Source organism: Kineosporia sp. NBRC 101731 (assembly GCF_030269305.1).
Classification (GTDB): domain Bacteria; phylum Actinomycetota; class Actinomycetes; order Actinomycetales; family Kineosporiaceae; genus Kineosporia.
Genome location: NZ_BSTC01000013.1, coordinates 1 through 57,671 on the forward strand (window position 1 = coordinate 1; position 57,671 = coordinate 57,671).

Annotated in this window: 50 protein-coding genes, 1 tRNA gene, 2 rRNA genes and 1 pseudogene (1 of these 54 running past the window's edge); 39 read left to right on the forward strand and 15 right to left on the reverse strand. The window is 67.8% G+C overall.

Annotated elements, in window-relative coordinates; genetic code table 11:
• The 17 genes from QSK05_RS28130 to QSK05_RS28210 form a co-directional block, all read left to right on the forward strand.
• Nucleotides 1-244: ribosomal RNA gene (locus QSK05_RS28130) — 23S ribosomal RNA — on the forward strand; the annotation flags it as partial.
• 118 nt (nt 245-362) lie between these two features.
• Nucleotides 363-479 (forward strand): 5S ribosomal RNA (gene rrf / locus QSK05_RS28135).
• Between the two features lie 536 nt (nt 480-1,015).
• Nucleotides 1,016-4,003 (forward strand): hypothetical protein, encoded by a 2,988-nt coding sequence (locus tag QSK05_RS28140; protein WP_285600376.1) that lies wholly within the window; start codon nt 1,016-1,018, stop codon nt 4,001-4,003.
• Between the two features lie 115 nt (nt 4,004-4,118).
• Nucleotides 4,119-4,454: a hypothetical protein gene (locus QSK05_RS28145; protein ID WP_285600377.1), complete on the forward strand. Its 336-nt coding sequence runs from the start codon at nt 4,119-4,121 to the stop codon at nt 4,452-4,454.
• Complete coding sequence (locus QSK05_RS28150) at nt 4,451-5,500, forward strand: HAD-IIA family hydrolase (protein ID WP_285600378.1); 1,050 nt, start codon at nt 4,451-4,453, stop codon at nt 5,498-5,500. The genes QSK05_RS28145 and QSK05_RS28150 overlap by 4 nt, the downstream gene beginning before the upstream one ends.
• Nucleotides 5,501-5,553: 53 nt before the next feature.
• Nucleotides 5,554-5,955 carry a hypothetical protein gene (locus QSK05_RS28155; RefSeq protein ID WP_285600379.1) on the forward strand — a complete coding sequence of 134 codons (402 nt, stop codon included), beginning with the start codon at nt 5,554-5,556 and terminating at the stop codon, nt 5,953-5,955.
• Nucleotides 5,956-6,756, forward strand: a complete 801-nt coding sequence (locus QSK05_RS28160) for a TlyA family RNA methyltransferase (RefSeq protein WP_285600380.1) — start codon at nt 5,956-5,958, stop codon at nt 6,754-6,756.
• Between the two features lie 64 nt (nt 6,757-6,820).
• A complete protein-coding gene (locus QSK05_RS28165) occupies nt 6,821-7,891 on the forward strand; it encodes an NAD kinase (protein ID WP_285600381.1) in 1,071 nt (356 codons plus the stop codon).
• 22 nt (nt 7,892-7,913) lie between these two features.
• Nucleotides 7,914-9,701 carry a DNA repair protein RecN gene (gene recN, locus QSK05_RS28170; RefSeq protein ID WP_352302979.1) on the forward strand — a complete coding sequence of 596 codons (1,788 nt, stop codon included), beginning with the start codon at nt 7,914-7,916 and terminating at the stop codon, nt 9,699-9,701.
• A 149-nt stretch (nt 9,702-9,850) separates the two neighbouring features.
• A complete protein-coding gene (steA, locus tag QSK05_RS28175) occupies nt 9,851-11,083 on the forward strand; it encodes a putative cytokinetic ring protein SteA (RefSeq protein ID WP_502879829.1) in 1,233 nt (410 codons plus the stop codon).
• The gene (locus tag QSK05_RS28180; RefSeq protein ID WP_285600384.1) at nt 11,083-12,105 is read left to right on the forward strand and encodes a copper transporter; all 1,023 of its coding nucleotides are present in this window, start codon (nt 11,083-11,085) and stop codon (nt 12,103-12,105) included. Before steA ends, QSK05_RS28180 begins: the two co-directional genes overlap by 1 nt.
• Complete coding sequence (locus tag QSK05_RS28185; RefSeq protein ID WP_285600385.1) at nt 12,102-12,962, forward strand: hypothetical protein; 861 nt, start codon at nt 12,102-12,104, stop codon at nt 12,960-12,962. Before QSK05_RS28180 ends, QSK05_RS28185 begins: the two co-directional genes overlap by 4 nt.
• A 179-nt stretch (nt 12,963-13,141) precedes the next feature.
• Nucleotides 13,142-14,836, forward strand: coding sequence for a murein biosynthesis integral membrane protein MurJ (murJ, locus tag QSK05_RS28190; protein WP_285600386.1), 1,695 nt, complete (start codon nt 13,142-13,144; stop codon nt 14,834-14,836).
• Nucleotides 14,833-15,945: a glycosyltransferase family 4 protein gene (locus QSK05_RS28195; protein WP_285600387.1), complete on the forward strand. Its 1,113-nt coding sequence runs from the start codon at nt 14,833-14,835 to the stop codon at nt 15,943-15,945. Before murJ ends, QSK05_RS28195 begins: the two co-directional genes overlap by 4 nt.
• A gap of 100 nt (nt 15,946-16,045) precedes the next feature.
• Nucleotides 16,046-17,788: a CTP synthase gene (pyrG, locus tag QSK05_RS28200; protein WP_285600388.1), complete on the forward strand. Its 1,743-nt coding sequence runs from the start codon at nt 16,046-16,048 to the stop codon at nt 17,786-17,788.
• A complete protein-coding gene (locus QSK05_RS28205; protein WP_285600389.1) occupies nt 17,785-18,423 on the forward strand; it encodes an NUDIX domain-containing protein in 639 nt (212 codons plus the stop codon). The genes pyrG and QSK05_RS28205 overlap by 4 nt, the downstream gene beginning before the upstream one ends.
• 394 nt (nt 18,424-18,817) lie before the next feature.
• Nucleotides 18,818-19,696: an alpha/beta fold hydrolase gene (locus QSK05_RS28210; protein WP_285600390.1), complete on the forward strand. Its 879-nt coding sequence runs from the start codon at nt 18,818-18,820 to the stop codon at nt 19,694-19,696.
• A 77-nt stretch (nt 19,697-19,773) separates the two neighbouring features.
• Here the strand turns inward: QSK05_RS28210 and QSK05_RS28215 are convergent, their stop codons facing one another.
• Nucleotides 19,774-20,382: a hypothetical protein gene (locus tag QSK05_RS28215; RefSeq protein ID WP_285600391.1), complete on the reverse strand. Its 609-nt coding sequence runs from the start codon at nt 20,380-20,382 to the stop codon at nt 19,774-19,776.
• Between the two features lie 169 nt (nt 20,383-20,551).
• Here QSK05_RS28215 and ald point away from each other — a divergent pair, with 169 nt between their 5' ends.
• The 10 genes from ald to der all read left to right on the forward strand — a co-directional run bounded on the left by ald (nt 20,552) and on the right by der (nt 30,576).
• Complete coding sequence (ald, locus tag QSK05_RS28220) at nt 20,552-21,667, forward strand: alanine dehydrogenase (protein ID WP_285600392.1); 1,116 nt, start codon at nt 20,552-20,554, stop codon at nt 21,665-21,667.
• An 8-nt stretch (nt 21,668-21,675) separates the two neighbouring features.
• Nucleotides 21,676-22,692 carry a site-specific tyrosine recombinase XerD gene (xerD, locus tag QSK05_RS28225; protein WP_285600393.1) on the forward strand — a complete coding sequence of 339 codons (1,017 nt, stop codon included), beginning with the start codon at nt 21,676-21,678 and terminating at the stop codon, nt 22,690-22,692.
• Nucleotides 22,693-22,964: 272 nt separating this feature from the next.
• Nucleotides 22,965-23,780, forward strand: a complete 816-nt coding sequence (locus QSK05_RS28230; protein WP_285600553.1) for a ParA family protein — start codon at nt 22,965-22,967, stop codon at nt 23,778-23,780.
• Nucleotides 23,764-24,879 carry a segregation and condensation protein A gene (locus tag QSK05_RS28235; protein ID WP_285600394.1) on the forward strand — a complete coding sequence of 372 codons (1,116 nt, stop codon included), beginning with the start codon at nt 23,764-23,766 and terminating at the stop codon, nt 24,877-24,879. Before QSK05_RS28230 ends, QSK05_RS28235 begins: the two co-directional genes overlap by 17 nt.
• Before the next feature lie 104 nt (nt 24,880-24,983).
• Nucleotides 24,984-25,667 (forward strand): SMC-Scp complex subunit ScpB, encoded by a 684-nt coding sequence (gene scpB, locus QSK05_RS28240; protein ID WP_285600395.1) that lies wholly within the window; start codon nt 24,984-24,986, stop codon nt 25,665-25,667.
• Nucleotides 25,664-26,572 carry a pseudouridine synthase gene (locus tag QSK05_RS28245; protein ID WP_285600396.1) on the forward strand — a complete coding sequence of 303 codons (909 nt, stop codon included), beginning with the start codon at nt 25,664-25,666 and terminating at the stop codon, nt 26,570-26,572. The genes scpB and QSK05_RS28245 overlap by 4 nt, the downstream gene beginning before the upstream one ends.
• Before the next feature lie 53 nt (nt 26,573-26,625).
• Nucleotides 26,626-27,000 (forward strand): chorismate mutase, encoded by a 375-nt coding sequence (aroH, locus tag QSK05_RS28250; protein ID WP_285600397.1) that lies wholly within the window; start codon nt 26,626-26,628, stop codon nt 26,998-27,000.
• Between the two features lie 12 nt (nt 27,001-27,012).
• On the forward strand, nt 27,013-28,119 hold the full coding sequence (locus QSK05_RS28255; protein ID WP_285600398.1) for a prephenate dehydrogenase: 1,107 nt from the start codon (nt 27,013-27,015) through the stop codon (nt 28,117-28,119).
• A gap of 172 nt (nt 28,120-28,291) precedes the next feature.
• Nucleotides 28,292-29,053 carry a (d)CMP kinase gene (cmk, locus tag QSK05_RS28260; protein WP_285600399.1) on the forward strand — a complete coding sequence of 254 codons (762 nt, stop codon included), beginning with the start codon at nt 28,292-28,294 and terminating at the stop codon, nt 29,051-29,053.
• A complete protein-coding gene (gene der / locus QSK05_RS28265; protein WP_285600400.1) occupies nt 29,053-30,576 on the forward strand; it encodes a ribosome biogenesis GTPase Der in 1,524 nt (507 codons plus the stop codon). Before cmk ends, der begins: the two co-directional genes overlap by 1 nt.
• 169 nt (nt 30,577-30,745) lie before the next feature.
• Here the strand turns inward: der and QSK05_RS28270 are convergent, their stop codons facing one another.
• On the reverse strand, nt 30,746-31,717 hold the full coding sequence (locus QSK05_RS28270) for an intradiol ring-cleavage dioxygenase (protein WP_285600401.1): 972 nt from the start codon (nt 31,715-31,717) through the stop codon (nt 30,746-30,748).
• A 197-nt stretch (nt 31,718-31,914) separates the two neighbouring features.
• On the opposite strand from QSK05_RS28270, the gene leuS reads away from it, so the two are divergent.
• The 3 genes from leuS (at nt 31,915) to QSK05_RS28285 (ending at nt 35,633) form a co-directional block, all read left to right on the forward strand.
• Nucleotides 31,915-34,419, forward strand: coding sequence for a leucine--tRNA ligase (gene leuS, locus QSK05_RS28275; protein ID WP_285600402.1), 2,505 nt, complete (start codon nt 31,915-31,917; stop codon nt 34,417-34,419).
• Nucleotides 34,420-34,516: 97 nt separating this feature from the next.
• Nucleotides 34,517-34,590, forward strand: a tRNA-Pro gene (locus QSK05_RS28280).
• Nucleotides 34,591-34,904: 314 nt separating this feature from the next.
• Entirely contained in the window at nt 34,905-35,633 is a 729-nt protein-coding gene (locus tag QSK05_RS28285; protein ID WP_285600403.1) for a hypothetical protein, read from the forward strand.
• A 152-nt stretch (nt 35,634-35,785) separates the two neighbouring features.
• On the opposite strand, the gene QSK05_RS28290 is transcribed toward QSK05_RS28285, so the two are convergent.
• The 8 genes and pseudogenes from QSK05_RS28290 to QSK05_RS28325 form a co-directional block, all read right to left on the reverse strand.
• Nucleotides 35,786-37,039, reverse strand: a complete 1,254-nt coding sequence (locus tag QSK05_RS28290; protein WP_285600404.1) for a tyrosine-type recombinase/integrase — start codon at nt 37,037-37,039, stop codon at nt 35,786-35,788.
• Complete coding sequence (locus QSK05_RS28295) at nt 37,036-37,245, reverse strand: excisionase family DNA-binding protein (RefSeq protein ID WP_285600405.1); 210 nt, start codon at nt 37,243-37,245, stop codon at nt 37,036-37,038. The genes QSK05_RS28290 and QSK05_RS28295 overlap by 4 nt, the downstream gene beginning before the upstream one ends.
• A gap of 27 nt (nt 37,246-37,272) precedes the next feature.
• Entirely contained in the window at nt 37,273-38,739 is a 1,467-nt protein-coding gene (locus QSK05_RS28300; RefSeq protein ID WP_285600406.1) for a DUF3631 domain-containing protein, read from the reverse strand.
• A gap of 36 nt (nt 38,740-38,775) precedes the next feature.
• The gene (locus tag QSK05_RS28305) at nt 38,776-39,141 is read right to left on the reverse strand and encodes a hypothetical protein (RefSeq protein WP_285600407.1); all 366 of its coding nucleotides are present in this window, start codon (nt 39,139-39,141) and stop codon (nt 38,776-38,778) included.
• Between the two features lie 225 nt (nt 39,142-39,366).
• Nucleotides 39,367-41,613 carry a hypothetical protein gene (locus tag QSK05_RS28310; RefSeq protein ID WP_285600408.1) on the reverse strand — a complete coding sequence of 749 codons (2,247 nt, stop codon included), beginning with the start codon at nt 41,611-41,613 and terminating at the stop codon, nt 39,367-39,369.
• Nucleotides 41,614-42,222: 609 nt separating this feature from the next.
• Nucleotides 42,223-42,627: pseudogene (locus QSK05_RS36510) on the reverse strand (ABC transporter permease); the annotation flags it as partial.
• A 211-nt stretch (nt 42,628-42,838) separates the two neighbouring features.
• A complete protein-coding gene (locus tag QSK05_RS28320) occupies nt 42,839-43,129 on the reverse strand; it encodes a hypothetical protein (RefSeq protein ID WP_285600410.1) in 291 nt (96 codons plus the stop codon).
• Nucleotides 43,126-43,359, reverse strand: a complete 234-nt coding sequence (locus QSK05_RS28325) for a DUF6284 family protein (RefSeq protein WP_285600411.1) — start codon at nt 43,357-43,359, stop codon at nt 43,126-43,128. Before QSK05_RS28325 ends, QSK05_RS28320 begins: the two co-directional genes overlap by 4 nt.
• Before the next feature lie 181 nt (nt 43,360-43,540).
• Here QSK05_RS28325 and QSK05_RS28330 point away from each other — a divergent pair, with 181 nt between their 5' ends.
• The gene (locus tag QSK05_RS28330; protein ID WP_285600412.1) at nt 43,541-44,392 is read left to right on the forward strand and encodes a GntR family transcriptional regulator; all 852 of its coding nucleotides are present in this window, start codon (nt 43,541-43,543) and stop codon (nt 44,390-44,392) included.
• A gap of 28 nt (nt 44,393-44,420) precedes the next feature.
• The gene (locus QSK05_RS28335) at nt 44,421-45,266 is read left to right on the forward strand and encodes a DUF1932 domain-containing protein (RefSeq protein WP_285600413.1); all 846 of its coding nucleotides are present in this window, start codon (nt 44,421-44,423) and stop codon (nt 45,264-45,266) included.
• A 93-nt stretch (nt 45,267-45,359) separates the two neighbouring features.
• Here the strand turns inward: QSK05_RS28335 and QSK05_RS28340 are convergent, their stop codons facing one another.
• The 4 genes from QSK05_RS28340 to QSK05_RS28355 form a co-directional block, all read right to left on the reverse strand.
• Nucleotides 45,360-45,560, reverse strand: coding sequence for a DUF397 domain-containing protein (locus tag QSK05_RS28340; RefSeq protein WP_285600414.1), 201 nt, complete (start codon nt 45,558-45,560; stop codon nt 45,360-45,362).
• A complete protein-coding gene (locus QSK05_RS28345; RefSeq protein ID WP_285600415.1) occupies nt 45,557-46,381 on the reverse strand; it encodes a helix-turn-helix domain-containing protein in 825 nt (274 codons plus the stop codon). The genes QSK05_RS28340 and QSK05_RS28345 overlap by 4 nt, the downstream gene beginning before the upstream one ends.
• 929 nt (nt 46,382-47,310) lie before the next feature.
• Entirely contained in the window at nt 47,311-48,843 is a 1,533-nt protein-coding gene (locus QSK05_RS28350; RefSeq protein WP_285600416.1) for a PIN domain-containing protein, read from the reverse strand.
• Between the two features lie 659 nt (nt 48,844-49,502).
• Nucleotides 49,503-50,456: a DUF4862 family protein gene (locus tag QSK05_RS28355; RefSeq protein WP_285600417.1), complete on the reverse strand. Its 954-nt coding sequence runs from the start codon at nt 50,454-50,456 to the stop codon at nt 49,503-49,505.
• Nucleotides 50,457-50,740: 284 nt separating this feature from the next.
• Between QSK05_RS28355 and QSK05_RS28360 the strand changes: the two genes are divergently transcribed.
• The 7 genes from QSK05_RS28360 to QSK05_RS28390 all read left to right on the forward strand — a co-directional run bounded on the left by QSK05_RS28360 (nt 50,741) and on the right by QSK05_RS28390 (nt 57,587).
• Nucleotides 50,741-51,778, forward strand: coding sequence for a TRAP transporter substrate-binding protein (locus QSK05_RS28360; protein WP_285600418.1), 1,038 nt, complete (start codon nt 50,741-50,743; stop codon nt 51,776-51,778).
• A 41-nt stretch (nt 51,779-51,819) separates the two neighbouring features.
• A complete protein-coding gene (locus QSK05_RS28365) occupies nt 51,820-52,326 on the forward strand; it encodes a TRAP transporter small permease (protein WP_285600419.1) in 507 nt (168 codons plus the stop codon).
• Nucleotides 52,327-52,376: 50 nt separating this feature from the next.
• Nucleotides 52,377-53,684 carry a TRAP transporter large permease gene (locus tag QSK05_RS28370; protein ID WP_285600420.1) on the forward strand — a complete coding sequence of 436 codons (1,308 nt, stop codon included), beginning with the start codon at nt 52,377-52,379 and terminating at the stop codon, nt 53,682-53,684.
• Nucleotides 53,685-53,735: 51 nt separating this feature from the next.
• Nucleotides 53,736-54,566 (forward strand): 5-dehydro-4-deoxy-D-glucuronate isomerase, encoded by an 831-nt coding sequence (gene kduI, locus QSK05_RS28375; RefSeq protein WP_285600421.1) that lies wholly within the window; start codon nt 53,736-53,738, stop codon nt 54,564-54,566.
• A 28-nt stretch (nt 54,567-54,594) separates the two neighbouring features.
• Nucleotides 54,595-55,383 carry an IclR family transcriptional regulator gene (locus tag QSK05_RS28380; protein WP_285600422.1) on the forward strand — a complete coding sequence of 263 codons (789 nt, stop codon included), beginning with the start codon at nt 54,595-54,597 and terminating at the stop codon, nt 55,381-55,383.
• A gap of 31 nt (nt 55,384-55,414) precedes the next feature.
• Complete coding sequence (locus QSK05_RS28385; protein ID WP_285600423.1) at nt 55,415-56,206, forward strand: SDR family oxidoreductase; 792 nt, start codon at nt 55,415-55,417, stop codon at nt 56,204-56,206.
• A gap of 226 nt (nt 56,207-56,432) precedes the next feature.
• Nucleotides 56,433-57,587: an RICIN domain-containing protein gene (locus tag QSK05_RS28390; protein WP_285600424.1), complete on the forward strand. Its 1,155-nt coding sequence runs from the start codon at nt 56,433-56,435 to the stop codon at nt 57,585-57,587.
• A gap of 39 nt (nt 57,588-57,626) precedes the next feature.
• On the opposite strand, the gene QSK05_RS28395 is transcribed toward QSK05_RS28390, so the two are convergent.
• On the reverse strand, nt 57,627-57,671 hold the end of the coding sequence (locus QSK05_RS28395) for a hypothetical protein (protein WP_285600425.1). 429 nt of this gene lie beyond the right edge of the window; the window shows 45 of its 474 coding nt (coding positions 430-474); the start codon falls outside the window, past its right edge; the stop codon is at nt 57,627-57,629.

A 57,671-nucleotide genomic window follows, 5' to 3' on the forward strand; every position in this document is an offset into this window, starting at 1 on the left:
ACCGGGACGGACGAACCTCTGGTGTGCCAGTTGTCCTGCCAAGGGCACCGCTGGTTAGCTACGTTCGGAAGGGATAACCGCTGAAGGCATCTAAGCGGGAAGCTCGCTTCAAGATGAGGTTTCCATGCACCCTCGAGGTGTGAGAGGCTCCCAGCTAGACTACTGGGTTGATAGGCCGGATGTGGAAGCGGGGACTGAAGACCCGTGAAGCTGACCGGTACTAATATGCCGATGACTTATCTAACACACTTTTACGCTCAAACTTGCGCAGAGCGAAGATTGACTCACGTCCACTATGCGGTTCACGGGAAACGACCGTACACACCCATGAGATTCAAGGGTGACGGTTGTGCCGAGAGAGTTACGGCGATCATAGCGGCAGGGAAACGCCCGGTCTCATTCCGAACCCGGAAGCTAAGCCTGCCAGCGCCGATGGTACTGCACTGGTTACGGTGTGGGAGAGTAGGACATCGCCGGACAACTTCATAGATAGTGGTGGCGGCCGCTCCAGTTCATGGCCGTGTTCACCCGTCGAATCCGCGCCCGCGTCAATCGCAGGGCGCGAAGATTCCGGGGCAACGGACACGGACCAGGAGTAGGCCGCCATCACTGTTTTTCCATGCCGCTGTTCGGGTCCATGACGACGCGGACGGCGGGAGCAGTGCCAGGCTCGTGATGTACTGGTACGTCTTCTGAACAGTGCTGGCCGCCGGTAGACGGCGGAACTGGGCGTCCCGGATGCGGCGCGCCCCGGGCCCATGGCTTCCGCCTGCGATGACGACGTCTCGCAGCGCGAGCACGACGAACGAAGCATCACCGAGCAGTCAAAGGATTGGAAGTCATGGCCGGCGAGCCCGACAGGCAGCGTCCTCGATCTAACGAGTCCGGTAAGGGCGGTCCCAGCAGAGGGCCGGCCGGAGGCCGTGGCGATCGGGACGGGCAGTCGCGCACGGGTGACCGTGGCCGCGCCCCGTCCCGTGGTGCCAGCTCCCACGGCAGTGGACGGGTGGCCGGCATGCGTACGTCCCGTTCCTCCAGCGACGGCGGCGGTTTCTCCCGCGACGGTGAGCGCGGTGGCTCACGTCCTCCCAGCAGTGGTGGTTTCCGCTCGGGTGGTCCGAGCCGTGACGGCGGCCCCCGTGGTGGCGACCGTGACAACCGTGGTTCCGGTGGCGACCGGGGCGGTTTCCGTCCGGGTGGCTCCGGTGGTTCCGGCGGTGACCGGGGCGGCTTCCGTTCCGGTGGCTCCGGCGCCCCGTCCGGCGATCGGGGCGGCTTCCGTTCCGGTGGCCCCGGTGGCGACCGCGGTGGCTTCCGTGACAACCGTGGCGGTTCCGGCAACTCGGGCGGTGACCGTGGTGGTTTCCGTTCCGGTGGTGACCGCGACAACCGCGGTTCCTCCGGTGACCGTGGCGGTTTCCGCTCCGGCGGCCAGGGAGGCGACCGTCCCGGCTTCCGTCCGGGTGGTTCCTCCGGCGGTGACCGTGGCGGCTTCCGCTCCGGTCCGCGTGAGGGCGGCTTCAACAACGACCGTGGCGATCGTGGCGGCTTCAAGCCCGGCGGTCGTGACGGTGGCAGCAACGACCGGGGCGGCTTCCGTTCCGGGGGTGACCGTGACAACCGCGGTGGCTCCGGCGACCGGGGCGGTTTCCGTCCGGGTGGTTCCTCCGGCGGCGACCGCGGCGGCTTCCGGTCCGGTGGCCCGGGCGGCTCAGGCGGCTCGGGTGGTGACCGGGGCGGCTTCCGTTCGGGTGGCCCCGGCGGCGACCGCGGCGGTTCGCGTCCCAGTGGTTTCAGCAACGACCGGGGCGACCGCGGCGGCTTCCGGCCCTCCGGCGACCGTGGCGGTTTCAAGCCCGCCAACCGTGACGGTGGCAACGACCGGGGCGGTTTCCGTCCGGGTGGTTCCTCCGGCGGCGACCGTGGCGGCTTCCGGTCCGGCCCGCGTGAGGGCGGTTTCAACAACGACCGGGGCGACTTCAAGCCGGGCGGACGTGACGGCGGCAGCGATCGTGGCGGTTTCCGCAACGACCGTGGTGACCGTCCCGCCGGTGGTGACCGTGGTGGCTTCCGGTCCGGCCCGCGTGAGGGCGGCTTCAACAACGACCGGGGCGACCGGGGCGGTTTCAAGCCCGCCGGTCGTGACGGCGGCAGCAGCGATCGCGGTGGTTTCCGTTCCGGTGGTGACCGCGACAACCGCGGTGGCTCCGGCGACCGGGGCGGTTTCAAGCCCGCCGGCCGTGACGGCGGCAGCAGCGACCGGGGTGGCTTCCGTCCCTCCGGCGACCGTGACAACCGTGGTGGCTTCCGCTCCGGCGGCCAGGGCGGCGACCGTCCCGGCTTCCGCCCGGGCGGTTCCTCCGGCGGCGACCGTGGCGGCTTCCGCTCGGGTGGTCCCGGTGGTGACCGGGGCGGCTTCAAGCCCGCCGGTCGTGACAGCGGCAGCAGCGATCGCGGGGGGTTCCGTTCCGGTGGTGACCGCGACAACCGCGGTGGCTCCGGCGACCGGGGCGGGTTCCGTTCCGGTGGCCAGGGCGGTCCCGGCGGCGACCGGGGCGGTTTCAAGCGCGAGGGTGGCTTCAGCAACGACCGTGGCGGTTCACGCCCCGGCGGCAGCGGTGACCGCGGTGGCTTCCGTTCCGGTAACCAGGGTGGCCCGGGTGGCCAGGGTGGCGACCGTGGTGAGCGCCCCGGCTTCACCGGTCAGAAGCGCAGCTGGGGCGACAAGGACAGCACCAAGGCCAGCAACCCCGAATCGCGTTCGAACGAGGGCGGTTTCCCGGCCCAGCGACGCAGCTGGAACGACGACAAGCCCCGTGAGGCGCGTTCGGGTGAAGGTAGCCCGGCGAAGAGCTACGAGCGTCCCGAGCGCTCGGACCGTCCCGACCGGGGCGAGCGTCCCTCGGGTGGTGCCGGCAAGAGCTGGGGCGGACGTGAGTCCCGTGACCGGACCGAGCGTCGTCCGGCCACGCACACCCGTTCGCAGCGTTCCGACGACGGCCGCACCCTGCGCCCGATCTCGACGCGCAAGGTCGTCGGTCGCGACCCGGAGATCCCCGAGGGCATCAGCGCGAGCATGCTCGAGAAGGACGTCCGTACCGAGCTGTCCGGTCTGAGCCGCGAGGTCGCGGTGCAGACCGGCGCACACCTGGCCGCCGCGAACTACTTCATCGAGTCCGACCCCGAGCTGGCCTGGGAGCACGCGGTTGCTGCCCGTAAGCGTGGCTCGCGGCTGGGTGTCGTGCGGGAGACCGCCGGCCTGGCGGCCTACCGCACCGGTCGGTACGCCGAGGCCCTCGCCGAACTGCGCACGCACCGCCGGATCTCGGGCTCCAACGAGCACCTCCCGGTGATGGCCGACGCCGAGCGTGGCCTGGGCCGTCCCGAGCGGGCGCTCGAGCTGGCCCGCAGCGCCGAGGCCAAGACGCTCGACCAGGACGGTCGCATCGAGCTGAAGATCGTCGAGTCCGGCGCCCGCGCCGACATGGGCGAGTACGACGCCGCGGTCGTGGTGCTCCAGGTGCCCGACCTCGACAGCAACCGGCGTTCGCCGAGCCTGGCCCGCCTGCGGTTCGCGTACTCCGAGGCGCTCAAGCAGTCCAAGCGCAACAAGGAGGCCGACGCCTGGCGTACCCGCGCCATGGCCGAGGACCCGGACGGCACGGCCGGTGTCGGTGGCCTGGACGAGGAGGAGCTCGAGGTCATCGACCTCGAACTGGACTCCGACGATGACGACGCCTCCGACGATGGCGTGGACGACGCCGAGGAGACCGGCGACGCGGACGAGATCCGTGACGCCGCCACCGAGGACGACGCGGCCGACGAGCTCGACGACCAGGACGACGACCTGGACGACGAGGACGACGAGGACGAAGAAGAGGACGAGGACGACGAGCCGCAGGCCGGCTCCGACGTCAAGGCCGACAGTACGAAGAGCTCACCTCTCGAGATGCGCTTCGACTACGGCGGCAGCGAGGATGCAGGCAAGAACACCGACCGGTAAGCGAGCCGCGTCCGTGATCCGGACGTGAATCGCCGGTACCGGGGCCGGGTGACATTCCATGTCACCCGGCCCCGGTCGTTTGCCGGAGCGATCCACGGACGGATGGAGAACAACCATGGTCAGTGACACCGACGCGTTCGGTTCCCCGGAACCGGACGCCCTGGAACTCGTCCTCAATGCGGAGCCCTCACCGCAACCGGCGCAACCGGCGCAACCGGCGCCCGAACCGTACGAGTCCGAGACGGTGGTCCTGCCTCAACCGGGGGAGCCCGAGCCGGTGACCGGCCTCGACCTGCTCGACGGGGTGGACCCGGAGCCGGAGTACGTGCCCGCCCTGATCGACAGCGACGACGGACCGATGCTCCTGCCCCCGGAGACCGTGACGGACACCGACCCGGCGCAGGCCGAGGACACCCTGATGGCGGGGGACGACTACGGTGACGTCCTGTGAGTTCTTCCTCCACGCTGATCGGGCTGGACCGCGCGCCGTCCGCCGAGTTCGACACCGTCCTGCTCGACCTCGACGGGGTCGTCTACATCGGGCCGAAGGCCGTCGACGGAGCCCCCGAGGCCCTGGAACGGGTTCGGGCCGAGGGCACCCGCACGGCCTTCGTGACCAACAATGCCTCCCGTCCGCCACGGGTGGTGGCCGAGCACCTGCGGGAGCTCGGTGTCCACGCGCAGGACGACGACGTGGTCAACTCGGCGCAGGCCGCGTCCGCGTTGTTCGCCAAGCGTCTGCCGGCCGGATCGAAGGTCCTGGTGGTCGGGGGAGTCGGGCTCTACGAGGCGCTGGAGGCGGCCGGGCTGAAACCGGTCGGCTCGATGGACGACGAGCCGGTCGCCGTGGTGCAGGGCTTCTCGCCCGACCTGAACTGGCAGCTGCTGGTCGAGGGAACCCGCGCGGTCCGCGCCGGTCTGCCCTGGATCGCCACCAACATGGACGCCACCGTGCCCACCCCGTACGGTCCGGCGCCCGGCAACGGCACGATGGTCGAGGCCGTCATCACCGCCACGAAGGTTCAGCCGGAGGTGGCGGGTAAGCCCCAGCCCACGTTGTTCCTGGAGGCTGCCGCTCGCTACGGCAGCGAGAAGGCCATCGTCGTGGGCGACCGGCTGGACACCGACCTCGAGGGCGCCCGTGCTGCCGGCCTGGTCGGCCTGATCGTGCTCACCGGCGTGCACCGGGCGACCGATCTGATCGCCGCGGCCGCACACACGCGTCCCCACTTGATTGCCCGTGACCTCGGGGGCCTGCTCGAACCGCACCCCACCCCGAAGGTGCAGGGTGACCTGGTCACCGTCGGCGAGTCGCGGGTCCGCGTCGGGAAGGGCGCGGTCATCGTGATCGAGGCCGGTTCGGACGCGCTCGATCTGCTCCGGGCCGGTTGCGTCGCGGCCTGGGCGTATCAGGACCGTTACGACGACGTGGCCGGTTCCGAGGCGCTGCTCAACGAGCTCTACGCGATGGAGGGCGACGGCCCCTGGGGCCGGTAGCGTGACGTCAGCATGTCCACACACTTCAGCCCGACGAACCCGGAGGCAGCACCGTGACGAGCGAGTACCCGCCCGTCCGCACAGGCCTGCCCGGTTCGTTCGGCGCCACCCCCCTGTCCATCCGCCCGCCCCAGCCCTGGGACCTGCCCGCAGAGCCCGAAGAGCCCGAAGAACAGCTTGAGGACGAAGAGCCGCTTGAGGACGACCCGACGGGCGATGATTCTCGGTTCACCTCCGGTGGGGCGATAACAGGCCGAAGCGAAACGGCAGCCGATGCGCCGGCCACCTCGTCCTCCATTTCTGCCCCTCGACCCCCGGTGACGGGCGACCGTGCGGTCGACGAGGCGATGGAACTGGTGTCGGACTCGTTCGGCGCGGATCTCGACTTCCAGCTCCAGGCCTATGAATCGGCCCACCAGACGTTGCAGGACCGGCTCGCGGATGTCGAGAGTTAGATGGCCAAGCTGATCAGGCTCGATGCCGAACTGGTACGCCGCAAACTGGCTCGCTCCAGGGAGTCCGCCGCGCAGCTCGTGCACGACGGGCGCGTCACCGTGGCGGGCTGGCCCGCCACGAAACCCGCGACCCGGGTCGACCCGGCGGTCGCGATCGTGGTGAAGAAGGACGAGTCCGATCCCGGGTACGCCAGCCGGGGTGGGCACAAACTGGCTGGTGCGCTCGACCATTTCACGCAGATCGACGTGACCGGGCGGCGTTGTCTGGACGCGGGCGCGAGCACGGGCGGGTTCACCGACGTGCTGTTGCGCCGGGGCGCGGGACACGTGGTGGCGGTGGACGTGGGCTACGGGCAGCTGGTGTGGTCGTTGCAGCAGGACCCGCGGGTGACGGTGCTGGACCGCACCAATATTCGTGAGCTGAAGCCGGAACAAGTGGCCCCCGCGCCGTCGCTGGTGGTGGGGGACCTGTCGTTCATCTCGCTGCGGCTGGTGTTGCCCGCGCTGGTGGGATGTACGGCTCCGGACGCGGACCTGCTGCTCATGGTGAAACCTCAGTTCGAGGTGGGGCGTGAGCGGCTGGGTTCAGGCGGTGTGGTGCGTGATCCGGAGGTGCGGGCAGACGCGGTGCGCATGGTGGCGGACGCGGCCCTCGAATTAGGTCGTGGGGTCCGGGGCGTGGTGGCGAGCCCGCTGCCGGGTCCCAGTGGCAACGTCGAGTTCTTCCTCTGGCTGACCGCCGGTGCGCCGCCGCTGGAGACGGCCGCGCTGGAGCAGGCCATCGTCGACGGGCCTGCGTGAGACGTTCGGCCGGCCCGCGAACGACAGCACACACAAGAGCAACAGCACCGATCGAGGGAGCTTCATGAGCACACCCGACCGCCGGGTGCTCGTCCTGGCCCACACCGGCCGGGACACCGCCGTCGCGGCCGCCGAGGAGCTCGTGCACCTGCTCGTGGACGCCGGCATCAAGCCCATCGTGATGCCCAGCGACTCCGAGGGCCTGACCGGCAAGACGATGCAGCTGCTGCACCAGGCCAGCCCGAAGGATCCGCTGGACGCGATCGAGCTGGTCATCGTGCTGGGCGGGGACGGCACGATCCTGCGTGGCGCCGAGCTGGTGCGCGGTCATCGGGCTCCGCTGCTGGGGGTGAACCTGGGGCACGTCGGGTTCCTGGCCGAGTCCGAGCGCGACGACCTGGCGTACACCGTGCAGCGCATCGCGGCGCGTGACTACGAGGTCGAGGAACGGATGACGCTCGATGTCGCCGTGCACGTCGACGGCGAGAAGATTGCCGACCTGTGGGCGCTGAACGAGGCCTCGGTGGAGAAGGCCAACCGCGAGCGCATGATCGAGGTCGTGATCGAGGTCGACGGCCGGCCGGTGACCGAGTTCGGGTGCGACGGTGTGGTCATGGCCACGCCGACCGGGTCGACGGCCTACGCGTTCTCGGCCGGGGGCCCGATCGTCTGGCCGGAGGTCGAGGCACTGCTGCTGGCCCCGCTGAGCGCCCACGCCCTGTTCGCCCGCCCGATGGTGGTGGCGCCGACGTCGGTGCCGGCCGTGGAGCTGGTGCAGGGCACGCCGGGCCGGGCGATGCTCTGGTGCGACGGCCGCCGCAGCATGGACCTGCCCCCGGGCGCGCGGGTCGAGGTGCGGCGCTCGGCGGTGCCTGTGCGGCTGGCCCGGCTGGCCCGTCCGCCGTTCACCGACCGGCTCGTGGCCAAGTTCGGTCTGCCGGTGCACGGCTGGCGCGGGCGCGCCCTGCGGGGCTCGGACGGATCCTCACGTGAGTGGCGGGACCGCGTCGATTCGCCGGAGACGTCAGCCAAGGGTCCGGAATGTCCTTCGAACACCGTTTCGAACGGCGGATCCGGGAAGAACCCGGACGGAACCGGGCCGTCGGCCTCGCCGACTACTCAAAACCTGCCCTAGAGTCGTCGACGTGCTTCAGGAGATGCACCTGCGCGGTCTGGGCGTGATCGACGACGCGGTGCTGGAATTCAAGCCCGGACTGACCGTCGTCACGGGCGAGACCGGCGCCGGTAAAACAATGGTCGTGACCGGACTAGGCCTGCTCATGGGTGGTCGGGCGGATGCCGGGGCGGTCCGTGAGGGTTACCAGAGCGCCCTGGTCGAGGGCCGGCTCGTCCTCGATCCGAAGAACGCGGCGGTGACCAAGGCGATCGAGGCGGGCGCGGAGCTGGACGACGGCGACACGCTCGTCATCGCCCGTACGGTCTCGGCCGAGGGCCGGTCGCGGGCCCATGTCGGGGGGCGCGGTGTGCCCAACGGGCTGCTCGGCGAGATGGCCGGCGACCTGGTGGCGGTGCACGGGCAGAGCGACCAGATCCGGTTGCAGTCGCAGTCGCGCCAGCGGGAGTCGCTCGACCGCTTCGGTGGTGCCACGGTGGCGAAGGCGCTGGCGACCTACCGCAAGACCTACGCCGAGATGCGCAAGCTCGACAAGAAGCACCGGGAGATCACCCAGCAGTTCGCCGAGCGCGCCGCGGAGGCCGAGCGGCTGCGCGCCGGGCTGGCGGAGATCGAGAAGGTCGCCCCGCAGCCGGGCGAGGACCACGAGCTGAAGGCCGAGTCGCAGCGCCTCTCGCACGCCGAGGGGCTGCAGCAGGCGGCGGCCACGGCCAACGAGGCCCTGTCGGGTGAGTCGGAGGGCAGCGGTTACGCCGTGGCCGCGCTGATGAACCAGGTCCGGCGGGCGCTCGAGGGCGGTGCCGCGCACGACCCGGCCCTGGGCGAGCTGGGCCGGCGGGCGGCGGAGATCGGCTACCTGGTGGACGACCTGGCCACCGAGTGCGCGTCGTACGCGGCCGGGGTGGAGGCCGACCCGGTGCGCCTGGCCGGGGTGGAAGACCGGCGCGCCACGCTGAGCCATCTGGTGCGGGGCTACGGCGAGGACGTCGACGCCACACTGGCCTGGGCGCAGCAGGCGTCGGTGCGGCTGCTGGAGCTGGACAACGACGAGCAGTCGGTGGACGAGCTGGCCGAGCGGCTGCGTGAGCTGCGCAGCACACTGGCCCGGCACGCGGTGGCGCTGACCAAGGCGCGGCGGGCGGCGGCGGCCCGGCTGGCCAAGGCCGTGACCGGCGAGCTGCAGGAACTGTCGATGGTCGGCTCCCGGCTGTTCGTGGAGGTGACGTACAAACCCGACGACGAGGGCCTGGTGCTGGAGTCGGACCACACGATCGACCTGATCGATCCGGCCGGTGACACCGCGACCATGCTGGGGCAGGGCCCGCCGGTGGCGTTCGGCCCGGACGGCGCCGACGAGATCGAGATGCTCCTCGCACCGCACCCCGGGGCGTCGCCGCGTCCGCTCGGCAAGGGCGCCTCGGGCGGTGAGCTGTCGCGCGTCATGCTCGGCCTGGAGGTCGTGCTCGGCGCGGTCGACCCGGTGCCCACGTTCGTGTTCGACGAGGTCGACTCCGGGGTCGGCGGCAAGGCGGCGCTGGGTATCGGCCGGCGGCTGGCCCGGCTCGCCCGCAACAGTCAGGTGCTCGTGGTGACCCACCTGCCGCAGGTCGCGGCCTTCGCCGACCAGCACCTTCTGGTGCGCAAGGCGCTCAGCGGCGAGGTCACGAGCAGTGGCGTGCACACGCTCGACACCGAGGGCCGGATCCGTGAGCTTGCTCGCATGCTGGGCGGCCTGGAGGACTCCGGCTCGGCCCAGGCGCACGCGGAGGAACTGCTCGCGATGGCCGAGGCGGATCGGCAGCTGGTCTGAGGTTTCCCGGCCCTGACGATGCGTCACCCGGGTGATCCTCGGGACCAGAACCGGGTTCTGATCCGGGTGATCGGTTCCGAATCGTTGTCATCCGGAACCTTCCGCGTCCAAAGGACCGAGCCGGACATGGCACGATCGGACCCGTGAAGTTGCCGTCCCTCTCCCGTGGCCGCCGTCCCGAGCCGGCGGAAGGCCCGGGCGTCCACGGCGTCGCAAAGGTCGACAGTCGCACGAAAGACCTGACCAAGCGCCTGAAGCCGGGCGATATCGCGATCATCAACCACACCGATATCGACCGGGTGGCTGCCGACGCGCTGGTCGGCGTGCGGCCGGCCGCGGTGGTGAACGCGGCGGCCAGCATCTCCGGCCGCTACCCGAACCTCGGCCCGCAGATCCTGCTCGCGGCCGGTGTGCTCCTGATCGACGGCGTGGGCGAGTCCGTCCTCACCACGATCACCGAGGGCACCCGGATCCGGATCGACGGCAACGAGATCTGGGTCGACGGCAAGGTGGTGGCCCGCGGCACGAAGCAGGACGCCGCCACGGTCTCCGCCGCGATGGACGACGCCCGCGCCGGGCTCAACGTGCAGCTCGAGGCGTTCGCGGCGAACACCATGGAGTACCTGAAGAAGGAGCGCGACCTGCTCCTGGACGGTGTCGGCGTGCCTGACGTGAAGACGTCGTTCGAGGGCCGGCAGTCGCTCATCGTGGTGCGCGGGTACCACTACAAGGAAGACCTGGCCACGCTGCGCCCGTACATCCGCGAGTACCGTCCGGTGCTCGTCGGGGTGGACGGCGGGGCCGACGCCATCCTGGAGGCCGGCTATGCCCCCGACATGATCGTCGGTGACATGGACTCGGTCTCTGACAAGGCATTGACCTGCGGCGCCGAGATCGTCGTGCACGCCTACCGGGACGGCAACGCGCCCGGCCTGGTGCGGGTGCGCGAACTCGGTGTCGACCCGGTGGTGTTCCCGGCCACCGGTACCAGCGAAGACGTCGCGATGCTGCTGGCCGACGACAAGGGCGCCTCGCTCATCGTCGCCGTCGGCACGCACGCCACCCTGGTCGAGTTCCTCGACAAGGGCCGCGCCGGCATGGCCAGCACCTTCCTGACCCGCCTGCGTGTCGGCACCAAACTCGTCGACGCCAAGGGCGTGTCCCGGCTCTACCGCCAGCGCATCAGCAACTGGCAGCTCGCCGTCCTGGCGATCGCCGGGCTGGTCGCGCTGGGTGTCGCGCTCGCCTCGACCGAGGGCGGGCAGACGTTCTATTCGCTGATCGGGGCACGCTGGGACGACCTGACCTCCTGGGTGCAGGGCTGGTTCACCGATCCTGCACCGGAAGCACTGACGCAGAACTGGCGGGGATTCCTCAGCTGATGATCGATTTCCGGTACCACCTCGTTTCCCTCATCTCGGTGTTCCTGGCCCTCGCGGTCGGCATCGTGCTGGGCGCCGGGCCGCTCCAGGACTCCATCGGCTCCACGCTGACCGAGCAGGTCAACGCGCTGCGCCTGGACCGCGACGACCTGCGTGACCAGCTGGCCACGGCGAACTCGGCCGTGACCCACCGCGACGAGTTCGCCCAGGCCACCACGCCCGCCCTGGTCGCGGGGGCGCTGACCGGCCGCTCGATCGTCGTCGTCACCCTGCCCGGGGTGGAGGACGACGTGATCGAGCCGCTGACCGATGCGGTGACCACGGCCGGCGGCAGCGTCACCGGCCGTATCAACATCGGCGAGGACTGGACCGCCTCCGACAAGGAGACGGGCCGCACCGACGCGCTCAGCACCCTCACCGGGAAGCTGCCCAGCGGATACGTGCCCACCGACGGCAGCACCAGCGAGCGTCTGGCCCAGACGCTGTCGACCTCGGTCGTCACCTCGGTCAGCGACACCGCCTCGGGTGACACCGCCGACGCCGCGACCGCGCTGAGCGGCCTGACCGACGCCGGCCTGATCGAGGTCGACGGCAGTGTGAACGGCCTGGCCTCGGCCGCCCTGGTGGTGGTCCCGGCCAACCCGGACGCCATCAGCGACGCCTCGTCCACGGCCGGGGTCGGCGGCGACAGCGTGCCCGCCTACGTCTCCCTGGTCGCCAAGCTCGACTCCAGCGGTGGTGGCGCGGTGGCCACCGGCCCGGCCTCGGCCGCGACCAGCGGCGGCGTGCTCGACTCGATCCGCGACGACAAGACGGTGGAGGCCGAGGTGTCCACCGTCGACACCGGCTCGACCGCGATGGGGGTGGCGTCTGCCGTGCTCGCCCTGCAGGAACAGCTCGCCGGGGGATCCGGCTCGTACGGCTTCGCCGAGGGGGTGGACGACATCCTGCCGCCGATCACGGTGCGCCCGGTCGAGACCCCCACCACCGAGAGCACGACCAAGAAGAAGGGCGACAAGTGATCCGCCGGTTGCTCGTCGCCGGGGGCGCCGCCCTCGCTGCCCGGGGTGCCTGGGAACTCCTGCTGAAGAACCCGCCCGGCGGCCGGAAGCTGTGGGAGCGCACCAATCACCGCGGCGAGACACTGACCCTGCTCGAGGGCCCGGCCTACACATTGGGCGCGGCTGCGGCCACGGTGCTGACGCCCGGCATCCCGGCCCGGGTGAAGACCGCCGCCGTGGTCGCCACGGTGGGCGGCGGCACGTTCGGCGCGATCGACGACCTGCGCGAGACCGGTCAGAGCAAGGGCCTGCGCGGTCACCTCGGTGAGCTCGCGCGTGGCCACGTCACCACCGGTGGGCTGAAGGTGCTCGGCATCGGGGCGACCGGTCTGGTCGTGGCGCTGCTGGTGCCCTCCCGCCGCGACCGGGGCGATTCCGGCCTGGTCGTGCGCGGTCTGGGCGCCGCCACCGACACGCTGGTCTCCGGTGCCGTGGTGGCCGGCTCCGCGAACCTGATGAACCTGTTCGACCTGCGGCCCGGCCGTGCCATCAAGGTGGCGCTGTTGTTCGCGCCCGCCGCTTCGGGGGGATCGCCGGCGGGCCGTCTGGTCGCCGTCGCCTGCGGAGCCGGGGCCGGGTTGCTGCCCGTCGACCTGGCCGAGAAGGCCATGCTCGGAGACACCGGTGCCAACGCCGCCGGCGCGCTGCTCGGCACCGCGGCCATCACCGGCCTGGGTCGCAAGGGCCAGCTGGCCGTGCTGGCCGTGGTCGGCGGTCTGACCCTGGCCAGCGAGAAGGTCAGCTTCACCAAGGTGATCGCGCGGACGCCGGTGCTGCGCGAGCTCGACCAACTGGGCCGACGCCCCGCCCAGCAGTAGCCGTAGCAGCCGTAGCAGCTACCGCCCCTTCTCCTCCGTTCTCCTCCGTTGGTGATCATGCAAAACCTCCCCAGTCTTCTAGAACTCCTGAGCGAAGAGTTCTAGAACTCCGGGGAGGTTTTGCATGATCACCAACAAAAAAGAAGCATTGATGACGACGACCAGGGAGGGCTGCGGCGGTGAGCGCTGACGACCTGACGCCCACACCAGCCACGCCCACACCAGCCACGCCCACACCCGTCCCCGGAACGCCACCCCCCGCGTCCTCAGCCGGATCGGTCGGGAGGGGCCTGCTCGCCTCGGCCGCGCTGATCGCCGCCGTGACCGTGGTGGCTCGTGTGGTCGGGTTCGGGCGCTGGCTGTCGTTCTCCACCGGGGTCGGGTCGTACGGTGTGGGGGAGGCCTACTCCTCGGCGAATCTCCTGCCCAACGTGCTCTACGAAGTGGTCGCGGGCGGTGCCCTGGCGAGCGCCGTGGTGCCGTTGTTGGCGGGTCCGCTGGCGCGTGGCAACCGGGTGGAGATCGACCGGATCGTCTCGGCGCTGATCGGCTGGGTGCTGGTGGTGCTCGTGCCGCTGTCGGTGGTACTCGCGCTGCTGGCCGGGCCGTTGTCGAAGGTGCTCGTCGACGGGGACATCGATGGGCAACGGGCTCTCGTCGCCCGGATGATCGCCGTGTTCGCCCCGCAGGTGGCCCTCTACGGCATCGGTGTGGTGCTGACCGGCGCCCTGACAGCCCACCGGCGCTTCTTCTGGCCCGCGGCCGCGCCCCTGCTGTCGAGCCTCGTGGTGATTGTGGCCTATCAGGTCTACGGCGCACTGACCGTGTCGAAGCAGGAAGTGGCCACCCTTCCCGGAGGAGCGGAGGCATGGCTGGCCTGGGGCACGACCGCCGGGGTCGCGGTGATGACTCTGCCGTTGCTGGTGCCGATCCGGAAGGCCGGCATCCGCATCCGTCCCACCCTGACCTTTCCGTCGGGGGTGGCCCGCCGGGGCCTGGCCCTCGCCGCGGCCGGCATCTCCGCGCTCCTGGCCCAGCAGGCGTCCCTACTGGTGGCCCTGCTCCTGGCCAACCACAGTGACATGGTCGGCGCCTACATTGTCTTCCAGTACACCCAGGCCGTCTACCTGCTGCCCTACGCCGTACTCGCCGTGCCGCTGGCGACCAGCGCGTTCCCGCGTCTGGCCGAACGGGCGAACCTGGGTGACCACGCCGGTTTCGCCGCGACCGCCGCGAGCAGTACCCGCCTGGTGGTGCTGGTCTCGCTGTTCGGCACGGCCGTGCTGGCCGGTGCCGCCGTGCCGGTGGGGGAGTTCTTCACTGCGATCGACAGGTCGGGCAAGAGCTCGCAGGCCCTCGCCTCGATGGGTACGGCGCTCACCGTGATGGCCCCGGGCCTGATCGGCTTCGCGCTGATCGCCCACATCGGCCGCGCCCTCTACGCCCGCGAGCGCGGCCGGGCCGCGGCCGTCGCGACCGCCGCGGGCTGGGGCGTCGTGATCGTCGGCTCGGTGGTCGGGGTCCGTGTCACCTCGGTCGTGACCGGGCTGGCGTGGGGCAACACGATCGGCATGAGTGTCGCCGGACTGCTGCTGGTGCTGGCATTGCGCCGGGTGGCCGGTCCGGGTTCCACGGAGGGCCTGGGACGGCTCGTGCTGCTGGCCGGGCTCGCGGCCCTGGCCGCCGCGGCCGCCGGGCAGGGGGTGTCCCACCTGGTGCTCGACGGGCGGGCCGCGACCGTGGTCTGGAGTCTGGTGGCCGGTGTGCTCGCCGGTGCGGTGGCGACGGGTGTGTTCGGTGTGCTCCTCGCGGTGCTGGACCGCAAGAATCTGGGCATGCTGACCGAACGGATCTTGCGGAGGAGCAACTCTTGAGTGCTGATCGTGTTCTGCTCGTCACCGGACCGGCCACCGGCGGTGTCGCCGGGCACGTGGCCGGGCTGGCGTCCGGCCTGGCCGGACTGGGCTGGGACGTCGCGGTGTTCACCAGTCCGGTGACGGCCAACCGGCTGCCCACGACGGGTGTCCGGGTGTTCCCGGAGTGGCCCACCGGGCGGCACAACGTGCGGACCGCCCTGGAGACCCTGCGCGGTCTCATCGCCGGCGCCACCGTGGTGCACGCTCATGGCCACCAGGCCGGGCTGCTGACGGTGCTGGCTGCCGCCACGCTCGGCCAACGCCGTCGCCCGGTGATTGTGACCTGGCACAACGCCGTCCTGGGCAGCGGTCCCAAGCGTCGCGTGCAGGCCCTCGCCGAACAGGTCCAGGCCCGGCAGGCCGACCTGGTCACCGGGGCCTCGTCCGACCTGGTCGAGCGGGCCCGGGCCCTGGGCGCGAAAAACCCGGAGCTGACGATCGTGTCGGCGCAGGCGCCCGAGCCACGGACACAGGGGAGCTCACCGGCGTCCCCCGTTGGCCTCGACAGCGGCCTCGAGCCGCGTCGCGGACCCCTGGTGCTCACCGTGTCGCGGATCGCCCCGCAGAAGCGCCTGGACGTGCTCGTGGACGCCGCCGCGCTGCTGTCGGCGGACGTGCTCGGCGTGCGCTGGGCCGTCGCGGGTGACGGTGACCTGGAGCTCCTGGACGAACTGGAGCGGCAGCGCAACCGCGCGAACGCTCCCGTGGTCTTCCTGGGGCGCCGCGAGGACGTGCCCGCGCTGCTGGAGGAGGCCGACGTGTTCGCCCTGTCCAGCGACTGGGAGGCCCGTCCGCTGGCGGTGCAGGAGGCGATGGCCGCCGGGGTGCCGGTGGTCGCCACCGCCGTGGGCGGGGTCTGCGACCTGCTCGCCGACGCCGGTGCGCTCGTGCAGCCCGGTTCGGCACCGGCGCTCGCGGCCGCGGTGAAGGAACTGCTGAACGATCCGCTGCGGGCAGCCGATCTTGCGCAGCGGGCTCGAGCCCGGGTGGCGTCGCTGCCCGACGAGGACGAGGTCACGCAGGGTTGGTCGGATCGATACCGGCAGTTGGTCCCCGCGTCCAGATGAGTTGGATCCCGCCCTGAAATATGGGAAGTTCCGTTCGCTTCCGGGCGAACGGGACGGGCGGGTCCACGGGTCCCCGCAGACCCTGATAACGTGAAAGCCCGTGGCTCAGCGGATACCAGAACACACCAAGCAGATCTTCGTCACGGGTGGCGTCGCCTCTTCTCTCGGCAAGGGGCTGTCGGCTTCCAGCCTGGGTCACCTTCTCCGGGCCCGCGGCTTGCGCGTCGCGATGCAGAAGCTCGACCCATACCTGAATGTCGACCCCGGCACGATGAACCCGTTCCAGCACGGCGAGGTCTTCGTGACCGACGACGGTGCCGAGACGGACCTCGACATCGGGCACTACGAGCGTTTCCTCGACGTGGAGTTCGGCCAGTCGGCCAACGTGACCACGGGCCAGGTCTACTCGTCCGTGATCGCCAAGGAGCGCCGGGGCGAGTACCTCGGCGACACCGTGCAGGTCATCCCGCACATCACTGACGAGATCAAGTCGCGGATGCGGGCCCAGGCCAGCGTCGCCGACGTGATCATCACCGAGATCGGTGGCACCGTCGGTGACATCGAGTCGCTGCCGTTCCTCGAGGCCGCCCGTCAGGTGCGCCGCGAGGTGGGGCGCGACAACGTCCTCTTCATCCACGTCTCCCTGGTGCCCTACCTGGCCCCCAGCGGCGAGCTGAAGACCAAGCCCACCCAGCACTCGGTGGCGGCCCTGCGCAACATCGGCATCCAGCCGGACGCGCTGATCTGCCGCTCCGACCGCGACATCCCCGAGAGCATGAAGCGCAAGATCGCGCTGACCTGCGACGTCGACCTCGAGGCGGTTGTCACCTGCGCCGACGCGCCGTCCATCTACGACATCCCCAAGGTGCTGCACTCCGAGGGACTCGACGCCTTCGTGGTGCGCCGCCTGAACCTGTCGTTCCGCGATGTCGAGTGGGACGACTGGAACGAGCTGCTGCGCCGGGTGCACCAGCCGCGGCACCGGATCGACCTGGCCCTGGTGGGTAAGTACATCGACCTGCCCGACGCCTACCTGTCGGTCACCGAGGCCCTGCGCGCCGGTGGCTTCGACCAGGACGCCAAGGTCAACATCCGCTGGGTCGCCGCCGACACCTGCGCGACCCGTGAGGGCGCGGCCAAGGCCCTGCGCGGCGTCGACGCGATCTGCGTGCCGGGTGGTTTCGGCGTGCGGGGGATCGAGGGCAAGCTCGGCGCCCTGACCTACGCCCGGGAGAACCAGATCCCCACCCTGGGACTGTGTCTCGGCCTCCAGGCGATGGTGATCGAGTACGCCCGCAGCGTCGCCGGCCTGGCCGGTGCCAGCAGCACCGAGTTCGAGCCGGACGCGAAGCACCCGGTCATCGCCACCATGGACGAGCAGAAACACATCGTCTCGGGCGACGGCGACATGGGCGGCACCATGCGCCTGGGTGCCTACCCGGCCGTGCTCGCCGAGGGCAGCATCGTGCGTGAGGTGTACGGCAGCGCCAAGGTCTCCGAGCGTCACCGGCACCGCTACGAGGTCAACAACAACTACCTCAAGCAGCTTGAGGACGCGGGTCTCTCCTTCTCCGGGATGTCCCCCGACCGGTCGCTGGTCGAGTTCGTGGAGCTTCCTCGCGAGGTGCACCCGTACTACGTGGGCACCCAGGCCCACCCCGAGTTCAAGTCCCGCCCCGATCGGGCGCACCCGCTGTTCGCCGGGCTCATCGCCGCGGCCGTCGACCGGCAGCGCGCCGAGCGGCTGGTCGACGTCGAGACGCCGCGGGCGGCAGACGCGGACTCACCGGCCGAGGCCGGCGAGGACACCGATTCCCAGACGACTGAGACGGTGACCGCGTGAGCTCGCCCGATGAGCTGGAAGATTTCCTTGCCCCGCGGCCGGTGCTCTCGCACGACCTGATCCACCACGGCAAGGTCTGGGACATCGTCTCGGAGAAGGTCGATCTCGGTGAGGGCGGCCAGGTCACCCGCGAGCTGATGGACCACCCGGGCGCGGTGACCGTGCTGGCCCTGGACGAGTCCGACCGGGTCCTGATGATCCGTCAGTACCGGCACCCGGTGCAGATGGAACTGTGGGAGCTCCCGGCCGGCCTGCTCGATGTGCCGGGGGAGAACCCGGTCGCGGCGGCCGCCCGGGAACTGCTGGAAGAGGCTGACCTCCAGGCCTCGCAGTGGGATCTGCTCGCCGAGTGGTTCAACACGCCCGGTGGCAGCAACGAGGCGCTGCGGGTCTACCTGGCCCGGGGCATCTCCGAGGTGCCCGAGGCCGATCGGTACCAGCGCGACGAGGAAGAGCTGAACATGCCCACCCGCTGGATCCCCCTCGACGAGGCCCGCGACGCGGTGCTCGCCGGGAAGATCCACAACCCGGGTGCGGTGATCGGCGTCCTGGCCGCGGTGGCATCACGTGAGGGTGGCTGGAAGAGCCTGCGCCCCGCCGACTCGCCCTGGCCGGCACACCGCCACTACCGCTAGTCCCTGCGCCCCTCCCGGCCGTTCCTTCTCGGTGGTGAGCCTGCGTTTTCAGTGGCCACCCGCCCGCAGCTCGTTGCTGCGGACGGGTGGCCACTGTCGTCTCCGGACGGTGTCCCACCGACCCCTTGTCGAGATCCCGGTGCTGATGCAGACGACCGGCCCGATGCGGTGGGCGCTGCGGGTCCGGGCCCGCCGGTGGCGCCCGGAGTGGGGACGACAGGTCTGCGTTGTGTACATCTGGTACATCCGGTACCGGATGTACCAGATGTACACAACGCGTCAGCTCTCCTGCTGTGGAGCGCTGGGCGAGTGTCATGGTCGAGTGTCATGGTCGAGTCAGGCGGGCCCTGGCCGGTTCGGTCTCCGTCGGTGGTCGTCGCACTACGCTGATCGCATGCGGCGATACACGCGGACCGGCCTCAGCTTCGATGTCCGCGACAGTGGTCCGGACAACGGCATCCCGGTGATCCTGCTCCACGGTTTTCCGCAGACCTCCACCTGCTGGCTGAAGGTGGAGCCGCTGCTGCACTCGGCCGGGATCCGTACGATCGCGCCGGACCAGCGCGGATATTCACCCGCGGCGCGGCCGTTGCAACGTCGTCGGTATGCCACCACGGAATTGATGGACGACGTGCTGGCCCTGCTGGACGCCGTCGGCCACCGCAGTGCTCACCTGGTCGGGCACGACTGGGGCGGGGCGCTGGCCTGGGCACTCGCCGGGCAGCACCCCGACCGCTTCCGCTCCGTCACCGTGCTCTCCACCCCGCACCCGGCCGCGATGGGCAAGGCCCTACGCAGCGGTTCACAGGCCGCGAAGTCTTGGTACATGGGCGCTTTCCAGCTGCCGCTCCTGCCTGAGGCGGCCGTGCGCAACCCGCGGTTCGAGCAGACCCTGATCCGCTCCGGCCTACCCCAGACGTTTGCCCAGCGCGACGCCCGCCGCCTGCGCCAGCCCCACGCCGCCACCGGCGCCGTGAACTGGTACCGCGGCATCGCCTACTCCCGCGACACCCCGGCCGGCCGCGCGAAGCTCCCGGTCACCTACGTCTGGGGTGCCCAGGACGCGTTCCTGGGCCGGGCCGCCGCCGAGGCCACGGCCGACTTCATCGACGCGAACCACCGCAACGAGTACCGCTTCGTCGAGCTGGACGCCGGCCACTGGCTGCCGGAGACCAACCCCGACCAGGTGGCCCAGGCCGTCATCGGACGGGTCAACGAGGCTGAGGGCACCCGCCGCCCCCATCGCACGAACCCTCTGCACCCCAACCCCTGAGCCCCGGCAGATCTACCGGATCGTGTGCCCTTGATGCGTCCTGTTCGCAAGGAGTGCACGCAATCCTGGCTCTGTGCCTATTTGAGCCCGGCCGATCTCAGCTCCAGGGCGGCCAGCCTGGCCACCACCTCCGGGTCGCCCGTGCGCCAGCCTTCCAGCGGGTCGTCGGTGATCTTCAGGAGTTTGGTGGTGGGACGGTTGGCCAGGGCTCGCAGGGCCAGCAGATCCTGGCCCCCGGAGCTGCGGGCCAGGTCGGCCGTCGCACCCGCGCGCCGCGCGAACCGCAGGCGCAGCAGGAGCCAGGGCACGACCAGCGCCAGGATCGGTGGGACCGACACGGCCAGGGCCAGGAGGATCGCCAGCGTGGTGGCCTTCTCGTCCAGACCGTGACCGGCGTTGGCGATGTCCTGGGCCGCGCCGGCCGCCGCGTTCAGCGGTTTGGCCAGGGCGTCGCCGGCGAGCGGGATGTCGCCCGCGCTCTGACCGGCCCCGTTCAGGTTGGTGGAGATGCCGTTGGCGCCACCCTGCACGTCGGCCCCGACATCGGCGATGGCGGAGAGGGCCGTGTGCACGGCTTGGGCGACGTAGTACCAGAGCACGATCCACAGCAGCACGCTGAGGTCGGCGACCACTTGCACGACGGCGCGGCCGGGTGTGGCCGCATAGGGGACGAACCGTGCACTCATGGCGATGATCAGATCACACACCGCCGACAGTTTCGCCTCGAAGCGTCTGTGCGCCACGCTCGCCGCGCCGATGCCCCCGCGTCACGCCATGACTGTCGGAGGTGCGTCCTAGAGTGGCCCTCGAAGTCGATCACCAGACCGGATCTGCTGACGAGAGGCGGTTGATCGAGTGAGGATCGGGGTTCCGCGCGAGATCAAGAACCATGAGTACCGGGTCGCGATCACCCCGGCCGGGGTGCACGAGCTGGTCCGGGCCGGGCACGAGGTCAGCATCGAGGCCTCGGCGGGCGAGGGTTCGTCCATCTCCGACGCCGACTACGTGGCCGCGGGCGCGCGCATCCTGCCCACCGCCGACGAGGTCTGGGCCGGGGCCGAGCTGGTGCTCAAGGTGAAAGAACCGATCGCGGCCGAGTACGGGCGCATGCGCCCGGGGCAGGTGCTGTTCACCTATCTGCACCTGGCCGCCGACCGGCCCCTCACCGAAGAACTGCTGAAACGCCAGGTCACCGGCATCGCCTACGAGACCGTCCAGCTGCCTGACCGGTCGCTGCCGCTGCTGGCCCCGATGAGCGAGGTCGCCGGCCGGCTCGCCCCGCAGGTCGGCGCCCACACCTTGATGCGGGCCGAGGGCGGCCGGGGAGTCCTCCTGGGCGGTGTCTCCGGGGTGTACGCGGCCAAGGTCGTCATCCTCGGCGCGGGGGTGGCCGGGGCCAACGCCGCGGCGATCGCCCTGGGCATGCAGGCCGAGGTGGTGCTGCTCGACCGCGACATCAACCGGCTGCGCCAGATGGACCGGATCTATCAGGGCCACCTGCAGACCGTGGCGTCGAACTCGCTCGAGGTCGAGACCGCCATCCGCGACGCCGACCTGGTGATCGGCGCCGTGCTGGTCGCCGGGGCGAAGGCGCCGAAGCTGATCAGCAACGAGCAGGTGGCGAGCATGCGCCCCGGCAGCGTGCTGGTCGACATCTCGATCGACCAGGGCGGCTGCTTCGAAGACAGTCACGCCACCACGCACGCCGATCCCACCTACAGGGTTCACGACTCGGTCTTCTACTGCGTGGCCAACATGCCCGGTGCGGTGCCCCACACCAGCACCTACGCCCTCACCAACGTCACCCTGCCGTATGTCGTCGAGCTGGCCGGGCGCGGCTGGCGCGACGCCCTGCGGGCAGACCCGGCGCTCGCGCTGGGCCTGAACACCTACGACGGAGCCGTGGCCAACGCCCCGGTCGCCGCGGCGCACGACATGCCGTTCGTCGCCCTGAGCGAGGTGCTGGCCTGACTGCGCCCGTGACGTCCGCCCCGGGGGCGCGGCCGTCCATCGCCAAGACAGCCCGTGCGGCCGACACCGCCGAGGCTGTCGGAACGAGCGCCACCGGCGTGACCACCGTCGAGAAGGCCCTCACCGGCTATCTCGATCACCTCGCCGTCGAACGCGGTCTGGCGACCAACACCCTGGGCGCCTATCGCCGTGACCTGCGCCGTTACGTCGATTTCCTGCTCAGCCACCGGCTGGCCGACCCGGCGGCGGTGTCCGAGACCGACGTGATGAACTTCCTCGCGGCCCTTCGCACGGGGGAGGACGGCGCGGCTGTCCTCAGTGCTAGTTCGGCCGCGCGCACCGTGGTGGCGGTGCGCGGGTTCCACCGGTTCCTGCTGTTGGAGGGCCTCACGCCCACCGACCCGGCCGGGCAGGTGCAGCCCCCGTCGGCGCCCAAGCGTCTGCCCAAGGCGATCAGCCTTGACGCGGTCGAGCGGGTGCTGTCCGCGGCCGGCCCACCGGAGACCCCGACCGGGCTGCGCGATCGGGCACTCCTGGAACTGCTCTACGGCTGCGGCGCCCGCATCAGCGAGGCCGTGGGCTGTGCCATCGACGACCTCGACCTGCAGTCCGGCCTGGTCCGGCTGCGTGGCAAGGGCGACAAGGAACGCATCGTGCCCATCGGCAGTTACGCCGTCACGGCCGTCGAGGCCTATCTGGTGCGCGGTCGTCCGGCGCTCGCGCAGCGGGGCAAGGGATCACCGGCGGTCTTCCTGAACGCCCGTGGCGGGCCGCTGTCCCGGCAGAGCGCCTGGGCCGTGCTGGCCGGGGCCGCGGACCGCGCGGAGCTCTCCGGCAAAGTGTCTCCGCACACATTGCGGCACTCCTTCGCCACGCACCTGCTCGAGGGAGGCGCAGATGTACGCGTGGTGCAGGAGTTGCTCGGACACGCCTCCGTCACGACCACGCAGCTCTATACCCGTGTTACCGCAGACACGCTCCGTGAGGTATATGTAGCCGCGCACCCCAGGGCGCTTCACGCCTGACCGACGCTCATAGCGCGGAACTTGGCTTGAGTACCAGACGACGCGCCGACTAGCCTCGCCAGGTCTAGTCCGGCGACGCGCGAGGATAGACATCGACGATTCGCCCGGTGTCATGTCCCGATGTCGGCCCAACCGTCGACAAGCGCTACCGAGGAGACGACGTGACGAACAACACGACTGCTGCGGCTTTGTCGAACATAGCCGTCGAACGGGGAGGCGGCGACGGCCTGCTACTGGTGAGTTCCGGCGGCGACGGACCGACCGGCCGCCCGATGCCGTCGTTCCCGGAGCCGTCACCGCTGGCCTCGCACGGCCCCGCTCGCATCATCGCGATGTGCAACCAGAAGGGCGGCGTCGGCAAGACCACGTCGACCATCAACCTCGGGGCGGCGCTCGCCGAGTACGGCCGCCGGGTACTGCTCGTCGACTTCGATCCGCAGGGTGCCCTCTCCGTGGGGCTGGGCATCAACCCGCACGAGCTCGACCGCACGATCTACAACGTGCTGATGGACCGCACCACGGTGGTGAAAGAGGCCATCCGGCAGACCGAGATCGAGGATCTCGACCTGCTGCCGGCCAACATCGACCTCTCCGCCGCCGAGGTGCAGCTGGTCAGCGAGGTGGCGCGGGAGACCGTGCTGAGCCGCGCGCTGCGTCCGGTGCTCGACGACTACGACGTGGTGCTCATCGACTGCCAGCCGTCGCTGGGCCTGCTCACCATCAATGCCCTCACCGCCTCGCACGGTGTGGTGATCCCGCTGGAGTGCGAGTTCTTCGCCCTGCGCGGTGTCGCCCTGCTGGTCGAGACCATCGAGAAGGTGAAAGACCGGCTCAATCCCGGCCTCGAGGTCGACGGCATCCTGGCCACCATGTACGACCCGCGCACCCTGCACAGCCGGGAGGTGGTGTCCCGCGTGGTCGAGGCCTTCGGCGACCGGGTCTTCCACACCGTCATCGGCCGCACCGTGAAGTTCCCCGACGCCTCGGTCGCCGCCGAGCCGATCACCACCTACGCCTCGTCGCACGCCGGTGCCTACGCCTACCGCCTGCTGGCGCGTGAACTGATCGCCCGTGGCGACGCTGCCTGACCCTTCGGGCCCGTCCGAACGACCCCGCCCGCAGAACCCCACGGCGCAGGACGCGCCCATCATCGATCTGACCAGCGCCGACGGCTCGCCGACGATTGATCTGCGAGACAGCCCGATCAAGGACGAGGGTCACGGCGAAGCTGTCAGCGCCGACCCGGGCACGGCGAACGAGACCCGCGAGCCCATCGAGCCCATCGAGCCCACTGACGTCACTGGTGACCCGCAGGCCGCGGCGACCACGACGTCCTCCATCAGCACGGAGGAAGTCACCCCCGGCGGTGTTCTCCCCGGCCGCTCGGCCGGCTTCTCGGTGCATCTCGACAACTTCGACGGCCCCTTCGACCTGCTGCTCGGCCTGATCTCCAAGCACAAGCTGGACGTCACCGAGATCGCGATCGCGCAGGTCACCGACGACTTCCTGGTCTACGTGAAGGCGCTCGGCGCGAACTGGGACCTCGGCGAGGTGAGCGAGTTCCTGCTGGTCGCGGCCACGCTGCTCGACCTGAAGGCGGCCCGCCTGCTGCCGGCCGCAGAGGTCGAGGACGACGACGACCTGGCCCTGCTGGAGGCCCGCGACCTGCTGTTCGCCCGGCTGCTGCAGTACCGCGCGTTCAAGGACGTCGCCTCGACCCTCGCCGCGCACATCTCCGCCGAGACCCGACGGGCGCCGCGTGACGTACCGATCGAGGACCACATCAAGAAGGTCCTGCCCGAACTGGTGCTGGGGCTGACCCCGCTGCAGTTCGCCGAGATCGCCGCCAAGGCCCTCACTCCGAAGGAACCGCCCAAGGTCACGCTCGACCACCTGCACAACCCGGCCGTCAGCGTGCGCGAGCAGGCCGCCCTGATCGTCGAGCGCCTGCGCCGGGTGCAGACCGCGAGCTTCCGCTCCCTGGTCTCCGACGCCGAGGGCAAGCTCGTCGTGATCGCCCGCTTCCTCGCCCTGCTGGAACTGTTCCGCGAGGCCGCGGTGGCCTTCGACCAGGTCTCCCCGCTGGGCGAACTCACCGTGCGGTGGACCGGCGCCGAACTGACGCAGATCGAGGTCGACGAGTTCGAGGGCCTCGAGGTGAAGACGCAGGAGCCGGTCGAGGGCTGAGCAGACGTCCGTGCCGATGACAGGCAGCTGGAAGCAGATGGAAGGTAGACGTCAGGCAGACGAAATGGTCGGGGACGGGTGCGTGGACAGGGCATGATGGACGAGTGAGTGACGAGGAACAGGCCGGCGACGCCACCGGGGTGAACGATGCCCCGGAGACGGCCCCTGTCACGAGCGACCAACGCGACAAGAGCAAGTCACCGGGCGAGGTGAGCGATCTTCCTGACCTGGACGATCTGCCCGGTGGTGCCCGCGCGGCCCTCGAGGCGGTGCTCATGGTGGTCGAGCATCCGGTCGAAGAGGTGCAGCTGGCGGCCGCCATGGGGGTCACGGTCGAGCAGGTCACCGAGCTGCTGGCCGGTCTCGTGGCGGAGTACGACAACGATGCCCGGGGCTTCGAGCTGCGCCGGGTGGCCGGCGGATGGCGCGTCTACAGCCGGGCGGAATTCTCGCCGGTGCTGGAGCGCTTCGTTCTCGACGGCCAGACCTCCAAGCTCAGCCAGGCTGCTCTGGAGACCCTCGCGATCGTGGCCTACCGCCAGCCGGTGAGCCGTGCGCGGGTGTCCGCCATCCGTGGGGTGAACGTGGACGCTGTGATGCGCACCCTGGTCACCCGCGGGCTGGTCGAGGATTCGGGTAACGATCCCGAGACCGGCGCGACGCTTTATCAGACCACCCAGACCTTCTTGCACAAATTGGGCCTGACCTCGCTGGACGCGCTGCCTGCCCTGGCGCCGTTCCTGCCCGAGGTGGATGCCCTCGACGACTTCCCGGCAGGTGTTTCATGACCCCCCCCAAGAATTCCAAGCCCCGCAAGACCGCACACCGCGGTCAGCAACCCAAGGTGCCCGGTGCCCGCACCACCGCTCGCGGTGGCCGCGACCGCACGGGTGCCCCGGCCGGTTCCCGCACCATGCCGGGCTCGCCGAAAGAGCCCGAGGTCGACGTTCACGACCCCGACGGCATCCGCCTGCAGAAGGTGCTGGCCCAGGCCGGTGTCGCCTCGCGTCGTGCGTCCGAAGACCTGATCGAGGCCGGCCGCGTGCAGGTCGACGGCACCACCGTGCGCGAGCTCGGTGTGCGCATCGACCCGAAGACGGCGATCGTGCACGTCGACGGCGTGCGCCTGCAGCTCGACACCTCGCTCATCTACCTGGCGCTGAACAAGCCCCCGGGCGTCGTCACCACGATGTCCGACCCGGAGGGCCGGCCCTGCGTCGGCGACATCCTGTCGCAGCGCCCCAACGCCCTGGACGAGCGGCTGTTCCACGTCGGCCGCCTGGACACGGCGACCGAGGGTCTGCTGATCCTCACGAACGACGGTGACCTCACCCACCGCCTGACGCACCCCAGCCACGAGGTGCCGAAGACGTACCTGGCCGAGGTGGCCGGGCCGGTGAAGCAGGACATCGGCAAGAAGCTCCGCGCCGGGATCGAGCTGGAAGACGGTCCGGTCAAGGCCGACTCCTTCCGCATGGTCGACTCCCGGCCCGGTAAGGCGCTACTCGAGATCACCCTGCACGAGGGGCGCAACCACATCGTCCGGCGCATGCTCGCCGAGGTGGGGTACCCCGTTCTCCAGCTCTGCCGGATCCAGATCGGTCCGGTGAAGATGGGGGGCCTGCGTTCGGGACGTACCCGTGCGATCCACGGCGAGGAGCTCAGCAAGCTGTTCGAAGCAGTTGGGCTGTAGCTAATCCTCTTGTCCCGCAACTACTTTCAGGCAGCAGATCTCTAGGAGGAAATGTGGCTGTCCGGGCCATCCGGGGGGCGACCGCGGTGGACGTCGACGAGCGCGAACACGTTCTCGAGCGCACCCGCGAACTGGTGTCCGAGGTGATGGAGGCCAACAAGCTCGACCAGGACTCCATCATCAGCATCATCTTCACCGCCACCCAGGACGTGTCGAGCGTGGCGCCGGCTCTGGCCGCGCGTCAGCTCGGGCTGAACGACCCGGCTCTGATCTGTGTCCAGGAAATGCATGTCGAAGGCGCCATGCCGATGCTGGTCCGCCTGGTCGCGCACGTCGAGACCGAGCTGGACCGTGACCAGGTGCGCAATCGGTACCTGCGCGGTACCGACCAGCTGCGGGTAGACGTACCCCCGATCCCGGGAAGCTGAGCCGGGATCACCATGAGCGTCGATCCAGCGGCGGCGCAGACCCTCGGAACCGTCCGCATCGTCGGCACCGGCCTGCTCGGCGCGAGCATCGGCCTGGGGCTGCGCGGACTGGGCGTACGGGTCCTGCTCCACGACCCGTCCCCGACCGCACTCGCCCTGGCCCGCGACATGGGCGCCGGCGAGCCCGATCCCGGTGACGAACCGGTGTCACTCGTCGTCGTCGGTGCCCCGCCCGACGTCACGGCCGGGGTGGTGCGGGCCGAACTGGCCGCGCACCCGAACGCCACGGTCACCGATGTGGCCAGCGTCAAGGGCGGCATCGCGGCCGAGCTGGCCGGTGCCGACGGGATCGAACGCTATGTCGGCGGGCATCCGATGGCCGGCCGGGAACGTTCCGGGCCGACCGCCGCCCGCGCCGACCTGTTCCTGGGGCGGCCCTGGGTGGTGTGCCCGTCGTCCACCGACCAGGTGTACGAGCGCACCGAGGCCGTGCGCATGCTGGCCGTCGCTCTCGGTGCCACCCCCGTCTTCATGCCCGCCGCCGAGCACGACGAGGCCGTGGCGCTGATCTCGCACGTGCCCCAGCTGGCGGCCAGCCTGGTCGCCTCCCGCCTGGTCAAGGCCAGCGACCCGGCCGTCGGGCTGGCCGGGCAGGGGCTGCGTGACGTCACCCGCATCGCCGACAGCGACCCGATGCTGTGGGCCCAGATCCTGTCCGCCAACGCACCGCAGGTGGCGGGCGTCCTCAAAGAACTGCGCACCGACCTCGACAGCGTGATCACCGCCCTCGACGCCCTCGGCGCGGGGGAGGCGGTCGGCGCGCGCGCCGCCGTCGCGCAGATCGTGCACCACGGGCGAGAGGGTCGCGAGCGCATCCCGGGCAAGCACGGTCAGCCGCAGACCCGCTACGCCGTGGTCACCGCGTTGCTGCCGGACAAGCCCGGGCAGCTGGCCAGGCTGTTCGAGGACATCGGCGAGGCCGGGATCAATGTCGAGGAGTTCAGCCTCGAGCACTCACCCGGAGCCCGGGTGGGTCTGGGTGGTGTCTCCGTGCTGCCGGCCGCACGGGAGGAGCTCGAGAGGGCCCTCACCGAGCGCGGCTGGCACGTCGTCGCGTAGCCCGGTCCCGGCAAATCCGGACAACCGGCCACTCCGTAAGGGTGGCTTCGATCGCACGATGTCGGATGTGGCCTGGGACTCGACTAACCTAGGAAGGTCACGAACCTGTGCGGCGTTGACCACGAGGGTCAGTCCGACGCCGAAACCCCAGCCGATCACCGGAGGTATCACCGTGTCCGCGCAGTCCGTCCCCACGCAAGCGCGCCCCCTGGTGATTGCCGTCGACGGCCCTTCCGGGTCGGGCAAGTCCAGCGTCTCCCGTGAGGTGGCGCGCCGGCTCGGGCTGGAATACCTCGACACCGGTGCGATGTACCGCGCGGCGACCTGGTCGGTGGTGGAGGCCGGGATCGATCTGGCCGACGCGGCCGCGGTCGCCGAGCACGTGCGCAACCTCGACCTGACCATGGCCACCGACCCGACTGCTCCCGGTGTCTGGGTGGCCGGTCACGACGTCTCCGCCGCGATCCGCGAGACCCGGATCTCCTCGATCGTCTCGAAGGTCGCGACCAATCTCGACGTGCGCGCCGAGATGCTGAAGCGCCAGCGCGACCTGATCACCGTCGGCCGCAACGGCACGCACCAGGGGTGCGTCGCCGAAGGCCGTGACATCACCACCGTCGTCGCCCCCGATGCCGACGTGCGTCTCCTGCTCACCGCGAGCGAGGAGGCGCGACTCGCGCGGCGGGCCAAGGAGCTGCACGGCAGCGCCGACGCCGCGTCCGTCGAGGCGACGCGCGACCAGATCGTGCGTCGCGACTCCGACGACTCCACCGTTTCCAATTTCGAGGTCGCCGCGGACGGCGTGCTGCACCTGGACTCCTCGGCGCTCGATTTCGAGCAGACCGTCGATGCCGTGCTGGCCGCCATCACCCGCATCGTCACCGGTTCGGTCACCGACCTCGACGAACACGCCAGGGCTGGTGCCGTTTCCTGATGTCCAAGCAAGACCGCTCCACCAACGAAGAAGCCGAACCCGTCGTCATCGACGTGGCCGCCGGTTACGGGGCTGAAGAACCCGAGGCTCCCGGCCTGGACAACGCTCTGCGGGCCGGGCTGTCCGAGTACGACCTGTCCGAGTCCGACCTGCGTCTGCTCGAGGCCGGCGCCGACGGCGCCCTCGGTGAGGAGAATGCGGGCCCGCTGCCGGTTCTCGCCATCGTCGGGCGTCCCAACGTGGGTAAGTCCACGCTGGTCAACCGCGTGCTCGGTCGTCGCGAGGCCGTGGTCGAAGACGTTCCGGGTGTTACCCGTGACCGGGTTCGCTACGAGACCGAGTGGGCCGGGCGACGTTTCGTGGTCGTCGACACCGGCGGCTGGGAGCGCGACGCCAAGGGGCTGGCCGGCCGGGTGGCCGAGCAGGCCGAGATCGCGATCGAGCTCGCCGACGCCGTGATGTTCGTGGTCGACGCCCAGGTCGGCGCCACCGCGACCGACGAGGCCGTGGTGCGCCTGCTGCGCAAGACCAAGAAGCCCGTCATCCTGGCGGCCAACAAGGTCGACGACACGCGGGGTGAGCTCGAGGCCTCGTCGCTGTGGTCCCTGGGGCTGGGGGAGCCGTACCCGGTCTCCGCACTGCACGGTCGAGGCAGTGGTGACCTTCTCGATGCCGTCCTCGCCGCGCTGCCCGAGGTCTCGGCGGTCGGTCCCGAGCAGGTCGGTGGGCTGCGTCGCGTGGCTCTGCTGGGCCGTCCGAACGTGGGCAAGTCCAGCCTGCTCAACGCGCTCGCCGGCGAAGACCGCGTGGTCGTCGACTCGGTCGCCGGTACCACCCGTGACCCGGTCGACGAGATCATCGACCTCAACGGCCGGCAGTGGCGTTTCGTCGACACCGCGGGTATTCGCCGTCGCGTGCACCTGACCCGGGGCGCCGACTTCTACGCCTCGCTGCGCACGCAGGCCGCGCTCGAGAAGGCCGAGGTCGCCGTGGTGCTCCTCGACTCCTCCGAGCCGTTGTCCGAGCAGGACCAGCGCATCATCTCGATGATCGTCGACTCCGGCCGGGCCCTTGTTGTCGCCTACAACAAGTGGGACCTGATGGACGAGGAGCGTCGCAAGTTCCTCGAGCGCGAGTTCGAGACCGACCTCGTGCAGATCCAGTGGGCTCCCCGCATCAACGTGTCCGCCTCCACCAAGTGGCACGTGAACCGGCTGACCCCGGCCCTCGACACGGCCCTGGAGTCGTGGGACACCCGCGTGCCCACCGGCAAGCTGAACTCCCTGCTCGCCGAGATCATGCAGTCCCACCCGCACCCGGTGCGCGGTGGCAAGCAGCCGCGCATCCTCTACGGCTCGCAGGTCTCGACCCGCCCGCCGCGGTTCGTGCTCTTCACCTCCGGCTACTTCGAGGCCGGTTACCGCCGGTTCATCGAGCGCCGGCTGCGTGAGGCCTTCGGGTTCGAGGGCACCCCGATCGAGGTGTCCGTGCGGCCGCGCGAAAAGCGTTCCAAGAAGAAGTAAACCGAAAATTGAGGACGCCCTGGAGACTCGAGTCTCCAGGGCGTCCTCCATTTCGTGGTCGCCCAAACCTCTTCGTGATCATGCAAAACCTCCCCGAAGTTCTAGAACTTTCGAGCGCAGAGTTCTAGAACTTCGGGGAGGTTTTGCATGATCACGGAAGGGTGGGCGGTTAGCTCGCGCTCGCCGTTGCCGTCGGCTGGGGAGCGCCGCTCGGCGGGGTGCCACCGGCGCCGCCCTCGGGACCGCCCGGGGGAGTGCCGCCCTGACCCTCGCCGCCCACCGGTGCCGCAGCCGCGTCGTCCTTACCCGTGATGTCGATCGCCGCGGTCAGCTTGGCCACGTAGCCCTTGCTCACACTGCCCGTCGCCGTGGCCATCTCGGTCGCCGCGTCGTCGTCGCCGAAGACGTTGTCGTCGGCGATGGTGACCTGGCTCAGGTTGCTGACGCTCTTGCTGTAGCCGTCGGTCGCGTAGACCAGGTCGTTGATGTCTTCGGGCATCGCCATCTGTGAGGTCTTGCGGATCGTGCCCTCACCGCTGGTCGCGTCCTCGACCGAGGAGTACACCTCGAAGTGGATGTGCGGCCAGCGACCCGAGTAGCAGGCGGGGTAGATGCTCGTGAACGAGGCCAGGCCGTTCGCATCGGTCGCCTGGATGCCCCGCAAATAGTTCTCCTGCGTGATGCCCTCGGTGTAGAGCGAGTAGTTGCCGTCCCGGTCGCAGTGCCAGACATACACGGCCGCACCGGAGATCGGTGCGCCGGAAAGATCGGTGATCGTGAACTCGATGGTCAGCGGCACACCCTCCGCCGTCGTGGTCGAGTCACCGAACGACGAGGTGATGTCGCTGCGCACGATGCCCGACTCGGTGCGCACGTCGACGCCGTTGGTGCCGTCGGCGGGGTAGGGGCCGTTGGTCTCGGTCTCGATCTCGGTGATGCCGCTGCTGGTGGTCGAGCTGCCCGAGCTCGTCGAGTCGCTGGTGCTGCCGCAGGCGGCGAGCAGGAACACCGAGCTGATGCCACCGAGCATCTTGCGCCGCGACATGGTGCGCAGGTCGAAGCCCAGGCCCTTGTCATGGACAGCTCTCACGTAGGCGGCGTTGTCGGTGACGGGGTCGGGAATCTGCTGCTCGGTGCTCACGGCTGGGCTCCTGTGCTGGGAGGCGGTCGGTATGTCTTCACCCAAGCAACGGCATCTATGTGCCTGTTGTGGAGTCTCTGTGACGGGTCTCCGTGATCACTGACAGATGGCTGGGAGCTGGGGAGGGGCGGGCGGTCCACTAGTCTTGACTGGTTGCGTGACCACAGAACTTTCCTTACAAGCAGATGTTGGACGACATGAGCGAGCATGAGGACCGGCGGGACACCGTCGACGAGATCGACCTGGACCAGTGGGTCAAGGTGTGGGACGAGCGGCACACGTTCGAGGCGCACGGCCTCACGGCGCCGGAGCCCGGTCGCGACGAACCTGCCGACGAGAAGCGCTCGTACATCGTCAGCATGTACCCGTACCCCTCCGGCGACCTGCACATGGGCCACGCCGAGGTGTACTCGATCAGCGACGTCATCGCCCGGTTCGACCGGCTGCGGGGCTACAACACGCTGAACCCGATCGGCTGGGACTCCTTCGGGCTGCCCGCCGAGAACGCGGCGATCAAGCGCGACCTGCACCCCCGGCAGTGGACGTACGACAACATCGCCGTGCAGGCCGCGAGTTTCAAGCGCCTGGGTGTCTCGTTCGACTGGCGTACGCGGCTGCACACCTCCGACCCGGAGTACTACCGCTGGAACCAGTGGATCTTCCTGAAGCTGTTCGACATGGGCCTGGCCTACCGCAAGGCCTCGCCGGTCAACTGGTGCCCGAAAGACCACACGGTGCTGGCGAACGAGCAGGTCATCCAGGGCAAGTGCGAGCGCTGCGGCACCGTCGTCGAGCGCCGCAACCTGACCCAGTGGTTCTTCCGCATCACCGACTACGCGCAGCGTCTGCTCGATGACATGGACCAGCTCAAGGGCCAGTGGCCCGAAGACATCCTGGCCATGCAGCGCAACTGGATCGGGCGTTCGTCCGGTGCCCACGTCGACTTCAGGATCGTCGGCCGTGACGAGCCGGTGCGGGTGTTCACCACGCGTCCCGACACCCTGTACGGCGCGACCTTCTTCGTGGTCGCCGCCGACGCGCCGCTGGCCCGTGACCTGGTCACCGACGAGCACCGCGAGGCGCTGGAGACGTACATCGCCGCGCTGGGCGGTACCTCCGAGATCGAGCGGATGGCCTCCGACCGCGCGAAGACCGGCGTCTTCCTGGGCTCCTACGCGATCAACCCGGTCAACGGCGAGCAGATCCCGGTCTACGCGTCCGACTACGTGCTGGCCGACTACGGCACCGGCGCGCTGATGGCCGTGCCGGCCCACGACCAGCGCGACCTGGACTTCGCCAAGGCGATGAACCTGCCGGTCCGCAAGGTGGTCGAGACCGGTGAGGACGACCCGGCGGTCACCGGTGTGGCCACGGCCGCCCGCGGCACAATGGTGGGGTCGGGCGAGTTCGACGGGCTCCCGTCGGCCGAGGCCCTGCCCGCGATCATCGCCCACCTGGAGAGGTCCGGGGTCGGCGAGGGCGCTATCACCTACCGCCTGCGCGACTGGCTGCTGTCGCGGCAGCGCTTCTGGGGCACGCCGATCCCGATCATCCACTGCGAAGACTGCGGTGAGGTCGGTGTTCCCGAAGACCAGCTGCCGGTTCGCCTGCCGGAGAGCGGCTTCTCGCTGAAGCCCGACGCCAACCAGTCACCGCTGGGCACGGCCACCGAGTGGCTCAAGGTCGACTGCCCCACGTGCGGCAAGCCCGCGCAGCGCGACACCGACACGATGGACACGTTCGTCGACTCGTCCTGGTACTACCTGCGTTTCCCCAACCCGGACTACACCGAGGGGCCGTTCGACCCCGAGGGTGTGAAGCGCTGGCTGCCCGTCGACCACTACATCGGCGGCAAGGAGCACGCGAACCTGCACCTGCTGTACGCGCGCTTCATGACCAAGGCCCTGCACGATGCCGGGCTGCTGCACTTCGTCGAGCCGTTCAAGCGCCTGACCAACCAGGGTCAGGTCATCATGGACGGCAAGGCGATGAGCAAGAGTCTGGGCAACCTGGTCAACCTGCAGGAGCAGATCAGCCAGTACGGCCCCGACGCCGTGCGCGTCACGATGATCTTCGCCGGTCCGCCGGAAGACGACATCGACTGGGCCGCGGTCTCTCCCTCCGGTGCGGTGAAGTGGCTGAACCGGGTGCGGCGCCTGGCCTCGGCCGTGCCCGTCTCCTCGCTCGGTGCGGCGGTCTCCACCGGTGACACGGCGGTGCGCCGGGGTGTGCACCGTCTGCTGGACGAGATCACCTCGAAGATGGAGGCGGGCCGCCAGAACGTCGTCATCGCCCGTCTGATGGAGCTGACGACGCTGCTGCAGCAGGCGATCGACAGCGGTCCCGGTGCGGCCGACCCGGCCGTGCGGGAGGGCGTGGAGGCTCTGGTCGTGGCCCTGTCCTGCTTCGCGCCGTTCACGGCCGACGACTCCTGGGTGAAGCTCGGCCACGAGCCCTCCGTCGCCACCACCACGTGGCCGGTGGTCGACAAGTCCCTGATTGTGGACGAGGAGGTCACCTGTGTGGTCCAGGTCAACGGCAAGGTGCGGGCCCGCCTGCAGGTGCCGGCCGCGATCACCGAAGATGACCTGAAGGCCCTGAGCCTGGACTCCGACGCCGTGCAGAAGGCCGTGGGCGACGCGAAGATCGTGAAGGTCATCGTGCGGGCCCCCAAGCTCGTCAACATCGCCCTGGCCCGATAAGGGTCACGCTTGGCATCCGCGACCCGTGCAAAACGCGGGTCGCGGATGCGCTAAGCTAGCTACGCGTTCAGGGCGGGTTACCCGCTCCGGGCGAGTTCGGGCTGTAGCGCAGCTTGGTAGCGCACCTGACTGGGGGTCAGGGGGTCGCAGGTTCAAATCCTGTCAGCCCGACAGACGCGGTTCGCCGCGAAAGAAGGCTCTGGCCAGCAGAAATGCTGGCCGGAGCCTTCTTGGTTTTGCTGGTCTTGCGGTCCCATCGCCGGGTCTGATTGGGCAGTACAGCAGCGAAGTACAGCAGTAGCTCGGCGTGCGCACCCATGTCCCGCGGTCGTAGTGATCCGCCGCCGTCTTGGAGCGTGGTGCTCTTCAGGACGGCGGCGAGCAAGAAGAGCGCAGTCATCCGAACGACGGAGGTAATCGCAGCCCACTTAGGACGTGCCCCGTCTAAGATTTTCTTATCTGAAAGAATTTTTCCGGGGGCACTTATGAACGCCACGAGCATCACAATCACCAGTATTTTAGGGGCCATATCTGTAATAATGTCATTCCTGGCCTATCGTGCGAACAGGCAGAAGTTGCATATTCAGTATTCGGTTTTCAGTAGGGCGAAGATTCTCCAGCCGGACACGCCGCAGTCTGTGGCTGTCATGGTGGACTCGGTTGAGGTGTCTTCGCCTAGCCTTATGACGCTTAGAATTCTGAACACTGGTGATCGGGCTATAGATGATTCTCATTTCGTGGCACCGCTACACATTAAGTTTGTTGGCGCGTCCAGCATTGCGCAGGCATCAGTCACGCAGGCGAGACCTCCGAGTGTCAATGTGGATCTCGATATTGATGGCGATACTGTAAAAGTCCAGGCCGCTCTCCTGAATCCGAAAGATATATTTGAGGTGCAGGTCATTTCGTCGGGGTTTCCTGAATCGATAGAGGTGGACGGAAGGCTTCGAGACGTGCGGATTAGTGAAAGTCTCTTGCGGAAATATGCAAGACCTAACCTATTCTCAACTCCAAGTGATTACGTGATCGTGTTCCCGACATTGCCGCTGCTGTACTTCATGATTACTCTCTTTATTCTTCCCCTTGCGCTGATGTCAATCCCTCAAGGGCAGCGATCGGGAATATCCATCCCCATCCTGGCGACCGCCTTGTTGATCGGAATCGCGCACTCGGTCTTTCTGGTGAAGCGGGCTCGTCTCTGGCAAATGAAATAAAGCAAGATCAAAAGCCCAGTTCTGCTGAGCCTGAGTGATGCTCCGAGTCTCCCGGGGACGGACTCCGCGGCTTCATTCCAACGAAGTCCATCCGGCCGGGTAGTACTAGGGCGAGCGTCAGGATCGGTAAATGGCGAGAATGGGTAGTGTGCTCATTCGGCTGAAGAAGTTTCGTTGCCGGAGGTTGGACGCTCTTCCGAATTTAGCTCCTGGCCGAGTTGCTGAAGTGCTTCCCGGGTGGCTTTGGAGGAAGCCTGGGCATAGATATCCATCGTCATCGCGATTTGGGTATGTCGCAGAATCTTCATGATCACTCGCGGGTGCACGTCCAGATCGACAAGCAGGGTGGCACATGTGCGGCGAGCGTCATGCACTGTGATCCGGCGGACGCCGGCCGCCTCGCAGCGGGCCTCGAAATAGCGGCTGAAGTTCCGAGGCTCGATCGGAGTGCCGTACCGAGTGGTGAACACCCAGTCTCCAGGTTGCCAGGCTTCACCAGCGGCCTTCTCGGCCCTTTCCTGGACAGCCTGCTGCCAGCGAAGAGCGGCGGTTCCGAGAGAAACGAGCGGGAGTGAGTCTTCTGATTCCTCGGTCTTCGTCTTACGGTGATACAGCTGACCATGTACGCGCTGCAATTGGTGGTTGATGGCTAATGTTCCTCCGGCGAGATCAACGTCATTCCAGAGCAGTCCTAGAGCCTCGCCCTTCCGGAGCCCGATCGTGAGAATAAGCACGTAGACCGCGTACATTGGGTCTTGGGCACTTCGGGCACTTTCGAGGAAAGTGCGCGCCTCGTCGCTTGTCCAGGAACTCCGCTTCCTCTTGCGACGAGTCGGGACTGTGACTGACATGGCCACGTTGCGGCTCAGCAGTTCCTCACGCATGGCTTGCGAAAGGGCCGACCTGAGAACGGCACGGACGCCGCCGACGCTGCGATCGGAAAGGAAATCATTGCAACACTTGCTGGCCGCGCAGCACCGGGGGACAGGGCGCTTGGCGTCACGCTCATTGGCGCAGCAGAGGCACGTCTTTCGGAGATTGTTGATCCAGATCTGCACGTCCCGAACGCCGAGCTTGTCGAGTCGCTTCTCTCCCAGGTGCGGGATGATGTGCAGGCGCGTGTGCGATTCGTAGATCGCGTACGTCGCTGGCGCGGCGCCCGGTGCGATCACCTCGGTAAGCCACGTGCTGAGGTAGTCGCCGAGCTTGGGCACCTTCGGGGCGACGGAACCCTTGCTGGCTTCGCCCATCAGCTTGATCCACTTTTCGTGCACGATCTCGCGCGTCTTGCCGTAAACGTATTTCCGCTGGCGCTTTCCGGAAGGCGTCGTGATCCAGACGTAGGCGCCGTATCCGTTCCGGTAAGGAAAGATCGAACCTTCGCCGTTCGCTCGGGACCTGGTCACGCGGCATGCTCCATTTCATCGACGCGGCGGGCAATGTACTCGTCTACCCACTCGGGGAGGATCCGGCGTGATCGCCCGTCTTTAAGCGATCGCATTTCGCCGGTGATGACGAGCATCTTGGTTTTGGTCAGGCCGTAGCCGAGCATCGCGGCGACTTCGGCGACGGTGTGCCACTTCGGGGCAATAACGGTGGTCTGAGCCTTCATGCGGGGTGGCTCCTCGTCCGTGAGGTTTCAGGCGCAGTTCGGGTGGGTGCGGGTGCCGTCGTCGTAGGTCATGGGTTCGCGGCATCGGATGCAGGTGGCCGGGGGCATGTCCTGAGATGCCGTCCCAGTCGTCCCAGCCGTCCCGTTGCTGGTCACGGGCGGTGCGGCATCGGCGTTTGCCGTCCCAGATGCCGTCCCAGGGGTGGGGTCGGGCCGTCCCAACGGACCGGCGGGCCCGTTGCTGACGGTCGGAGTGTGGGACGGCTGGGACGTCTCTGGGACGGCATGGGGGACGGCTGTGGGACGACTTCGGGGTTGCTCTGACCAGGGCGGGGACGGCTGGGACGGCTGGGACGGCTCCCACAGGGGTCCCTGGGCCTGGATCTCTGGTTCGGCATCGGTCGGCGTCTGGGGGCAGTAGCGGGCCCAAGCGTCGGTGAACATGGCTTGGCTGTAGCCCTTGGCCTGGTGGCCGTTGGCGAACCGGATGTTCTTGACCCGGATGTCGTACTCCCGAAGGAGCTTGGCGAGCTGGGTCGCGGTGAGGCTTTCGCCCCGGGGGCCGTAGTCGATCCAGGGTGCTTCCTCGTCGAGGTTGAGCCGGGCCAGGAGCGTTGCCGTGGCCAACGCGTCGTCACCCTCGAATGCGGTGCGGATGTCGGCCAGAAGCCGCACCTGTAGGGGCTGGTCGGCGTTGGCCTCTCGTTCGGTGGTGAGGTCGACGCAGGCGGCCCGGGCTCGCTCGGGCCAGGTGCCCCCGGCGAGATCGGCGACGGCGACCAGGGCTTCCCACGTGTCGGCGGCACGGTCCTCTACAGGCATCGGGGGCTCGGCGTGCTGTAGCTCGGGGTGGGAGCGGATCCACTTGTTCAGTTCGGCGGCGAGCTTGCGCAGGGCCGGGCCGTCACGACGCTCGCGGTAGGGGGCCACGGATTCGCCGTCGGCGCGGCGGCGCATCCGGATCACGGCGGCCCGGTCTTCGATGGTGTCGGGCATGGCGCCGATCCCGGCCAGGGCCGCCATCGTGAAGGTTTGGATCTTCTCGACCTTGCTCTTGGACGCGTCGTAGCGGATCGTCGGCCGGTTGCGCTGGTGACCAGCGTTCAGCAGTCCTCGCAGGTCTTCGTTCGCTCCGGCGGCGGCCGGGCCGAAGATGGTGTCGGCTTCGTCGATCAGGAGCGTCGGGGGGTCATCGCTGCCGATGCTGCGGTAAACCGCTGCCGGGGAGGCGTTCACGGTCAGCAGAGCGTTCCAGCACAGGGCCTCGACGATGTCCAGGAGCCGGGACTTACCGCAACGCTTCTCGGGGGCTCGGATGACCAGACGGGCGGCGTGAGTCCAGAACTTCAAGCCGTGGGTGGCAGCGATCCACAACACGACGGCATCGGCGGCGGGGTCGCTGGGAAGGATGACGTAGCGGGTCAGAGCGGACCGCACGCGGTCCAGGAGTTCGGCTCCCGGGTTGCTCTGCGGGACGGAGTTGGCATTCTTCACAGCGGCTTTCCTCGTTTCGATGGGGGAGAGTTCGGGTCAGCGGCGGGTGCCGCGTTGTTCGGTGCGCAGGTACTCGTAGACGCGGCGGCCGAAGCGCAGGCGCAGGCCGGTGCCGTTGCAGCGGCCGTGGATTCGCACGGCGCGGATGTCGAACGGGGCCCGGCGCTTGCCGGTCCCGTGGCAGTAGCGGCAGGGCTTGAACGGCCAGATCCAGCACGTGAACGCGTAACCGGCAGTGATCAGGGCGGTGAGGGTGAGGAGTCCTGCGGTGGTGGCGAACCACTCGGCGATGTGGCTGGTAGCGGTCTGTTCGCCGGTGGCCAGGAGTTCGGCCGGCATCGGGGCCCGGGCCAGCAGGAGAGCGGCGGTGTGGTGGGTGGCGGTAGCGGCGTGGGACAGCATCGTCTGGCCTCCAAGGCCTGTTTTTGGGCGTGAGAGGTCACCGGCGCTACCCGCTACCTGCTTTCTCGCAGGTAGCGCCGATGCAGGTCAGGTGAGGGTTGAGGTGGTAGCGGGGTGGGTAGCGCTGCCGCTACCGGGTAGCGGTGCTGCCGCTACCTTCCGGGCCGGATCACGGGCGGGACGATGGGGCTTGAGTCCGCGGTTGATCGGGCGTCGGGGTGTGGTTCAGGCGGTTGCGTGGCGGGATGCGATGGCGGCGGTCAGGTCTTTGTGGCGCAGACCCTTGAGGGTTTCTCCAGCGACCTTGACGTTGACGGACGGTAGTTTCAGGGCCCGCAGTTGGGCGGAGATGGTCTCGGCGCTGATGTCGGCGTAGTGCTCGGGGAACGTGGTCGCGAGGCGGGCGGCGATGTGCTGCCAGTGCAGGCCGGGCTCACCGGGTGAGTAGATGGCGGCGACGTCGGCCAGGACGTCGCGCACCTCGCGGGGCGCTTCCTCTCCGGCGGCGTGGCCGGAGAGGGTTCCGGCTCGTTCGCGGTGTCGGCGGGCGGCTTTGAGGATGTTCTCGGCGTCGCCGTGGTCGGCCAGGTACGTCCTGACGATGGGGGTCTCATCTGTTGCGCCGTACAGGATCCCAATGCCCTTGAACTTGTTGCGGGCCGAGGGCAGGGCGGAGGCGTCGAATCCTTCCTGGTAAGCGTCGCCACCGAGCACGGCGTCGGAGACGACGCGGTTGCCGCACTTGAGGGCGAACCGCACGGCGTGGTTGTCGCGGTAGCGGTTGAACAGCCGGCCGACGTCCCCGGCCCCGATCCCGGAGGGCTTCTGCGAACTGGACAGGAGGATGACTCCGGCGGAGGGGCCGACGGCCATGATGTACGAAAGGAGCTTGGCTATCTCCTTGTTCGTCTCCTGGTCGTCGAGTTCGTAGTAGACCTGGAACTCTTCCATCACCAGGAGCCAGACCCGCAGTCGCGGGTACTTCCGCGAAAGCTCCCGCGTGATCTTGCCTTCGGGGCACTCCGACGTCGGCAGGGTGGCCAGGAACTCGTTCACATCCTCGATGTGCTTCTTGACCTCCGTCAGCATCTCGACCAGGTGCCGCACGGGATCGTTGTCCCGGGCGTTGGGCACGGTGCCGAACACGGCCCGGTGCGCGACGAGCCTGAACTTGTCCCAGTCGGGCGAGTTCTTGCCGTCGGCCAGGAGGATCCGAACGTACGGGTCCAGGGCCGCGAACAACGCCAGGGCCCGGGTGGCGAACGTCTTGCCTTTACGGGGCTGAGCACCGATCAGGATGGAGATCCACATCAGGTCCAGCCAGACGTTGCGGCCACGCTCGTCCAGGCCGAACGGCGCCGGGGCCCAGATGTCGCGCGGTTGGCAGTCCAGGAGCGGGGATCGGCCGGCCGGAATGGCTAGCGGGTTCCGGTCGGTCACGAACAGCTCGTGACGGCGCTCCGAGGAGTCGTCCGGACTCAGGAACACCTGGTGCACGGACACATCCAGGCCGGAGGCGATAGCAGCCCGGGCGTTGCGGGCGTGGGTGAACCCGGTGCCGAACGGCAGATCGATCGCCACCTGCGAACCGGTCCCGGTGATGTCGCGGGACATCGGGGTCGCGAACGTAATGACCTTGTCGGCCTTGTCCGGGTTCCCGAGACCAGCGGCGTAGTAGGCACGCAGGACGATGTCCGGGTTCATCCGCCGGAACCGTCCGGTGACCACGGCCTTGGCCACGATCGAACGGTCCGCCGGGCGCCCGACACGGGCCAGCAGCAGCGCGGCACCGGCCAGGATTGCGACCAGGAACCACGTCGGGGCCAGGAACCACAGCGCGGGCGCACCGATGGCCAGGGCCAGGGCCTCACCGGTCAGGACGATGCCCCGCCACCGGCGCGTGGCCTTCACCTCGCGGTGCAGGCGTAGCCACACCTGCGCATCGTTGTCGGCGGCGGCTTGCTGACGCAGGCCGAACTGTTCGACGAGCCACCACCAGCGCAACTGGTGACCGATGACCACCGGGACACCGACCAGGGCCCAGAACAGCACCTGGACTGCGTACCAAGGGGCTCGGACCGTGTGAAACGCGCTGATGTGAGCGGTGAGACGCACCGCGTCCTCAATGGTGGCCTTGATGTTCTCCCATCCGCTCAGGTTCGGCGGGATGATCGGCAGCCGGGAACCGGCGGTCTCGACGCCGGCCCGCAGCGGAAGGGCATCGACGACAGCCCCGCCGGTCTGCGGTTCGTCGTCGAGGGCCACGTCGAAATGGCCCTCGTGGACCTCACCGATGACCGCTTCGGTGTCCGGGTTGCTGTCCGGGTCTGCGTCCGGGTGGTTGTCCGGGAGTGAACGGATGCGGGCGGCGGCCAGGTCGACGACATTCGTCTCCCGCTCGTCCGTACTGGTGTCCGGGTGGTTGTCCGGGGTCTTGTCCGGCGGGGTGCCGTATGTGGGGGCGGTACTCATCCGTGGTTCCCCTTCCAAGATGGTGCAGCGAGTCCCGTTGATCGGTGGCGGCCCTTCCGTCTTTTGGGCATGACGGACCGCCGCGTTCAGGTCGTGCGGGGTGGACGCGGTGCGGTGGTGCAGGGGGTTAGATCAGGCGGCCAGGGAGCCGGGCTCGATGGCCTGCGGCTCGGCCTTCTCGGGGACCGGGGTGGTGTTGAGGTAGCGGCGGGTGGTCCGCTCGGTCACCCCGACGCGCTCAGCGATCCGGGCGACGGTCCAGTCCGGATGCTTCTCCCGCAGGGAACGGGCCTTCTCGGCGTTGCTGCGCCCCGTCCGCTTCCCACTCCGGCCCGTGCTGGTGTTGCCGCGTTCTGCCTGGTCAACCGATGCCGGCCGAACCGGGTCGCTTTCTTCGGCCTGGTCGTCCTGACGTCCGCGGATCAGGGACGCGGCGATGGCCCTTTCGGTCCAGGCCTCCGCCTCCGTCGGCCAGGGCAGCGGGCGCTGCCGATCGTCGGCGGCCCGGGCGGCGCCCTCTTGAATCACACGGTCGAGGTGATCCAGGTACTCGGCCGTGTCCTGCTCGTACTGCTCCAGTTCGGCGGCGTCCCGTTCGGTGTCGGGTCCGTCGTGGACGAGGTGGGCCAGGGCGGCTCCCATCCCGAGCACGATCACCGGCAGGCAGGCGACAAGGGCCACGATCGGCCAGGGTGCTTTGGTCATCCCGGCCGCTGCCATCAGGTGATAGGCCACCTGGCCACCAGCTCCGAGGGCGAGTGAGCCGATGGCGGACCAGCGGGCGAACGTCCGGGCCCGGCGTCCAACGTCCATCCCGAGCCAGACCCACATGGCATAGGCCGCGTACGTCTCGACCCCGATCGGCAAGGTGATCGCGGTGTTGATCCGGGCTTCCTCCCAGATCCCGGGCAACGGGTTGACCGGCCCGAACCCGGTCAGGCGCCCGAGTTCAACCCAGCCCGACCAGATGGCGACGAACGCGGGCATGGCCAGCAGCAGCACGGGCCAGGCGCGTCCCTGTCGGGGCGCCGCAGTCGCGCCTGGAGAGTCGGTGTCGTGCGGTGTGGTGCTCATCGGTGAGCCTCCCCGGCGCTCAGTTCTTCGAGCGGCCATCCGTTGGCCTGGTAGTGCGTCTGGTAACACGTTGCGGAGTAGTAGAAATCAGTGCTCAGCAGCAGGTGAACCCTCGTTCCGCAGTTGGGGCACGGGCTCAGCCACCGGGGCATCAGCAGCTCTCCGGCAGGCTTTTGGCCAGAAGGGCGCCGTCCGCTCGTCCGGTGTCGATTCCGGCGACCAGGTGCCCGCCGGAGCAACGCACATCGACCACCCGGGAGACCGGACCCGAAGAGCCCGCGTCCTTCTCCTCGGTGGCCCACTGGACGATGGCCGTGGCGCCCGGCGTCACGATCAGAAGGACCAGGTAGCCGATGGCCACCTGACGCCCGACCTGTCCCGACAGGGAACGGGTAAAGGTCGCGGCCTCATGCGCACGCCGTTCGGCGCCCAGCGCACTCACGCCGCACCGTCCAGCGGCCCGAAGCTCACGGCGTAGAAGTCCTGCATCCGGCGCGTCACCCGAGCCTCAGCCCGGCGCAACCGGCGCCAGGCCAGGTCATCCGTGTGCGAATCAGCCAGCGCAATAGCAATTTCCGCATCGACCACGGCCAGTCCCGCCTCGATCAGAGGCATCTCGGCCTCGATCTCGCGAAGTTCGGCCCGCGTCGGCTCTTCCCCAACCGCTCTCATCTCGTATCCCCTCGTGATGATCCGTGGTGCGATGGGAGGAAGCTAACAACTGAATGGGGAATGAGTCAACTGTTAGGAAAATCTGGACGGGAAGGTTGCTTCTCACCTGGGACGATGCAACCAATCAGACTGTTAGGCTCTGAATGGTTGAGCCGCAGGCAGCAGACAGGAGACGCGAAGGATGACGACGGACGGGCACCCGCTGACCCGAGGCGAGGCACTGCACCAGCAGATCGCCCGCAGCATTCGCAACCAGATCCAGTCCGGCCGGCTCCGGGACGGCGAGCCGCTGCCGTCCTCGCGCCAGATGGCCGAGGAGTGGAAGGTCAGCGTCTTCACGATCACGGAGGCCATGAAGGTCCTCGCGGCCGAAGGCCTGGTTGTGAACCACTCCCGGTCCCGTCGCCTGGTCAACTTCCCCGGTGAGACAACCCCGACCCCGTGGCGGCCGGCCACCCCTCAGGTGCTCCTGATCGGCGGGTTCCCCGGCTCGGGCAAGTCCGAGCTCGCGCGCGTCCTGGCCCGGCTCACCGGCTGGCCGATGCTGGACAAGGACACGCTCACCCGGCCCGTGGTCGAGGCCGCGCTAGAGATCTTGGAGCACTCACCCCACGATCGGGAGTCGCCCGAGTACGTCGAGCGCATCCGGCCCCGGGAGTACGAGGCGACAGAGGCGACCTACTTGGAGAACGTCGAGTGCGGCAACAGCGCGATTGTGGCCGCCCCGTTCATCCGGGAGTTCCAGGCCAAGTCATGGGTCGACCGCACCACAGCCTCCATCACAGCCAAGGGTGGCGAAGCGACGCTGGTGTGGGTCTACTGCGAGCCCGACACCATGCATCGCTACATGCGACAGCGCAGCGCCGCCCGGGACACTACGAAGCTGGCTGACTGGCCCGCCTACCTGGACAGCATCAACCTGGACATGCGCCCGCACGGGCCGTTCGAGCTGATCGACAACTCGGCATCCAGCTCGCCGTTGCAGACGCAGGCGTCAGCCTTGGTAGACAAGGTCCTGAAGGCCGCGAAGTAGAAGCCACCACCGCACGTCAGGAGACTCTGTGACGCTGAAGGACCAGCCCACCGTCGGCATTTTGCATCCCGGGCGGATGGGGAGCGGGATCGCCGCCCAAGCCCGAACGAACGCCGCTGACGTGCTGTGGTGTCCCCAGGGGCGCAGTGAAGCGACCACGGCCCGCGCCGATGCCGGTCACCTCACTGCCGTGCTAAGCATCGGCGACCTGGTCGAGCGCTCCGACATCATCCTGAGCATCTGCCCACCGATGTTCGCCGAAACCGTGGCCACCGACGTCGGCCAGTACGACGTCACCGGAAAGATTTTCGTGGAAGCCAACCCGGTTACCAGTCAGCAGCTCGATCACATCGGCAAGTCCCTGCCCGGTGCCACGATCGTGGATGGCGCCATCATCGGATCGGTACCCGGCACGGGTAAGAAACCAGCGCTATATGTGGCTGGTCCAGGCCAGGCAACGGCTGCACTGCGGTCCCTCTACGAGGGAACTGACGTGATCGTGAAAGACCTCGGGCCGGAGCTGGGGAAAGCCTCAGCCTTGAAGTCCGCCTACTCGATTTATCAAAAGGGGGCTCGGGTACTGACGGCCCTGGCGCACGCCCTGGGCGACGAGCACGGCGTTAGAGACGAACTGCTCGCCCTGGCTCATCAACGCAGCGGCAGCTACCTCAGCGAACCGGACTACGTCGCCGAAATGGCGGCCATCGCGTGGCGCTGGTCTCCGGACCTGACCGTGGCAGCCGCCGAACTGGAATCGGCCGGCTACCCGGGCGCGCCTGTTGCGGCCCTGGCCGAGGTGCTGGACATGTGGAGCGAGACCCGCAACAACTGGAACCTCACTGCGCAGGAAGCTACCGAAACCCTGCGCCACTAATCCGACGTACCGTCGTCCTCTGCACACAGAACGGCTCCGGCTACTACCTATAGCCGGAGCCGTTCGTTTTGCCTTACCTGCGATCGGCCGGCATCAGCCGATCAGGTGGTTGAACTCGCCCTTGCTCGCGCCGTCCAGCCAAGCCGAGAACTCAGCCTTGGTGAACGTCAGGGTCGGGCCGGCCCCGTGGGCCTTGGTGTCACGTACCTCGATCTGCCCGTTGTGCCGGCGCATCTCGACGCAGCTTCCGGTGTCGGTGCTGGCCTGCGCCTTGATCCAAGGCGTATCGCTCATGTCAGGAACTCCTTCATGGGGACTGCGCTGCTGTGGAGCACCGCGAACCTGTCAGCTAGGTCCGCGACCACCTCAGGATCAGAGCTGTACTGGCCCGAGAGGTACCCCTCAACGTAGACGAGCGGCGGCTCCTCAGAGCCGTCCGGAAACGTCAGCAGATTGAACTCACCCCGCCCGCCCGGATGAGCACCAACGGCGAAGGGAAGCACCCGAATTTCCACGTCGTCCCGCTCGTCCAGGCCCCGCATGAACGCCACCTGGTCTCGCATCCCCTCAGCGCCCCCGACCTGGCGCGCGAGCACCTCTTCACCGATCACGAACGACAGTCGCGCCCGCCCGATCGTCTCGGTCTGGCGCGTCGTGCGGACCTCCGCCAACCGTGCCGCCGTAGACGTGGTCAACCCGGGAGTCACTGCGAACTGTTCGTGCTGATAGCCAGGGGACTGGATCAGGCCCGGCACGGCCAGCGGCGAAAACACCTGGATCTGCGAGGCGAACGATTCCATCTCCAGATACATGACGAACCCCGGTGTTGTCGGCAGCCCCCTGCCCTTCTGCTCCCACCACGTCGGCTCGTCCGCCTGTTCCGCCAGTGAGATCAGAAGGTCCCGCTTCTCGGGGGCGACCTTGAAGACCTCGCACGCATAGCGAACCATGGCCACGCCCGGGCGAACCTGACCGTTCTCGTAGCGGGCCCACGCCGACTTGGACGCCAGATGAACGTCTTTCATGTGTTGGTAGGTCACCCCGGACTTGAGGCGAGCTTCCCGCAACTGCCGTGCCAGCGAACGCCGTACCGCGCCGATCCCCGATTCGGTCATCCCCAAAGTCTAATCTTCAGAATGGTTTTCCCCAACAGAAACGTCCCAGTAGACGCGTCCCGCTCAGAGGGTGCCCCAGCGGGACCGTGACACCCAGGAGACATCCGGGACAAGCTTCCTGACAACACCAACCGACCGATGGAGGCCCAGGGTGATCCAGAAAGTGATCGACCGGGCAGCTATCGGCCGGCGGTGGAGTCACAAAGCCCCGCGCCTCACGTCAGCAAGGCGCACCCCACCCGCCCCCGGCACCGGATGCCGGCAGCCCTGCGGGAAACAGGGGAGGCGCTGTCCCGGGCAGGCAGCGCCAGGGGACAGGCGGGGAGTCGGCACTACGGGGACCAAGCCGACTCCCCGCCCGTAGACCGCCCCCACCGCGCCGAGTGACGGGGAAGACCTCGCGCCGTGGGGGCATCCAAGGTGCCGTGACTCAGCACCCTCCGCCGAGTCATGTCACGAAAGTGCTCCGGTCGCGTTTGTCACTGGAATTAACGATGACAAACGCGACCGGAGCTACAAACGTTGCTGCATTCAGAGCGAGAGGGAGGAGAACCAGTTCACCGCGATGCCGAACTCCATGTCGGCCAGTGACACGGCCAGCCAACTAGCAATCGACCCCATGGCCGTCTCCCTTCCCCTTGTGCATTCGCCCATAAGTGCCTCCGACAAGTAGGTGCGAGCGAAGCCAGCGAATAGAGCTACAACGAACAGGACTCCTAGAATCAGAACGAGGCTTAGCCCGCCCCCCATCTCGTCCCCTGTCGGTCTCAATGCAGCAACCATAGAATGCTGGCATGGCTGGCAGAGTGATGTCTATCGGCCATATGAGGTAATTTTCGGATTTGCTCACCCGGTTGCTTACTCTGAAAGGGTACAACCGGAGCGTTTATGTTCAGTTACTCAGTGGCGCCCCTTGGTGGAGACTAACTTCAGGACGGAGTCTCATCCGTGGCGTCATTCGGCCCGCGCTCCTCCGTATCGGAACTATCCGATAAAGTCGTTATATCGGGCCTTAGCAGTCTCACTGATTCGCCCAAGAGTCTAAGTTGTTCGAGGACCTTGGGATCTCTTAGAACTGACATATCGGGCAGGTTGCGCGTTGCTTGAGTCAAGGCATCTATGGCAGACCTCGATCCGGAAATGTCGGCCAGGCCGTGAGCGGAAATCTGACTCTGAAGTCCACGAAGCGCCTCGGCGCCGATCATGCTTCCCTTTAAATTGGAAAGAGCACTCTGAGAAAGGAGCGACGATTGAAAGTTTTTTGCAAAGTCAGGAGGAATCGGGGCCGAAAAATTTATGTTTGACGACCCATGCGCGAGTCTATGGGCCTGACGGACTTGGCGGAACTTTTCACTGGTCTCCTTCCAGGTCCTTACCCCAGGATCTCCCGGCAGGGCATGAATCTCGATAATTTCAACTTCTTCGATCTTTCCAAGGTCCGTAGCAGTTAATAGCGCTTCAAAAAGAAGTGATTTGCGTATGCGAATCACGGCAGAAGAATCGGAAATTGCATCAACAAATTCATACTGAACTTCAGGTTCGAATGCAAATATTGAGTAGACCATTGCTTCGATGTCAACGTCTGCGACGAAATCCACTTCGATTAGGGAGGTATCCGGACCGGCGCTCCCTTTGACTTTCCAATCAAGCTTAGAAATACCATGCAAGAAGGTTAGGCGCGGGTTGCCGTAAACTTGAATCGGTAGGCCACAATCGGCAGGGTCTATCCCGAACTGCCCAAAGTCCGAACTTAGCAACGCCAGGATTGCCTCACTTAGTGCTTGCTGCCGCAAATAGCGCTCTACCTGCTTTAGGTCCGCACCTGCAAGCTCAGATTTCTCTTCGGCCAGGTATAGCACGGCCTTGCTCAGGTCGTGGAACCAAGTGACGCGCCCGGCGGCCTCAATGATTTGGAGGTCCTCAGTCAAATGTTCATGCAGAATCTGAGGATCATCGGCAGTACCGAAATCTTTAAAATTGTTAGATACCCACACGATCTCTTCGGAGCGATCTGTGGCATTTATTAGATCTAGAAGAGATAGCCAGTTAAGCGTGTCGCGGTATCCGTCTCCGTTTTCATTGCATGGACGTCGTCGCGACACGGCCCTTTGAATCAATTCGCTATGCGGGATGGCGGGAGAAATGACTTCGATATTTAATGCTGAAATGATGGAATTAAACCTCTGTTGATGATCGGTAACTAATTGCCCCAGGGGGTCGCTGGCGTCTTTATAAATAGAGTTGCCGCCAAATATTGGGCGGTATCTGTTCGTCCATTTTTTCAAACCTTCAGAAGCATCTAAGACGCGGCGTTCGAAATTTCCAGTCGCTTCAAGAACGACAACTTCTGTTAATACGATTCTGATTTTCCAGGTGTCGCGAGCGTTTGCCAGAATCCGCCAGGCAGCCCCGGAAAACCAAGGATCACGAGTAAGCTCCGTCGTATCCAACGCCAAGATCATGACCGCATCATCTCAGCTGTACGACGATGTCGCTTAGCATTTGCACGGTTGATTGGGGGCTCGCCTGGAGTCGGATCAGCCCCAGGTCCGCACTTGAACCGTTGTGCCTGACTGCTGGGGCCCAAATAGTCGTCGGACCTATGGGCGAGACGCAGCTCGCCCTCAAACCGAGACCAGCCTCATTCTTGCCCCGGAGGCTACCCAGGTCGCATCGTGCATGTTAGAGCTGTCATGGGCGTTGGTCTTGTAAGGGTGATCCGTTCGCATCGCGCGGAGCCCAACAACGGAGACTGGTACAGCAGAGAAGTACAGCAACCACCCCGACCGTACCCAGCCTGGTTCGGCCGACACCGGCGCTGTGAGCGCTCTAGAGATGCTCACCGACCGGTCAGCCTGTGGCTGGGGGTCAGGGGGTCGCAGGTTCAAATCCTGTCAGCCCGACCATGAAAGTTCGGTCTCTCGTTTAGCGAAAAGCTGGAGGAGAGGCCGATTTTCTTTTGTCGCCCGGATGTCTCCAGGACACCGTTCGTAGGGGGTCAGGAGCCGGGGATCATCGGGGAAGATCCGTGCGGGCACAGCGCACAGATCTTCCCCGATCCGGCGTCCGCTCGCCGTGATCCGGCAGGACGACGGTGGTCGTCGGGTGCAGATGGGGCTGACTATTCGGTCGCCCGGGCCCGGGCGATCTGGGTCAGGGTGGCAGTGACCACGGCGAGGTGGGTGGCGACGTCGGCGTCCCGGGGGCGGGCTGCTGTCTTCAGCCCGATCCGCGGGACGTCGGCGAGTGCCTTCACGGTGTCGGCGATCTCGTCCGGGCCGAGCAGGGACGCCGCCGACGCGGCGAGCGCGGGATCCGGCCCGCGGGAGGGGATGTGCATGTCGGTCCAGGCCGGTCCCCAGGCCGTGTCCTCGCCGGTCGCGCCGGAGAAGATGTAGGCCCGCAGCAGCCCTGCCTCGGTGACCGCGGCGACGTGCTCGAGGGCGAGATCGGGACCATGCCCCTCGATGGCTGATCGGCCCCAGTTGAGGCTCATTCCGAGCACATCGGGGGGCAGGCCGAAAGACTGCACCGTCGCGATCTCGTCCGCCAGCCGGAAGAATCCTTTGGCCGGGGTCTGATCCGGAACGTAGGCATCGCAGTGCTCGACCAGCAGTTCGGCGCCGGCCAGATCCCAGTCGAGGATCTCGGTGAGGGAGCGTTCGAACGCGGACCGGGAACCGCCGCGGGGCCCGGGGGCGCTGTGGACCTCGATCGCGGCGACCCGGCGGGTGCCGTACTCGTCGGCGAGGGCCCGGGCCAGGTCGCGGGCCCGGGCGACGTCGGCGAGCGCTTCCCGGCGATGGGTCTCGTCGCTGGAAGCCATTCCGTAAAGGGGGTTTCGGCCCAGAGCGATCATCATCGAGGGCACCAGCGAGACCACCAGGTCCCAGTCGGGCCGGACGTGCTGCCTGATCCAGGCCGGCTCCAGCGTGCGCGTGCCGGCCGGGGCCAGAGCGAATTCCAGGCCACTGAGGCCGAGCTCGGCGACAGCGTCGAAGAACGCGTCCTCGCCCGCCGGGTCGGCGGGTGCGGTGATGTAGGCGGCCAGGAAGAGCCCTTCGAGACTGGTCATCTGATTCCTTCGTCGTGGCGGAGCGACATTAGCGAGGGCGCGGCCGCGGGTGGGCGGACCGGGTGGTTTGGTCGGATATCAGGGGGTTGACGTAGCCCGGTCGACAAATTATGTTCCGTCTCACGAAACTCGGTTCCATAAAGAGTCTGACATTCGTGCATGTGGCACCGCAACAGCCGTTCCGGATTTCCAGCCCTGTTCCCAGGCGCCGTCCCTGAACCGCCCCCAGCAGCCCGCACCGCCCGTTGGACGTCTGCTTGCGCAGCCCGAGAAGGAGTTTCAGCATGATGCGAAACAAAGCCGTTTCCGTCACCGTCGCCCTCACAGTCGCCGCACTCGCCGTGACCGCGTGCAGCGCCGGTGACGGCACCCGCACCGGCGCCGCGGCCAAGGACTCCGGCGACGCCGCCGAGACGACGTTCAAACTGGCCTTCAACCAGCAGCCGAACCATCCCCAGTTCGTCGCGCTGGACGCCATGGGCGACCGTCTCAAGGAACGCACCAACGGCAAGTACGACATCGAGGTGTTCCCGAACGAGACGCTGGGCACCCAGAAGGACACCATCGAACTGGTGAAGGCCGGCACCCTCGAGATGTCGATGGTCGCCGGTCCGCTGATGGAGAGCTTCAACCCCGACTTCACCGTGTTCAACCTGCCGTTCACCTTCGACTCGCAGGAGCACCAGCGCACGACGACGAACGACCCGGCGATCGTCTCCGGGTTGTACTCCTCGCTCGATGACCAGGGCCTGCACGTGCTGGGTTCCTTCCACGGCGGAGTCCGGAACATGTACTCCTCGAAGGGGCCGATCACCACGCCCGCCGATATGAAAGGCCTGAAGATCCGGGTCATCGAGTCGGATACGAACATCGAGATGATGAAAATGATGGGCGGTAGCCCGGCCCCGATGGGGATGGGTGAGGTCTACACCGCGATCCAGTCCGGAGTGCTGGACGGCGCTGAGAACAATGAGCTCACGTACGCCAACGTGAAGCACGCCGAGGTCGCGAAGTACTACAGCTACACCCGGCACCTGATGCTCCCGGACTACCTCCTGATCAATCCGAAGGTTCTGGACGCGATGTCCGAGGCCGACCGGAAGATCTTCCTGGAGGAGATCGCCACGGCGGTCGAGGAGGAGGGCAAACTCTGGGAGCAGGAGATCCCGAAGTCGAAAGCATTGGCGGAGAAGGCCGGTGCGAAGTTCAACGAGGTCGATACGGCCGCTTTCACCGCCCTGATCGCCCCGCTGACCCAGAAAAAGCTCACCAACGCCACGGTCCGCGACATCCACGCCAAGGTCCGGGCGGCCGCCCAGTGACCGGCCGTTTCGGGTCGGTGAGAGCGGAAAGGGCCTGAGACATGACCATGCTGAAGAATGCGCTGGATCGCGTCCTGACCTGGATCTGCGTGGTGCTGTTCGCGGCCCTGGTGCTCGACGTCGGCTGGCAGGTGTTCGCCCGGCAGGTGCTGAACGCCCCCAGCGGCTGGTCCGAGGAACTGGCCAAGTACCTGTTCATCTGGGTCGGACTGCTGGGCGGGGCCCTGGTGTTCGGCGAGCGCGGGCACGTGGCGGCCGACCTCGCGGTGCAGCGAGCACCGGAGAAGGTGCAGCGGGTCACCGCCGTGGTGGTCCAGATCGCGATCCTGGCCTTCGCGGTCCTGACCCTGATCTGGGGTGGCTACCGGGTGGTGCACCTGACCTGGGACCAGACCCTGACCGGCCTTCCGGTGCATGTGGGCTGGATGTATCTGGCCCTGCCGATCTCCGGGGTGATCACCGTGTTTTACACCGTCTTTCACATGATCCACATCGGCATCGGCAACGAGGTCGCGATCGACCCGGACGCCGAGACCTCGCTCGCGTAAGGGACCGCACTCACGTAAGGGACCGCACTCACGTAAGGGAAGGAGGAATCATGGATGCCGGAGTTCTTGCCGGTCTGGTTCTGGTCGTCGGGATCGCTGTCCTGCTGCTGATCGGGGCCCCGATCAGCATCGGTGTGGGCCTGGCCTCGACGCTGGCCATGTTCGTCGTGGTCGGCGCCGAGAACGGGGCCCTCACCGCGGCGCAGCAGATGTTCCGTGGCATCAATTCATTTGCACTGCTGGCCATCCCGTTCTTCGTGCTGGCCGGAGTGATCATGAACAATGGCGGCATCGCCATGCATCTGATCAACGCCGGCAAGGTGCTGGTCGGCCGGGTCCCGGGCTCGCTCGCCCAGACCAACGTCGCCGCCAACACGCTGTTCGGAGCGGTCAGTGGGTCATCGATCGCGGCGGCCGCCGCGATCGGCACGACGATGAGTCCGTTGCAGGCCCGGGAGGGCTACGACCGCAATTTCTCCGCGGCCGTCAATGTGGCCTCCGCACCGGCCGGGATGCTGGTCCCACCGAGCAACCTGATGATCGTTTACTCGCTGGTCTCGGGCACCTCGGTGGCGGCACTCTTCATGGCCGGGTACCTGCCGGGGCTCCTGTGGGCGATCGCCTGCTCGATCATCGTCTACCTCTACGTTCGCAAGCGCCCCGAACTCAGGGAGACCCAGCGGATCGGCCTCGCCGAGGGGGCCCGGATCCTGCTCGTCGCCACCCCGTCCCTGCTGCTCGTCGTCGTGGTGATCGGCGGCATCCTCCTGGGGTACTTCACCGCCACCGAGTCCGCCTGCATCGCGGTGTTCTACGCCGCGATCCTGTCGGCGTTCTACCGCACCATCAAGCTCCATGACATCCCGAGCATCCTGCTGGATGCCACTCGCATCACGGCAGTGGTCATGTACCTGATCGGTGTCTCGACGATCATGGGTTTCGTCCTGTCGTTCTCGAAGATCCCCGAGCTCGTGTCAGACGCGATGTTCGGGTTCAGCGAGAACCCGGTCGTGCTGCTCCTGCTGATCTCGGTCATCCTGCTGGCCGTCGGCTGCTTCATGGATGCCACCCCGGCGCTTCTGATCTTCACCCCGATCTTCTTGCCGATCGTCACGAGTTTCGGGGTGGACCCGATCCATTTCGGCATCATGAGCATCTTCAATCTCTGCATCGGCACGATCACTCCGCCGGTCGGGACGGTGCTCTTCGTCGGGGCGAGGATCGCGAACATGCCCATCGAGGGTGTCGTCCGTCAGTTGCTGCCCTTCTTCGGCGTCCTCGTCGTCACGCTCGTCATCGTCATCTTCACCCCCAGCCTCTCGCTCTGGTTGCCGGAGGTCTTCGGCCTGATGCCCTGACCGCCTGACGCCTCGACCGGAAACGAAATCTGCTACGCCTGAAGGAGAACCATGGAACAGCGCTTCGCCACCAGCCCTGAGCACATCCCGGGCATGAGCACCACCGAGATGCGTGACCGTTACCTGGTGCCCGGCTTGTTCGTGGACGACGACGTCCGCGCCCTGTACACGCATCACGACCGGGTCGTGATGGCCGGTGTGAAACCGGTGACCGGGCCGGTCGCGCTGCCCACGTTCCCCGAGATCGTCAGCCCGTACTTCTTCGAGCACCGCGAAGCCGGCATCGTCAACGTCGGTGGTCCGGGAACGATCACCGTGGACGGCACCAGGTACGACGCCGAGCACGGCGCGTGCCTGTATGTCGGTCGCGGCGCCGTCGATGTGGTGTTCGAGTCCGCCGATGAGGCCGGCCCGGCCCGGTTCTACGTGTTCTCGGCCCCGGCACACACCAGCTACCCGACGACGTTCGTCGCGCCCGGCGAGGGGACCGTCCGCGAACTCGGCGACCCGGAGCAGTCGAACCGGCGAACCCTCAACCAGTACATCCACGAGAAGGGAGTCCGCAGTTGTCAGGTGGTGATGGGCGTCACCACCCTGCACACCGGGAGCATGTGGAACACGATGCCGGCGCACACCCACGCCCGGCGGACCGAGGCGTACCTCTACTTCGACCTGCCCGCTGATGCCCGGGTGATACATCTGCTCGGCGAACCCACGCAGACCCGGCACCTGGTGGTCGGCAACGAGGAGGCGGTGATTGCACCGAGCTGGTCCGTGCACTCCGGCGTGGGCACCGCCAGCTACAGCTTCGTCTGGGCGATGGCAGGAGAGAATCAGTCGTTCGACGACATGGATGGTTTCGCCATCGCCGACATGCGCTGAGGCGCCCGCCTAGACAGGTAGATCCGACATGGCCGAAGAGACTGCCCAGCTGAGCCCGCACGAGCCGCTGACCGGCGGCGCGAACGCGAGCGAGAAGACCCTGCTCGTGCTGGAGGCAGTCATGACCCGGGGGCGGTTCTCGGAGGTCGTCGAGGCGACGGGTCTGGCCAAGGCCACGACCCACCGGATCCTGGCCACGCTGATCGAACGGAGGTTCGTCACGGTCGCCGCGGACGGCAGCTACCTGCCCGGGCCGAAGATCCTCTCGCTGGCCGGACAGGCTCTGCAACGGATCGACATCTCCGCACTCGCACAACCTTTCGTGGACGCGCTGGTCGACCGGGTGCACTGCACGGTCCACGTCGGTGCGGCGAACGGTGACGAGATCGTCTACCTGATCCGGGCCGACTCCGACAAGCCCTACCGGATGCCCTCGCGGGTCGGGCTGGCGATCCCGATGCACACCTCGGGCATCGGCAAGGTGGTGCTCAGCGGTTACACCGACCATGAACTGGAGCGGTTCGTGGCCCGGGTCGGTCTGCCGGCCCGGACCACGAACACGATCACGACGCTGACCGGGCTGCGCGCCGAGGTGGCCCGGATCCACCAGCTCGGTTACGCCCTCGACCGGGAGGAGAACGTACCCGGCGTCACCTGCGTCGCAGCACCCATTCTCGATTCCACCCGCCGGATCAAGTACGGGCTGAGCATCTCGACGCTGACCCTGGAGCACAGCCCGGAGCAGGTCGAGGAGATGGCCCCGCTGGCCATCGAGACCGCCGCCCAGATCTCGACCGCCCTCGGGTACACCCTCTGACCCTTTCCGCACCACCAGGAGAGAGCCCACCATGACGAGCCCCGTCAGCAGTCCCGCCGCCTATCTGACCCGTAGCTTCACCCTGGAGGGCAAGCTCGCGGTCGTGACCGGCGCCAGGCAGGGCATCGGACTGGCGATCGCCGAGGCGCTCGCCTCGGCCGGTGCCGACATCATCGGCATCAGCAACAGCCTGCCGCTGGGGGAGAGCACCGTTCGCACCCGGGTCGAACGGGTGGGGCGGACCTTCACCCCACTGCGCGTCGACCTCTCGGCCCGGGATGAGGTGAGTGCCCTCGCGGCCGACCTGGCCGGGCGCGAGGTCGACATCCTCGTCAACAACGGTGGCACGATCCGCCGGACTCCTGCCGCCGTGCACTCCGACGACGACTTCGATCACGTGATGGACGTCAATCTCCGCTCGACGTTCGTGCTTTCCCGCGAGATCGGCCGGTCGATGCTTGGACGCGGCTCCGGAAAAATCGTCAATGTGGCGTCAATGCTCAGCTTTCAAGGTGGGGTCAACGTTCCGGGTTACACCTCGTCCAAGTCGGCGGTCGCCGGTCTCACGAAGGCGCTCGCGAACGAGTGGGCGGGCCAGGGCGTCAACGTCAACGCGGTGGCCCCCGGGTACGTCGCCACGGCCAACACCCACGACCTGCGTCAGGACGCCGAACGCAGCAAGGAGATCCTCGCCCGCATCCCGGCGGCCCGCTGGGCCCAGGCCGGCGACATCGCCGGCGCGGTCCTGTTCCTCTGCTCGGGCGCGGCCGACTACGTCAACGGCATCGTCCTTCCCGTGGACGGGGGATGGCTGGCGCGCTGAGCGGGGCGATCAGGGGAGCTCGGCCAGGTCAGTGGGACCACGAGCGCCGTGACCCGAAAAACCATTGAACCGTCGTGCCGACCGGGCCGTCTCTTCAGGAGCAGGCCCCTGCGATCCGGTGGGCCGACGGCTGAATGGAGAAGACGTGACGTCCGAGACGGGAGCGCCGGTTCAGAGGCCATCCGATCCGGTTGATCAGCCGGATCCTTCGTGGCAGCCGGACCCGGTGCAGCAGCCGAATCTCCGGAGTCGACGCCCCAAGGCACTGGCCCGGGCCGCCCGGGAGCAGGAACTCCTGGCGGCCCGGAACCCCGAACCGCCGGCGGATTCCGTCCCACCGGTCCGAAAACCGGTCCGAAAACCGGTCCGAAAGCCGTCCCGGAAGCGGACCTCGTCCCACATCTCGGCTTGGAACTCCGTCGGGATCCGGGCCCGGGGTCTGGCCCGGAGTCCGGCCTGGAAGCAGACCCGCAGTCCGCGCGGCGCCGGGATGATCGCCGGGGTCGCCGTCCTGGGAGCCGTCCTGGTGATCAGTTGCGGGGCCGCGGTCCGGGCGATCTCGGGTGACCACGACCCCGTCCCGGTCACCCTCTCCTCGGGGATGGACGAGTTCCCCTTGCCCGTCACGGGCCAGGGTCTGCCCACGGCGACGGCTGCTCCGGAACCCTCGTCGGCCGACGGGAAGGGAACGACGGACGGAAAACCCCGGAAGTCGTCCGGGCCGGACACCGGGAAGAGCTTCGGCGGCACCGCGAACGACGGCGGGATCCAGGACCAGGGCGGAACGACGAAGCCCGGCGGGCAGACGACGCCGACCGGTCATCAGGACAGCCGGACCGACGATGGTTCCCAGGCCGCGACCACCATGACAGCCACCGATCAGATCGATGGGAGCACCGCGAGCACCGCCGGTACCCAGGCCGCGACGAGCAACGTGGTCACCGTCGGGGTGATCCGGAACCTGGTGACCGGGTTCTGCGCCGACCTGCCCGGTCCGGCTGCTGCCGACGAGAACGTTCTGGTGCGGCAGAACACCTGCGTCCCCGGCACTTCCGACAATCAGCAGTTCCAGACCGTCTCCGCCACCGACGGAACGTTCCTACTGCGCAACGTCGCCTCGGGCTGGTGCCTCGATGTCAGCGGTTCGGGCTCCGTGACGTCGGGCACCGTCGTCAACACCCATGAGTGCCTGTCGGGTGGCCAGGACAACCAGATGTTCCGGAAACAGGCCCAGGGCAACGGATTCTTCCTGGTGCACGTGAAGACCGGCATGTGCCTGAACGTCTCCAACCCCTACGGCGTCGACAACCAGGTCGCCGATCTGAAGCTGACGCTCTTCGCCTGCTCGGCGAAGGACGACCACATCTGGACGTTCGGCTGAGCGGACCGGAACCTGACGACGGGGGCCGGGCCGGTGCGGTCAGCTGGAATGCCCCGGTGAGTCGTTCCGGAGCCGGATCAGGGC

Excerpts from the sequence above, each read along its gene's own strand:
- QSK05_RS28140 (WP_285600376.1), top strand. The coding sequence starts at position 1,016 with ATGCGTACGTCCCGTTCCTCCAGCGACGGCGGCGGTTTCTCCCGCGAC.
- QSK05_RS28145 (WP_285600377.1), top strand. The coding sequence starts at position 4,119 with ATGGTCAGTGACACCGACGCGTTCGGTTCCCCGGAACCGGACGCCCTG.
- QSK05_RS28160 (WP_285600380.1), top strand. The coding sequence starts at position 5,956 with ATGGCCAAGCTGATCAGGCTCGATGCCGAACTGGTACGCCGCAAACTG.
- QSK05_RS28165 (WP_285600381.1), top strand. The coding sequence starts at position 6,821 with ATGAGCACACCCGACCGCCGGGTGCTCGTCCTGGCCCACACCGGCCGG.
- recN (WP_352302979.1), top strand. The coding sequence starts at position 7,914 with ATGCACCTGCGCGGTCTGGGCGTGATCGACGACGCGGTGCTGGAATTC.
- QSK05_RS28180 (WP_285600384.1), top strand. The coding sequence starts at position 11,083 with ATGATCGATTTCCGGTACCACCTCGTTTCCCTCATCTCGGTGTTCCTG.
- QSK05_RS28210 (WP_285600390.1), top strand. The coding sequence starts at position 18,818 with ATGCGGCGATACACGCGGACCGGCCTCAGCTTCGATGTCCGCGACAGT.
- QSK05_RS28215 (WP_285600391.1), bottom strand. The coding sequence starts at position 20,382 with ATGAGTGCACGGTTCGTCCCCTATGCGGCCACACCCGGCCGCGCCGTC.
- QSK05_RS28230 (WP_285600553.1), top strand. The coding sequence starts at position 22,965 with ATGCCGTCGTTCCCGGAGCCGTCACCGCTGGCCTCGCACGGCCCCGCT.
- QSK05_RS28245 (WP_285600396.1), top strand. The coding sequence starts at position 25,664 with ATGACCCCCCCCAAGAATTCCAAGCCCCGCAAGACCGCACACCGCGGT.
- QSK05_RS28255 (WP_285600398.1), top strand. The coding sequence starts at position 27,013 with ATGAGCGTCGATCCAGCGGCGGCGCAGACCCTCGGAACCGTCCGCATC.
- der (WP_285600400.1), top strand. The coding sequence starts at position 29,053 with ATGTCCAAGCAAGACCGCTCCACCAACGAAGAAGCCGAACCCGTCGTC.
- leuS (WP_285600402.1), top strand. The coding sequence starts at position 31,915 with ATGAGCGAGCATGAGGACCGGCGGGACACCGTCGACGAGATCGACCTG.
- QSK05_RS28285 (WP_285600403.1), top strand. The coding sequence starts at position 34,905 with ATGAACGCCACGAGCATCACAATCACCAGTATTTTAGGGGCCATATCT.
- QSK05_RS28295 (WP_285600405.1), bottom strand. The coding sequence starts at position 37,245 with ATGAAGGCTCAGACCACCGTTATTGCCCCGAAGTGGCACACCGTCGCC.
- QSK05_RS28305 (WP_285600407.1), bottom strand. The coding sequence starts at position 39,141 with ATGCTGTCCCACGCCGCTACCGCCACCCACCACACCGCCGCTCTCCTG.
- QSK05_RS28310 (WP_285600408.1), bottom strand. The coding sequence starts at position 41,613 with ATGAGTACCGCCCCCACATACGGCACCCCGCCGGACAAGACCCCGGAC.
- QSK05_RS28325 (WP_285600411.1), bottom strand. The coding sequence starts at position 43,359 with ATGAGAGCGGTTGGGGAAGAGCCGACGCGGGCCGAACTTCGCGAGATC.
- QSK05_RS28330 (WP_285600412.1), top strand. The coding sequence starts at position 43,541 with ATGACGACGGACGGGCACCCGCTGACCCGAGGCGAGGCACTGCACCAG.
- QSK05_RS28340 (WP_285600414.1), bottom strand. The coding sequence starts at position 45,560 with ATGAGCGATACGCCTTGGATCAAGGCGCAGGCCAGCACCGACACCGGA.
- QSK05_RS28345 (WP_285600415.1), bottom strand. The coding sequence starts at position 46,381 with ATGACCGAATCGGGGATCGGCGCGGTACGGCGTTCGCTGGCACGGCAG.
- QSK05_RS28350 (WP_285600416.1), bottom strand. The coding sequence starts at position 48,843 with ATGATCTTGGCGTTGGATACGACGGAGCTTACTCGTGATCCTTGGTTT.
- QSK05_RS28355 (WP_285600417.1), bottom strand. The coding sequence starts at position 50,456 with ATGACCAGTCTCGAAGGGCTCTTCCTGGCCGCCTACATCACCGCACCC.
- QSK05_RS28360 (WP_285600418.1), top strand. The coding sequence starts at position 50,741 with ATGATGCGAAACAAAGCCGTTTCCGTCACCGTCGCCCTCACAGTCGCC.
- QSK05_RS28365 (WP_285600419.1), top strand. The coding sequence starts at position 51,820 with ATGACCATGCTGAAGAATGCGCTGGATCGCGTCCTGACCTGGATCTGC.
- QSK05_RS28370 (WP_285600420.1), top strand. The coding sequence starts at position 52,377 with ATGGATGCCGGAGTTCTTGCCGGTCTGGTTCTGGTCGTCGGGATCGCT.
- kduI (WP_285600421.1), top strand. The coding sequence starts at position 53,736 with ATGGAACAGCGCTTCGCCACCAGCCCTGAGCACATCCCGGGCATGAGC.
- QSK05_RS28380 (WP_285600422.1), top strand. The coding sequence starts at position 54,595 with ATGGCCGAAGAGACTGCCCAGCTGAGCCCGCACGAGCCGCTGACCGGC.
- QSK05_RS28385 (WP_285600423.1), top strand. The coding sequence starts at position 55,415 with ATGACGAGCCCCGTCAGCAGTCCCGCCGCCTATCTGACCCGTAGCTTC.